This is a genomic window from Anaerobutyricum hallii DSM 3353 (assembly GCF_000173975.1).
Classification (GTDB): Bacteria; Bacillota; Clostridia; order Lachnospirales; family Lachnospiraceae; genus Anaerobutyricum; species Anaerobutyricum hallii.
Genome location: NZ_ACEP01000029.1, coordinates 1 through 57,671, shown reverse-complemented (window position 1 = coordinate 57,671; position 57,671 = coordinate 1). Strand labels below are relative to the sequence as shown.

The 57,671-nt window shown below is 41.8% G+C and carries 42 protein-coding genes, 3 pseudogenes and 1 riboswitch (1 of these 46 running past the window's edge); of the genes and pseudogenes, 1 reads left to right on the top strand and 44 read right to left on the bottom strand.

Features of this window, described 5'->3' with window-relative positions:
- From EUBHAL_RS01955 to EUBHAL_RS01765, 41 genes and pseudogenes are all read right to left on the bottom strand, one after another.
- A protein-coding gene (locus tag EUBHAL_RS01955; protein ID WP_005344233.1) for a non-ribosomal peptide synthetase crosses the window boundary here: on the bottom strand, positions 1-4,029 show its 5' portion. Its footprint begins 513 nt before the window's first position; 4,029 of the gene's 4,542 nt are visible here — the first part of the coding sequence; the start codon lies at positions 4,027-4,029; its stop codon lies off the left edge, out of view.
- Between the two features lie 14 nt (positions 4,030-4,043).
- Positions 4,044-5,633 (bottom strand): (2,3-dihydroxybenzoyl)adenylate synthase, encoded by a 1,590-nt coding sequence (locus EUBHAL_RS01950; protein WP_005344232.1) that lies wholly within the window; start codon positions 5,631-5,633, stop codon positions 4,044-4,046.
- A complete protein-coding gene (locus tag EUBHAL_RS01945) occupies positions 5,623-6,321 on the bottom strand; it encodes a 4'-phosphopantetheinyl transferase family protein (RefSeq protein ID WP_005344231.1) in 699 nt (232 codons plus the stop codon). The genes EUBHAL_RS01950 and EUBHAL_RS01945 overlap by 11 nt, the downstream gene beginning before the upstream one ends.
- Complete coding sequence (locus EUBHAL_RS01940; protein ID WP_005344230.1) at positions 6,311-7,057, bottom strand: thioesterase II family protein; 747 nt, start codon at positions 7,055-7,057, stop codon at positions 6,311-6,313. The genes EUBHAL_RS01945 and EUBHAL_RS01940 overlap by 11 nt, the downstream gene beginning before the upstream one ends.
- Positions 7,058-7,154: 97 nt before the next feature.
- Positions 7,155-7,739 (bottom strand): accessory gene regulator ArgB-like protein, encoded by a 585-nt coding sequence (locus EUBHAL_RS01935; protein WP_005344227.1) that lies wholly within the window; start codon positions 7,737-7,739, stop codon positions 7,155-7,157.
- Positions 7,739-7,897 (bottom strand): cyclic lactone autoinducer peptide, encoded by a 159-nt coding sequence (locus EUBHAL_RS01930; protein ID WP_005344225.1) that lies wholly within the window; start codon positions 7,895-7,897, stop codon positions 7,739-7,741. The genes EUBHAL_RS01935 and EUBHAL_RS01930 overlap by 1 nt, the downstream gene beginning before the upstream one ends.
- A gap of 101 nt (positions 7,898-7,998) precedes the next feature.
- Positions 7,999-9,294, bottom strand: a complete 1,296-nt coding sequence (locus tag EUBHAL_RS01925; protein ID WP_005344219.1) for a sensor histidine kinase — start codon at positions 9,292-9,294, stop codon at positions 7,999-8,001.
- Entirely contained in the window at positions 9,291-10,028 is a 738-nt protein-coding gene (locus EUBHAL_RS01920) for a LytR/AlgR family response regulator transcription factor (protein WP_044921505.1), read from the bottom strand. Before EUBHAL_RS01920 ends, EUBHAL_RS01925 begins: the two co-directional genes overlap by 4 nt.
- Before the next feature lie 88 nt (positions 10,029-10,116).
- The gene (locus tag EUBHAL_RS01915) at positions 10,117-10,356 is read right to left on the bottom strand and encodes a helix-turn-helix domain-containing protein (RefSeq protein WP_008688092.1); all 240 of its coding nucleotides are present in this window, start codon (positions 10,354-10,356) and stop codon (positions 10,117-10,119) included.
- Between the two features lie 75 nt (positions 10,357-10,431).
- Complete coding sequence (locus EUBHAL_RS16005) at positions 10,432-10,620, bottom strand: hypothetical protein (RefSeq protein ID WP_005344210.1); 189 nt, start codon at positions 10,618-10,620, stop codon at positions 10,432-10,434.
- A 129-nt stretch (positions 10,621-10,749) separates the two neighbouring features.
- Positions 10,750-10,825: riboswitch (cyclic di-GMP riboswitch) on the bottom strand.
- A 731-nt stretch (positions 10,826-11,556) separates the two neighbouring features.
- The gene (locus tag EUBHAL_RS01905; RefSeq protein WP_005344209.1) at positions 11,557-14,295 is read right to left on the bottom strand and encodes a YodL domain-containing protein; all 2,739 of its coding nucleotides are present in this window, start codon (positions 14,293-14,295) and stop codon (positions 11,557-11,559) included.
- An 81-nt stretch (positions 14,296-14,376) separates the two neighbouring features.
- On the bottom strand, positions 14,377-15,435 hold the full coding sequence (locus EUBHAL_RS01900) for a helicase (RefSeq protein WP_242648724.1): 1,059 nt from the start codon (positions 15,433-15,435) through the stop codon (positions 14,377-14,379).
- A gap of 59 nt (positions 15,436-15,494) precedes the next feature.
- The gene (locus EUBHAL_RS01895) at positions 15,495-17,309 is read right to left on the bottom strand and encodes a reverse transcriptase domain-containing protein (protein ID WP_005344207.1); all 1,815 of its coding nucleotides are present in this window, start codon (positions 17,307-17,309) and stop codon (positions 15,495-15,497) included.
- 549 nt (positions 17,310-17,858) lie between these two features.
- Positions 17,859-24,554, bottom strand: coding sequence for a DEAD/DEAH box helicase family protein (locus EUBHAL_RS17370; protein ID WP_005344206.1), 6,696 nt, complete (start codon positions 24,552-24,554; stop codon positions 17,859-17,861).
- A gap of 68 nt (positions 24,555-24,622) precedes the next feature.
- Complete coding sequence (locus EUBHAL_RS01885) at positions 24,623-25,699, bottom strand: DUF5688 family protein (protein WP_044921502.1); 1,077 nt, start codon at positions 25,697-25,699, stop codon at positions 24,623-24,625.
- Positions 25,700-25,705: 6 nt separating this feature from the next.
- Complete coding sequence (locus EUBHAL_RS15830) at positions 25,706-25,846, bottom strand: hypothetical protein (RefSeq protein ID WP_005344203.1); 141 nt, start codon at positions 25,844-25,846, stop codon at positions 25,706-25,708.
- Between the two features lie 88 nt (positions 25,847-25,934).
- Positions 25,935-32,264: a SpaA isopeptide-forming pilin-related protein gene (locus EUBHAL_RS01880; RefSeq protein ID WP_049940616.1), complete on the bottom strand. Its 6,330-nt coding sequence runs from the start codon at positions 32,262-32,264 to the stop codon at positions 25,935-25,937.
- Between the two features lie 227 nt (positions 32,265-32,491).
- Positions 32,492-34,564, bottom strand: coding sequence for a DNA topoisomerase 3 (locus tag EUBHAL_RS01875; RefSeq protein WP_005344197.1), 2,073 nt, complete (start codon positions 34,562-34,564; stop codon positions 32,492-32,494).
- A gap of 6 nt (positions 34,565-34,570) precedes the next feature.
- Complete coding sequence (locus EUBHAL_RS01870) at positions 34,571-35,995, bottom strand: CD1107 family mobile element protein (RefSeq protein ID WP_118364969.1); 1,425 nt, start codon at positions 35,993-35,995, stop codon at positions 34,571-34,573.
- Positions 35,949-36,251 (bottom strand): DUF4315 family protein, encoded by a 303-nt coding sequence (locus EUBHAL_RS01865; protein ID WP_005344193.1) that lies wholly within the window; start codon positions 36,249-36,251, stop codon positions 35,949-35,951. The genes EUBHAL_RS01870 and EUBHAL_RS01865 overlap by 47 nt, the downstream gene beginning before the upstream one ends.
- Before the next feature lie 42 nt (positions 36,252-36,293).
- The gene (locus EUBHAL_RS16650; protein WP_005344191.1) at positions 36,294-39,095 is read right to left on the bottom strand and encodes a CD1108 family mobile element protein; all 2,802 of its coding nucleotides are present in this window, start codon (positions 39,093-39,095) and stop codon (positions 36,294-36,296) included.
- An 18-nt stretch (positions 39,096-39,113) separates the two neighbouring features.
- Positions 39,114-39,224: a hypothetical protein gene (locus EUBHAL_RS15605; RefSeq protein WP_008688066.1), complete on the bottom strand. Its 111-nt coding sequence runs from the start codon at positions 39,222-39,224 to the stop codon at positions 39,114-39,116.
- A 16-nt stretch (positions 39,225-39,240) separates the two neighbouring features.
- Positions 39,241-39,525, bottom strand: a pseudogene (locus EUBHAL_RS01855) (hypothetical protein); the annotation flags it as partial.
- A gap of 338 nt (positions 39,526-39,863) precedes the next feature.
- A pseudogene (locus tag EUBHAL_RS01850) lies at positions 39,864-42,035 on the bottom strand (VirB4-like conjugal transfer ATPase, CD1110 family); the annotation flags it as partial.
- A complete protein-coding gene (locus tag EUBHAL_RS01845) occupies positions 41,917-42,381 on the bottom strand; it encodes a PrgI family protein (protein WP_005344185.1) in 465 nt (154 codons plus the stop codon). The gene EUBHAL_RS01845 and the pseudogene EUBHAL_RS01850, both read right to left, overlap by 119 nt.
- Before the next feature lie 23 nt (positions 42,382-42,404).
- The gene (locus tag EUBHAL_RS01840) at positions 42,405-43,274 is read right to left on the bottom strand and encodes a VirB6/TrbL-like conjugal transfer protein, CD1112 family (protein ID WP_005344182.1); all 870 of its coding nucleotides are present in this window, start codon (positions 43,272-43,274) and stop codon (positions 42,405-42,407) included.
- Between the two features lie 12 nt (positions 43,275-43,286).
- Positions 43,287-43,502, bottom strand: a complete 216-nt coding sequence (locus EUBHAL_RS01835; protein ID WP_017144663.1) for a Maff2 family mobile element protein — start codon at positions 43,500-43,502, stop codon at positions 43,287-43,289.
- Between the two features lie 121 nt (positions 43,503-43,623).
- Complete coding sequence (locus EUBHAL_RS01830; RefSeq protein WP_330360893.1) at positions 43,624-45,483, bottom strand: VirD4-like conjugal transfer protein, CD1115 family; 1,860 nt, start codon at positions 45,481-45,483, stop codon at positions 43,624-43,626.
- Between the two features lie 23 nt (positions 45,484-45,506).
- Positions 45,507-45,998 (bottom strand): PcfB family protein, encoded by a 492-nt coding sequence (locus EUBHAL_RS01825; RefSeq protein WP_005344175.1) that lies wholly within the window; start codon positions 45,996-45,998, stop codon positions 45,507-45,509.
- 82 nt (positions 45,999-46,080) lie between these two features.
- Positions 46,081-46,875 (bottom strand): ATP-binding protein, encoded by a 795-nt coding sequence (locus tag EUBHAL_RS01820; protein ID WP_005344173.1) that lies wholly within the window; start codon positions 46,873-46,875, stop codon positions 46,081-46,083.
- Positions 46,875-47,693: a replication initiator protein A gene (locus tag EUBHAL_RS01815; RefSeq protein WP_005344171.1), complete on the bottom strand. Its 819-nt coding sequence runs from the start codon at positions 47,691-47,693 to the stop codon at positions 46,875-46,877. The genes EUBHAL_RS01820 and EUBHAL_RS01815 overlap by 1 nt, the downstream gene beginning before the upstream one ends.
- A 10-nt stretch (positions 47,694-47,703) precedes the next feature.
- Positions 47,704-48,585 (bottom strand): replication initiator protein A, encoded by an 882-nt coding sequence (locus EUBHAL_RS01810; RefSeq protein ID WP_005344169.1) that lies wholly within the window; start codon positions 48,583-48,585, stop codon positions 47,704-47,706.
- Complete coding sequence (locus tag EUBHAL_RS01805; RefSeq protein WP_005344167.1) at positions 48,578-48,970, bottom strand: hypothetical protein; 393 nt, start codon at positions 48,968-48,970, stop codon at positions 48,578-48,580. The genes EUBHAL_RS01810 and EUBHAL_RS01805 overlap by 8 nt, the downstream gene beginning before the upstream one ends.
- Before the next feature lie 13 nt (positions 48,971-48,983).
- Entirely contained in the window at positions 48,984-49,382 is a 399-nt protein-coding gene (locus EUBHAL_RS01800) for a single-stranded DNA-binding protein (protein ID WP_005344165.1), read from the bottom strand.
- Between the two features lie 13 nt (positions 49,383-49,395).
- A complete protein-coding gene (locus EUBHAL_RS01795; RefSeq protein WP_044921493.1) occupies positions 49,396-49,794 on the bottom strand; it encodes a hypothetical protein in 399 nt (132 codons plus the stop codon).
- Between the two features lie 129 nt (positions 49,795-49,923).
- Positions 49,924-50,235, bottom strand: coding sequence for a DUF6050 family protein (locus EUBHAL_RS01790; protein WP_005344156.1), 312 nt, complete (start codon positions 50,233-50,235; stop codon positions 49,924-49,926).
- Positions 50,236-50,270: 35 nt separating this feature from the next.
- Positions 50,271-51,167: a ParB/RepB/Spo0J family partition protein gene (locus EUBHAL_RS01785; protein ID WP_005344154.1), complete on the bottom strand. Its 897-nt coding sequence runs from the start codon at positions 51,165-51,167 to the stop codon at positions 50,271-50,273.
- Positions 51,157-51,942, bottom strand: a complete 786-nt coding sequence (locus EUBHAL_RS01780; protein WP_044921490.1) for a ParA family protein — start codon at positions 51,940-51,942, stop codon at positions 51,157-51,159. The genes EUBHAL_RS01785 and EUBHAL_RS01780 overlap by 11 nt, the downstream gene beginning before the upstream one ends.
- 52 nt (positions 51,943-51,994) lie before the next feature.
- Entirely contained in the window at positions 51,995-52,867 is an 873-nt protein-coding gene (locus EUBHAL_RS01775; protein ID WP_005344150.1) for a tyrosine-type recombinase/integrase, read from the bottom strand.
- Positions 52,854-53,780 (bottom strand): DUF6017 domain-containing protein, encoded by a 927-nt coding sequence (locus EUBHAL_RS01770; RefSeq protein WP_005344148.1) that lies wholly within the window; start codon positions 53,778-53,780, stop codon positions 52,854-52,856. Before EUBHAL_RS01770 ends, EUBHAL_RS01775 begins: the two co-directional genes overlap by 14 nt.
- 142 nt (positions 53,781-53,922) lie before the next feature.
- Complete coding sequence (locus EUBHAL_RS01765) at positions 53,923-54,123, bottom strand: hypothetical protein (RefSeq protein ID WP_005344145.1); 201 nt, start codon at positions 54,121-54,123, stop codon at positions 53,923-53,925.
- A 189-nt stretch (positions 54,124-54,312) separates the two neighbouring features.
- Between EUBHAL_RS01765 and EUBHAL_RS14635 the strand changes: the two genes are divergently transcribed.
- Complete coding sequence (locus EUBHAL_RS14635; protein WP_167534379.1) at positions 54,313-55,425, top strand: helix-turn-helix domain-containing protein; 1,113 nt, start codon at positions 54,313-54,315, stop codon at positions 55,423-55,425.
- 98 nt (positions 55,426-55,523) lie between these two features.
- On the opposite strand, the gene guaA is transcribed toward EUBHAL_RS14635, so the two are convergent.
- The 3 genes and pseudogenes from guaA to EUBHAL_RS16085 all read right to left on the bottom strand — a co-directional run.
- Positions 55,524-57,071 (bottom strand): glutamine-hydrolyzing GMP synthase, encoded by a 1,548-nt coding sequence (gene guaA / locus EUBHAL_RS01755; protein WP_005344141.1) that lies wholly within the window; start codon positions 57,069-57,071, stop codon positions 55,524-55,526.
- A gap of 32 nt (positions 57,072-57,103) precedes the next feature.
- Positions 57,104-57,373: a DMT family transporter gene (locus tag EUBHAL_RS16090; protein WP_081452245.1), complete on the bottom strand. Its 270-nt coding sequence runs from the start codon at positions 57,371-57,373 to the stop codon at positions 57,104-57,106.
- A 30-nt stretch (positions 57,374-57,403) separates the two neighbouring features.
- Positions 57,404-57,671: pseudogene (locus EUBHAL_RS16085) on the bottom strand (EamA family transporter); the annotation flags it as partial.

Here is a 57,671-nt window from a genome sequence, read left to right as displayed (position 1 = left end):
CTGGCCTAATCCTGCCTCTGATAAGCATTCTCTCCACAGCAGACAATCTGGGGTAACCATCCCCGCTTCTTTTCTCTTGTCCCGAATATCTGCGAAACCATTTTCCAAAAAAGTTGCTGTAAGCTCCTGAAGATATGTCCTTACCACAAGATCTGTCATTAACAATATCCCATTTGGCTTCAGTAATTCCGCTACTTTCTTTACCGCATCCACAGCGTCAATATTTCTATGCAAAGCATTTACCGATATCACGACGTCATAACTATGCAGAGCCATCTGCTGCTTGTCCATGCTTTCTTCCAGATTCAGCATTTCAAACTCGACTCTTTCATATCCCGCAAGCTCTTTCTCCGCTTCCTGCAGAAAATATTTTGAAGAATCCACATATGTATACGCCACACTTACATCTTCCAGCACATTTAAAATCTGTCTTGTAATTGCAGCATCCCTTGTCCCAATCTCTATAATCTGGAGTGGTTCTTTCCTGCGCCCTTCTATCAGAAGTTTTAATTCCTGCACCAGTCTTTCCACGGTCTCCTCGTAACCCGGAATCCTCCGAAGCAACATATTCGGAGCCAGCGCCGAATCTTTCTGGTAAAATACATCCAGCGGAACTTCATTCCCAGTAACCATATGCTTCAGATACGGCTTCAGTTTCTTAAAATACGTTTCCGCATCTCCAGCTTTTTCCGGTACAGCTACTTCCTTCCCGGTACGCGATAGTCTGCCGTCCTCTTCTCTCAGGATTCCTTCCTTCTTTAAAATTTCCAACCATCTTGCCACAGTATTCTTCTGTGTTTCCGTAATGCTCCCTTTTTCAAAAATTTCCTTCTGCGAAAGAACTTCCTTCTCTGATACAAAAACGCCTAACTCTATGAGTGTCTCCAGCATAAGCTGTACACATCTCTGGTCTGCATAGGCAAGGAAATTTTTGTATGCTGTCTTCCGTTCCTGCTGCATCTGCCAATTGCTGACATCATCCTTCAGTTCTTTCCAGCCCCCGCCAAAGATATCTGTGCCGTACAAATACGTTGTAACTTTAGAATCTTCCTGCAGCGGCGCTCCGATATAAGCAGCCAGCGTTTTATTGCCATGACCATCACTAACTGTATCAACAACTGCATGAGCCACACCCGGAAACTCCTGAATAGCATGTTCAATTTCTCCCAATTCAATCCTGTGTCCACGGATCTTTACCTGATGGTCTTTTCTTCCCAAAAATTCAATTGTCTCATCATCCCAGATTCTTCCGAGATCACCGGTCCGATACCATCTTCCATACTGATCTGTGATAAATTTCTGCCCCGTAAGCGCAGAATCTCCCCTATATCCTTTTGCTACACCAAAACCGCCAATCCAGAGTTCGCCTTCTGCCCAGTAAGGGCAATCCCTTCCATACTCATCCACAACACGATATGCCTGATATCTGAGTGGCTTTCCATAAGGAATAGATTTCCAGTTTTTCGGCATCGGCAGGGTAACATTCTGATAATTGGACCAGATACTTGCCTCTGTAGCTCCTCCCATAGCGACAAACTGGCAATCCTCTGTCCATGCCGCAACCCTCTGCGGGAGATCCATCCCAATCCAATCTCCGGAAAGCATAACCGCCCTGATCGGCAGTTTCTGTTTCATGGATTCCGCCCGTATCAAAAGCATATCCAGAAGCACCGGCACTGAATTCCAAACGGTAATCTGATATTTCAACACTTGTTCCAGCCAGTAATCCGCATTCCTTCTCTCCTGCTCTGGAAGCAATACCAATGTTCCTCCTGCGCCTAGAATTCCAAAAACATCATATACCGACAGGTCAAAATCCATAGCTGATACAGCCAGCGCCCGATCTGCACTTGTCACATGGTACTTTTCATTAATATCCTGAACCGTATTCCATGCGCTTTCATGCGCAATCTCTACACCCTTCGGAACACCTGTAGAGCCTGACGTCATGATGATATAGGCGCTGTCCTTCGGCGACACCTCTGGCAGTCTCACATTTTTCTGTCCCTCTTCCATACCTTCCATCACAAGGATTTCCGTACCTTCCGGCCAGTCCAGTTTTTCGGATAATTCCCGATTCGTGACCACATAGCGGACTCCCGTCTTCTCATGAATTAACGCTCTCCGATCTTTAGGCTGGCTTAAGCTGACCGGAAGGTATGAATTTCCGGAAAGCAAAATTCCTAATGCCGTCTCGATCTGTTCTATCCCGCGCGGCAGGGTAAGTGCAACCGGGACTCCCTTAATATCCTTTTCTGAAATCCCTGCCGCCACTGCTGTCGCCCGTGCTTTTAATTCCCCATAGGAAACCGATCTTCCGCTTCCCGCATCAATAAGCGCAATATCTTCCGGGCAAACTTCCGCATGGTTCATAACAGCCCAATGCAGGCATTCCACACGCTCCGGCACTCTTGTACGCGCTGTATCTTCAATTTCTCTTTTTCTTTTTTCAGGAAGCACATCAAATCGCTGATTCCAGTCCTTCTTTCCCAATTCATGCAGAAGATTCTCAAAACACTCCAGCATATCCGGGATCATATTCTCCGGGAATAACTTATCCACGCTGTCCCATGTAAGCTGTACGCCATTTTCATCTTCATAACTCTGGAAGTCATTCCACACCTGCGGCGTTTGGGAAATCATATAGGAAAACTGCCCCAGTTCTTTCCGGAACGTATCATTTACCAACGGCGTTCCCAGATTGCAGGCAAAAACAACCGGCGCCACTGCCGATGCGTCTCCATACATCTGTGCAAGGTCTCTCTGGACTTTCACGCCGGAATATGCCGTATACTTCATATCCTCATGGAGCTGCTTCTGAATCCTGTCTAGCAATTCTGCAAACGTCGGATTCCCTTCGCAGTCAATCTCCAGCAATAACAGTGTAGTGAAATCTGCTATCACGTCTTCCAATCCCTGCTGCTCTGTTTTCCGGTTAAAAAATGGAATATTAATAAGGAAACGATGATTCCTGCTCCACCGTTCCAAAACCGTCGCATATGCAGTAAGAAGAACCATTGCCGGAGTTGTCTGGTATTCCTTTGCCCGTACTTGCAGATGAGCCCACTCTTCCTTGCCAATCCTTACAATCCTGCGGTTGAATACAGTCTTTGTCACTTCCTGCGGCCGTTTTGCCAGTGGCAGGCCTGGCCCTTTCGGCAAATGCTCCAAGCGTTTTTTCCAGTATCCTTCTGCATTGTTTCTCTCTTCCTTATCTTCCTCTTTCTGCCGTTCCAGATAAGAAGCAAAATTCCACCCTTTTGATTCTGCCGGAAGGCTTTCTCCGCGATAGGCAGCCGCCAAATCCCTCAATAAGATCTGCAAACTCTGTACATCGGCAACCAAAAGTGCCATATCCACGTGCATGCGTGCCCTATTTTCAGGAAAAAGCGTAAGCTCTATTCCTGCCACTTCGCCTTCCTCGATCTTTAGCTTCCGATGGGATAAACGTTCTCTGACAGATACTGCCATTGCCTCTGCTTCCTCAGATGACATCTGTGAAAAATCATGAACCTTTATTTTTTCACAATACGGCTTATCCAGGATTTTCTGTGTCCCATCTTCCAAAAAGCAGGCACGCAGCATGGGATGATGATACTGCAGCACATTCCATGCTTTTTCCAGACGCTCCGGATCTATATTTCCCCCATCAAACTCTAAATACGCATGACAGTCTATTCCTCCAAGAGCCTGTTCTTCATCCCTGCCAACCCAATATGCATACTGTACGTCTGTTAAAGGAAACGGCTGTTTCATATCCTTTTCCGGCGTTATCTTAGATTTTTGCGCCCGTTTTTTGCCCGCTTTTTTCTTCATGCTGCGCTGGATCAGCGCCCACCAGCCTTCAAGGGTAGGATTTTCCATCAATGAACCGAATGAAACCTTAACCCCCTGTTTTCTCCACTGGTTTACCAGACGCATGATCGTCAGGGATGAAAGCCCAAGCTCCAGCAGATTTTCGGAATCCCCCAAATCTCTGGCTACCGGCAGCTTTTGTTTGATCTGTTCCTTTATCTCTATATATTCCATGATTCTGTCTCCTTCTATTTTTCCTGCGCCATCCGTTCTAATGCTTTCTTATCTATTTTTCCTACGCTGGTCAGCGGCCATGTCTCTACCCGTTCTATCTGATCCGGCATTTTATACGCCGCAACGCCTATTTCCCGCAGGAACCTGTGGATTTCCTGCAAATCGATCCCGGCTTCATCATCGGTCACAAGGAATGCACATATCCGGTTTCCAAGGGTTTCATCCGGAACGCCGACAACGGCTGCCTCTTTGATTTTCGAATGCCTGCAAAGGTAAGCTTCAATCTCTGAAGGCATGATCTTTTCTCCGGCGCGGTTAATCTGCTCTTTGATTCTCCCGCCCAAACGTAACCTTCTGTCTTTCGTCCACATAGCTTTATCGCCCGTCCGGTAAAACCCGTCCGGCGTAAAGCTCTTTTTATTTGCTTCCTCCGCCATATAATAACCATCAATCGTATACGGGCCTCTGGATAATAATTCCCCAAAAACTCCTTCCGGTACGGCCTTATCTTCTTCATCCACAATCTTCACTTCATCCGCAGGAGACACCGGAGTTCCCTGACATCTTGCGATCAGGGAACCTTCATCCTCCGGGCTAGTAAAGGACAGTAGCCCCTCCGCCGTACCAAATACCTGCATCAGTTTACACGGCCATTCTTCAATGATCTTATCCGCAAGGGAATCTTCCAGCATTGCGCCGCCCACCTGCAAAATCCGCAGGCTGGATATATCATAATCTTCATCCCATTCCAGCATTTCCATGCACACAGTAACCATAGCAGGAACCAATGCCGTTATCGTGACACCTTCCTCTGTAATTGCGTCAAGGATATCATCCGGGCTGGTCGCAGACGCAAGCACAACTTTTCCTCCCACGTCCAGCGTGCCTAAAAGCCCCGGGCAGCATAATGGGAAATTATGAGCTACCGGAAGAGACGCCAGATAAACGTCACTGCTATCCAAGCGGCATCTCTTCGCGGACATGCGGGCATTATACATATAATCCGTATGGGTGCGCGGAATTAGTTTCGGAACCCCTGTCGTCCCGCCGGACAGCAAAAGCACCGCCGTTTCATACCCATCCACAGCCGGAAATGCTCCATTTTCTCCACACGTTTCCGCAATCATTCCACTGATATCCCCGGATTCGCTATCTACAAATATATGCCGGATACATGAATATTTCTCTTTCATCGCATTTGCCATCGGCACATATGAAAATCCCAGATATTTCTCCACCACAATATAAGCGGCCGGCTTTGCCAGTTCAATAATTCCTTCCAGTTCCGCCTCCCTGTGGGCCGGCAGCATCATGATTGGCACCGCCCCAATCTTGGAAAGCGCAAAAAACACGATCACAAAAGAAATCCTATTCGGAAGCTGCACAAGCACTTTGTCTCCCTTTAAAATCCCTTTACGCAGAAAAGCTGCCGCAAGACAATCTGCTTTTTGCTTTAATTCCATATAACTGATCTCGTCTTCGCTGTCCGTGACCGCAGTTCTTTCTCCATATTTTTCCGCCCACTTATCAAGCTGCTCTCCAAAGCCGCATCGTTCCCATCCTTCCAGATGCTCGTATTTGCTCATATCCTTCTTATAACTCATTTGATTTGTCTCCTTTCTTATGCGCCGCCACATACGCAGCATATCCCTCAATCTTTACTGGATACAAATGCCATCCCTGGCCTTTCCTGCCTTTTTCTGTAATTTCCCCGTTTCTGACAGAGAAGAAATCCATTCCTCTTCCCAATCCAATACCGATCGCTTTTACATACGCTTCTTTCGCCGCCCAATACTGGAAAAACAGTTCCGGTCCCTCATTTATTACATCTTCCGCTTCTTCTGCCGTATAGAAATTCCCGGCTATCTCCCTGTAATCCGGGCATCCTGCCATTTCCTGCACATCCACTCCGATATCCATTCCGACAGCGAATCCCTCCAGTATGAATTCCCCCGAATGCGAAATATTAAAATTGACTGTCTGCTTTCCTGCGATTTCTTTATGATAAGGCTTACCCAGTTCATTGACAGAAAAATCAACTGTTTCCACATCTAAGTATCTTTTCAAGAGAATTCGCACGATAAGTTTCCCGGCAATATAACGCATCCTGTCTTCAGGAAAGCGGAACTTTCCGGCTTGCTCCGACTCCTGCTCACTCAGGATATATTCATGATTCTTCCAGAAATCTGTCATTTCCGGCCAACAGATGCACCATATATGTATCTCATTTTCACGGATACGAAGTTTGTCTGCTGACAGAAATTCCTTCTCCCCGCATCGTTTAACCTCCATTTTTCATTCCCTGAAGCCGTCTCTCAACCTCACTTATTACTTCGTCTTCGTAATCCCGCAGATAAAAATGCCCTCCCGGAAATATTCGGTAGTCAAAATCATTATCCGTATACTTTCCCCATTCACAGATTGCACTCTCATCCGCTTCACCGTCCTTTTCTCCGCCAAATGCAGAGATAGGTGTATGCAGCACTACTCCCGCTTTATCATAATACGTTTCATCCATGGTAAAATCCGCCCGCAGCATAGGCAGAAAGAAATCCAACAATTCCTGATTCTCTAGTATCTCTTTTGGCGTCCCTTCAAATCTTCCCAGTTCCCTCTTAAACGCTTCATCCGGAAGATGATAGATTGGCTTCGGTTCCGGAATGCTGGGAATCCGGCTGCCGGAAATAAACAGGTATTTCGCTCTATATCCCTCTGCCTCCAATCGCTTTTCCAGCTCATAGGAGATCTTCCCGCCCATACTGTGCCCCCATAAGGCATACGGTCCGTCCACAACCTCTCTTACAGCCTCTTCCAGATCATCTAACATAACCGGCATATCTATATACGGTTTCTCCATGATCCGTTCTTCCCTTCCCGGAAGCTGGACTGGACATACCGTTACTTTTCCCTGCATCTTTTTCGCCCACTGATTATAAGCAGACGCGCCGCCTCCTGCAAACGGCAGGCAGAACAAGGTTATTTTCTCTTTGTTGATATTTTCTGTATTTTTTATCAATTTCAAATTCACTTTTATATTCCTCTTGTATCATGTTCTTTTTGTTCTGTTTATCATCCTTTTGCAATACGCTTTTCCCAGGTATTTCTTATTCCTATCATGGATTAGTTCACTCTAACTCTTTATCAAAAAAAATTTTGGTCCATCCTAATATTAAACCAGACGCCAAAACAATATGCGCTACCATAATCCCGTTTACGATCAGGGAATATCCAATCACAGAAAAAACACCTGCTATCGCGCATTCAATAACTAAAATTACCCTCGCGCGCATCCCATAAACTTTTTTCTCTTTCGCATCCAACTTCTTGCTGCTGGCATCTACCGGCGCCATGATAAATATAACGCCAACCGCGACAAACCATATGATCCGCATTTGCCATATTACAGCCGGAGCAGACGCCAGATACAGACTGCATAGAAGGACAAGGATACCGGAAACAGCCATGCAGCCCCCTGCCTTTTCCAAATGAATCCCTCCGGCATACTGCCTTAAAACAGTAAAGGGCAATAAAAAGACTATCATCTCCATCCAATTCCCCGTTATGATGCCAAGTATGACGATGATAAGGTATATTACCACCCTGCCCAGCAGTACGCCGTAAGCATATTCATACAGCCTGCGGTCTTTCTCTTCAAGAATCCCATTCCTGCTTTGTAGTTCAAAAAGCCGACCAGCCATTTTTTTCCACACTAGAATTTCCTCATTTTCTTAACTTCTTCCGGCTCATCTTCCTGATAGTACAGCCAGTTGCACGCCAGATTTGCCGTATACGCCGTCAAGCAGAGTGCAAGACAGTTTACAGCTCCAAGCAGTTTGATTCCCAGGTTTTTTCTGATTATTTTTTTCATAGTTACAAAGCCTCCTTTTTTCCGAAAGTTTACACAAAAATCGCCCTCTTTTCAATTACCGCGGCAAAAACGGTAACTTTTTGGGCGATTTTTGCACGTCCTTATTTGATTGTAAAGATCAGCTTAACAGAGAACTCCCGTTCTCCTGCCTCCACTCGCATAATTCCCGCATACTTTTTAACCAGTTTTCCAACCGTGTGCAGTCCGATCCCGTGACTGTCCGCGTCTCTTTTGGTGCTTATGTACCTGTCCTTGTCCTTTAACAGAGGGACGACATACCCATTGCAAAATTCCATGACAAGGAAATGCCCCGCATTTCCCATATACATCCTGCATTCCACATATCTGCCATCTTCTGTCTTTTCTGCCGCTTCCAGTGCGTTATCCAAAAGATTCCCTACGATCGAGATCAAATCCAACTCTTCCAGAAAATCCAGTCTGAGATCATTACCCAGGGTAATCCTATAGGATATATCCTTAGATTCTGCAAGAAATTTTCTTTCACATAGGATGCTGTTCAAGATCGGATGCTCACAATATACACTTTTTTGAAGATTCTGAATCCGGACGCCTAAATGTTCCATGATGTCCTTAACCTCTTGATTCTCTCCTTCTTCTATCAAGCCGGCTACTGTACAGATAAATTTATTTATATCGTGTAAGAATGCTCTGTTATCCTCATTAACCTTATTCATATACTGCAGATTGGCAATCTCCGCCCTGCTTTTCTGGTATAGCCGGTCCATCTTCTTCACTTCTTCTGATTTTTCTACAAACCTGTCAAATACTGTGAAAATGAAGATATTCGTCATTAACAGAAGCGAAGCTCCTACCGGAACCATGACCCTGTTCATTCCTTCAAAAGAAGTGTGCGAATAAAACATACATCCTAACATAACGATCGTTGCGGTTGGCAGCATGAGCAGCACTGTAAATGTTTTATTTTCAATCGTCAGATAATCCCTTTTCCTTGTTACCTGATTAATGCATTTAATAAACAGAAATGTCATGGTACTCATCAGCAGGAGTGCTAATGTCTTTTCTGTTTCAGTCCTGAAGCCCTCGGACGCACCAGTCACGCCATATGCATTCGTAAGTGCCGCAAAGAGAAATTCGGGAATAATTGCCAGCACATAATAGCAGCATACCGTAACCAGCTTCTTCCATATATTTCCCCGGAACACAACCATAGACGCGATCATATAGATTACCGGAATCATTACCATATTAAGTATTGAGGATTCCAGGCGGTTGGTTCCGAACATTGCCAGTGCTGCGATACAATATACGAGAAATTTTTCCCAGAATCTTTCTCTTCTGTATGGGAGTATGTTCTTTTCCAAGTCCTCCAACAGATACATCTGAAGAAGACAAATCAAATAATCTCTTATTATCATACCATGCCGTTCCTTTCCCCAAGAAATGTTATCAGTGCGTCGGCAAACTGTCCTTTTCTCGACCTCGAAACATTCAACTGGATTCCAAACGACAGCAACGCAACGTTCTTTTCCAATCCTTCCACTTTTGCCAAATTCACAATATAGCTGTTGTGTGCATACTCAAATCCCCTTCCGGCCAGACACTCATACAGATCACTTAAAGATTCCTTGCAATGCATCTCTTCTATCTTTCCCTGTCTGGCAATGTATATCGTACAGCCCCTTTTCGCCAGACAGATATATAAAATGTCTTCCGTATGGATGCGCATTATCCTTCCCGCCGATGTAACTGTCACGGAAGAATCTCCACAGCACAATTTCACTTTTAATAAAATCATAGGTATTTCCTTTTTCAGACTTCTGTCATGCAGATCCTTCATGATGTACCGGAACGGTTGTCCAACATTAATGCTGTCAGGAGTCGGTTCAAAACAGCCGGAGCAGAACACCAATATTGCTGCTTCATTATATTCCCTCAGCTTCAGTACTGTTTTATTTCCATCCAATCCAGGCATACGCATATCCATAAAAATCAGATCATGCAAAATATCCGCATCTTCCAATAATTCTTTTCCTGATTCATATTCATAAAACCGTATCTCATTCGAAGACAGAATCCCTTCCGTTTTTATGACCGTCTTTATTTTCTCCCTGTATTCTTTATCATCGTCGCAAATTGCTATTTTACACATATTCATCCTCCAGTGTTAGTTTCTTCTAACCCTTTCCCATAAAAAAACCATCTTGCAGAATCTGAATCCTAAGATTATTTGCCTGTTCCTATAACTCCGGTTCCAAATCTGCGAAGATGGGATCTTCAAAAAATTCCTGTATTGTAATATCCAATCCATCGCATATCTTTTTAATTGTAACTACGCCAGCATTCCTGCTTTGTCCATACAAAATATTTTTCAGTGTTGAAGGCGGGACGCCTGAGCGCACCGCCGCTTCATTCACTGTGATATCTTTCTGCTTAATCAGATCGTTTAACCGATATATGACCGCTGTTTTTATATCCACGGAATCAACCACCTTTTTTTCTTCTATTTTATATAAACCGTCTTTAAAAGGTCGCCCATATATAGTCTTTTTGATCTATGTATGATATTTTTTGACAGTTTTCCTGTTTTTAGAGAAATCCGCAAAAAACCTGTCTTTATCAGACGCAGAAAAGCCCCACGAGAACACATCCGGTCCTGCGCAGGGCTTTTCACTTATCATACTATTTTCCATATTTTTTATTTTCCAATGTGCCGGGCCGGAGCCTCCGTTCTTCTTTCCCACTGTTGCCAGTCATCGTTTTGCCTTTTTCATACTTTTATTTTTCTCATTCTTTCCTGATAAAATCATTATTGTTACGTCTATGAAATAACACCGTAAAAAAACACTGCCAAACAGACAGTGCACCTCATTTTATGCATCTGGCTGCCATTTTACAGGCCCTGTAGCTTTGCGTCCCAGACTTTCATCTGGTTTGCCGATTTCCTTATTATAGCTCTAATCTTATGCAAAAAATTGATTTTATTATACTTTAACGCTCAACTATACACAAGAAAAATTTATCGTTTTAACGCCCGAAAAACAAAAAAGAACAGCCGATACATATACCCGAACTGTTCTTCTACTTCCGAAGTCCACGCAGCATTGACATTACTGTTTCCTGCTCATTTGTACTCAGATCGTTCCATATTCCTAGAACTTCTTTCTGTTTTTCTGTCAGATTCTCTGAATTATCTTCCTGAAAAAACTACGATAATGTCACGCCCAAAGCTGTACATATTTTTCAAGTGTGATCAGCGACGGCAGGTTTTCCTGCGCCATGATTCTTCCCAGTGACGACTGGGAAATTCCCGACAGTTGCGATAATCTGCATTTACTGATATCACGCTTTTCACATAGAGATGTTATTTTATCCGCAATATACTTCTCTATCTACAAGTAACTATTCCTCATTTCCGCTATTACATGTTCTTATTGCACCTGTAATAGCAGAAAAATATTAGTTATCAACTTTGCAAGTATTCATTTCCACAATAGGAAGCATACACATAAAAAAATAAAGATACTTTCCTTTCCGCAAAAGTCATTTTCGCTTATATCATTTTTATAATATCACAGCAAGTTACGTTTATCACATAAAAGTTTGAAGCATAATCATTCAAAACAAAAAGCCGAAAGCCACATTGTTATCTGTGACCTCCGACTCCATTCTATCTTATACTACACCATCCTTACACTCAAATCATCTCCTCTCTCCGGCTCATCTTTTCCCTGTTTTTCCTGGATGATTCTCTTATTGATTTCCAAGCGTTCATGGATCGACGGTTTCTTCTCTTTTCCTGTTATTTCCTTTCTTTCAGCTTTCCCCGCATCCTTAACTGCTATATTTGCTTCACCGCCAGTTCTTGGCACAGCTTCTCTGCTCTCATTTTTCTCTGCTACCTGCTGTTCTCGTCTCTCCTTCACACCTTTTTCTTCCAGGCTGCAAAAGCTCTGCAGATACGGCAGTACATGATTCTGCATATCTGTCAGATCTTCCATATACTTCTGATACTCTTCATTGCCTTTTCCTTGCTGGTAGCTGATCCAGCTTTCATCTGTCAATTTCATTTCATTCTGCATCTTTAACTGACTGATGATACCGCCGTTTCCGGTACCAATATCTATCTTACCTTGAAAATGATGCAGCATCTTGTCGCCCTTCTCAGCATAATATACTGTAAAAAACATCTGTGCTGTCGTTTTTGGTTCGTTAGTCTTTGGATCACGATCAGCATACCAGACTTTGTCCTGTTCTATGGTTTTGGAATCCAAATCAGATAACTTCTGGCATCTTGGATTCCCCAGTTCACTTTTCTCACAATAATTCACATACACCATTGGTTGCATATCTTTTGGAAGTTCCGGTTCATAGGCTTTTAGCCTTTCAATCAATACACCTGCACGAACAGACAAGTCGCATTCTTCGTCTACAATATCTTTCAAGTAAGAAACATAGTAATGAATATTTCCACTTCGCAAATCCAGCATTACTTCCTGTACCGTATTTTCTCCCGGCTCCACATTATCCCGATACTCATATGGATCAAACGCTTCTGCAATCTCATCCAGTGCCTCTGCTAACTGTTCTGTGGTCATCTTCTCTGGATACATTGCTTCTCGAACATCCCGCATCGGAACGTACTTATAGTCAGGTAATGCTTCATGAATTTTCTCAATTCCTTCCCGTACCAATGCAAGTTCCCCATAAAACCGAACATCATCCATCAGATTTCCAAACACAGTATTTCCTTTTACAATTGCAAATTCAGCTTCATCATAGTAACTGTCTTCCGGATCATGATAAATAATTCCCATCGAGCATCCCAGATACGCTGTTTTTGGATTCTCCCTATATTTTTCATAGACTGCAGCAATCTGATTAGCATCGGTACTTTTTTCATACGCTCCCATATCATGGAACTCATCGCATTCTGCCGCAAAGTATTCCAGATATGGTTCTTTCTTCGGTGGCATATTGTTAAGGACGTTATCAATCATGTTATAATTTGCCTCTTCCAGTTCCTCTACCTTTGCCAATGGCTTATATTCGCCCTGGCTTTTCTGAATCTCTGCCATTACAGCTTCATCCATTTCTTCTACTTTTTCCATCAACTGATCATAATCCCCACGGATGCGTTCTCCCGTCCAGCCTTCGTCTTCCAAAAGTTCCTCCGCCGCTTCTTCAATAGAAATTTCATCATTCTCATAAATGCCACCATCCATCAAGCGGAAATCTTCATCATAAAAGGAATAATCATATCCTTCTTCTGTTCTCTGAATAGCAAAATATCGTTCTCCTACCTCATATGCCAGTTCACTAAGAACCTGTTCTTCCAGATTCAGGAAAGAATCCAGCTGTTCAAAACTGATACTGTCTACAAAATGAGCAGTTACCTTTTCCCCGTCATTCAGAACTATGATATCACTGACAGACAGGGAATGCCCACGGAAGTCTTCCGGTCTGTCAATGTTGAACTTTTCAAAAATATCATCCAGTGACATATTTCCTGATAATTCACCAACATAGACCAGCTTATAATCTTCTTTTTTTATCTGCATACCATGACTTTCAATAAAACTCATATTCATAAATGCATAGTTTTCTCCCGGTAAATCATCCCGGATCTGATAAATTCCAAATATCCTTCTTGTTCCTAACAACAGGTTTGCTTCTTTCAAAGATTGAATCTGTGGATATTTCTGCATTTCCCATTCCAGGTTACGGAAACGCTCCAGTTCTGTCATAGACATCTGATAATGCTCCGGTCCTCGTTCAATTTCCATGCGTTCTGTGACATACATAGGTGATGAAAAATTAGTGATCAGATAGATATCTGCTCCGGCATCGTATAATTTCAGTGCTTCTTCCTGCTCAATGACACTCATAGGCTCCTGAAATGCTCCTAAATTTTCTTCTGCATAATCCAGGTTGTTATCCTTAATCCGTTCCCACATCTGCGATTCCATTCCAAACAAACCGTCGTGTGCCTGTATCATTTCTTTACTCGCATATTCACCTTTACTGCCATCACTTCCAAGGCAATAAATCTTAGAACCCATTCTGTGATAATCCAAGGCTGCTTCTTTTCTAAGTGGCACCATATCTTCTGCTGTATATCCATAGTCACGTAATTCCAGCTTACCTATGGTTGGATCCGGCAGTTCCTGAATATCCATTCTTACGTCATCCAGCAAATCCTCTACACCTTCTTGATCTGCCTGACTCACTGCATCTGCCAGATTTCTTACCAAAGTCCTAACTTTCTCTTCCTCGCCGATCAGATTCGCATATTCAAAAATCTGTTCTTTTACATCTGTTGAAAATTCTATATCTCTACGCTCTGCCTGAGCAATCCGTTCCTGCGTATATTCCTGCATTTTCTGCGTTTCTTTTCCTGTTATCATATTTCCCGCCATTCAAATTCCTCCTGTGTTCTAAAAAATGGCATAACAGGCAGAACATTCTTTCTGCCAGATTATGCCATCTTTCCTGTTTACTTATTCCAGACCGAAGTCCCGTTTTCTGTTTTCCTTGCCAGTTTCACTTTCCCGCTGACTCTTTTCTTTATAAATCTGCAGTTTTTCATGGATAGAACCACGTGCCGATCTTTCTTCTTTCTCATCTGATTCAGATACCTCTGCTTCAGCATCTTCCCGTTCATCCATATTGAGCAATGCATTTAACTCTGACAGTCGCTCCAGTTTCTGGTTCAACTCCTCTTCTTTTGGAAATGGCTTTCCAACCTCTTCTTTTGCATTTGCAAGCTGTTCATATACTGTTTCCAGTCTTTGTTGTGCTTCTGAAAGCTTCTCCGGATAACTATCCAACAGATTGTTGATACGAGTAATATTTCCAAGTGCATCTGCTCCAAGATGAACTTTCGAGACAGCCTCATGTTTGACAGATAGAATAAATTCTTTACTCCATCCATCAAACTGAATCCTCATATTGAATCCCTGATAGTTTCCGATATCCATCGCAGCATCTACAGCTTTAATATCTTTACATACCGCCAGAAGTGCTGCTCCTGCCTCTTTCTTTTCTGTGAACACTTTGCCACTAATCTCCATAGTAAACTGCTCTGGATCTGTGCTTTTATGCTCCGAATAATGAGCGATGTCTGCCTTGTAGCTGTCAATGATCTCCGTCAGTTTTGCAATCTGTTGTGGAAAATTCCTTGCAATATCATCTTCCAGGCGGTACTGGTTATTCATGTGGTTGGCTTTTAAAAGTTTTAATTTTGCCACATCAACATCCAATGCCATCTTCTCTTTTACTGCTGGATTTCCGGTTGCCAGTGCCTTGACCTCTGCATAGGAAAGTGCCGCTTCGTCCACATCTTCACAGCTTCGCACAGGTGCTTTACTGGTCATAATCTGAGAAATGAATTTCTGCTTATTCTCGATCAGCTGCCACATGTAGCTGTCGAATGTGGATTCTGTTACATATCGGAAGATATGAACCTTTTTATTATGGTTTCCCTGGCGGATGATACGCCCTTCTCTCTGTAGGCTAAGTACCCAGCGCCTTGCCATATTGCTATGGTAGGTTTCCAAATACTCGCCCCCGAACCGTACTTACAACTCTCACTGTATACGGCTCTCCATTTATAAACTCAATTTAACTGTCCACAGTGTAATTTCTTATGACATTCTCTACACAAAGCTATTGTTTTGCGATTTCTCGCTATCATAAGAGCTTCCCAAAAAGTTTTACCTTGTAAATCTTTAAGCCGATGAACATGATGAATTTCTATGGGAGTATTAGTTTTTCCGCATAGCTCACATTCTCTGGCTTTTATTCTGTCGATTAGCTTTGTACTGCTGAAATATTTGATTGTATTTGGAACTAAGTCTGCATTAGATTGGAATGCTTTTTTCTGCCGTTTAAAACCCTCGTTATAAAACACTCGCATTTTCTCAACTCCTTTGGAATTACGGAACTTTACAGCAAAATCTTTTCCTGCTCTGAATTTTCCGATTACTTTTGAAATTGATGTTCTGTATTTTGTGCCGTAGGTTTTATACATACTGTATTCCATAATATACTTGTAGCTGTTGATGATTGAGCTGTTATTGGCTATACAGTAATAATTGTAAAAACCTCGTATCATACTGTTGTAGTAGTCGAGTATTTCCAGATCATCACAGTTTTTCAATCTGTATATTGCCTTGGGTTTCCAAATTTCTTTTCCATTATGGTAGATTAACTTCATAGCACCTGTATCAATCAAGTGTTTCCTGATTGTATCACTTGAAACTTCCAGTACAATTCTGCCCGTGTAATTACGAACGAGCTTGCCTGTTTTATCTCTCTTGGTTAGATTGCTATGCCGTACTCTGATTTCATAACTGAGAAATTTCGCACTTTTTTGGGCATTGGTAATCAGCGTTTTCTCTTCTGATAGCTCCAACTGTAATTGTTCTTTGAGAAAATTCTTAAAATCTTCTTTTATTTTCTTACAATCCTCTTTCGAACCGATAACTCCGCACAGCCAATCATCAGCATATCTGACATAGACCAGCCTTGCATAATTGTTATCCATAGGGTCACTTGGGGGAATATTCACCCGTTCTTTTTCCAACTGCCTTATGCGTGCAATCGCATTTTCTCTTTCACAGTCGTCGTTTGCATTTTTCAATGCGATTCTGGCTTTGCTTAATTCGACTTCGTTCCTGCGGTACTCTTTTGTACGCATACGCTTTTTACCTTTTTTAAATTTTCGGACATACTCATTTACATACTTATCAAATTTATCCAAATAAATGTTTGCAAGAATAGGACTGATAATGCCACCCTGCGGTGTTCCCGAATAGGTGTTATGAAAAGTCCAATTCTCAATATAGCCTGCATTCAGAAATTTTCTTACCAGTCGAAGAAATCTCTCGTCATTGATACGTTCTCGTAAAATTCCAATCAACGTAGCATGGTTGATGTTATCAAAAAAACCTTTAATGTCTCCTTCGATAAACCATTTCACACCCGTGAAAGTTTTTTGAATTTCATTGAGTGCCGTATGACAGCTTCTATTAGGTCTGAACCCATGAGAAGTATTTTCAAAATGCCCCTCATAGATAGCTTCTAAAATCATTCTGATAACCTCTTGAAGCAATTTATCCTCAAAGGACGGTATTCCGAGTGGACGCATTTTTCCGTTCTTCTTTGGAATATAGGTTCTTCTTGCAGGTTTTGGCTGATAGCTTTCATCTTTGAGCGAAACTATGATTTTCCGTATTCTTTCGATACTCATACCGTCAACCGTTTGCTTGTCAGTACCTTTTGTCATACTTCCGTCATTGGAATAAATGTTTTGATAAGCGGTTAAGTACAGTTCCTCATTGTAGAGCAAACGGTATAAACGCTCGTACTTGTAATCTTTTTGGTTACTGTGTTTCGTTAAGCTGATTAACACATTTTCAGGATTTCTCATAATGTATCACACATTATCCTTTCTATATTGTTAATGTTATAAACTGCCTTCCTTCGCCATGTAAGTGCCATTAACACTCTCGGACTACTATGAAGGCTCCGTTACCATATCGAATATTCATAAGCCTACACTTAATAGCTTATTTTTAAGCGTTTCGACTTAGGTAATCCCCGTTTAGCATCATACTAACGATTTGGCTTGTTAGGTTGTCGGATACGACTTCCATCCTTTTATGCTTATTGCATATACGTCTCAGCCTATCTTTGCTTACGCTCCTGAACAGCGGAACATAAGTGCTGAGATATAGCGAATAATAATTACCTTACGCCATAGTCCCGACATTGACCGTTTGGACTATCGTTCAACCAGTATGGGCTTTATCCTCATACCTAACTTTTCATCTCCCCATTCAGTCGCAGCTTGGTAATTAGCTGACTTATGGCTTTACCGACGTGCTATTTTCCCTGATATTTAGTTTCCCTCACAGGTAAATCGGTTGATGATAGGACTGTAAGATACTATCCTAATACCTTGCCAAAGGTATATTTATTATGATGCCTTTACGGGCGCACGTTCCAAGTCAGATGGTTTCCAGCCAATATCCAGATGATGCAATGCAATCAGACGATCCTGCACGTTGGTCCCGGCACCCATCTTTGCTGTCGAACCAATCAAAAAACGAACCTGCCCGGATTTCACTTTTCCAAACAACTCCGTCTTCTTTGCTTCTGTATTTGCATCATGAATGAATGCAATCTCTTTTTCCGGTACACCTTTTTCCATCAGTTTCTGCTTCAAGTTGTCATAAACATTGAAACTGCCATCACCTTTCGGTGTGCTCAAGTCACAAAAAATCAGCTGTGCCGATTTCTGTGCTGCTGTGTCTTTCCAGATCTCATAGCTTTTCTCTGCACAGACTGATATTTTGCTTTCTGGATTATCTGGCAATAATTCGTTCACCAAACGCTGATCCAATGCTAATTTTCTTCCATCATTGGTGATTTTCAGCATATTATCAACCGAGGCATCTACCCCGCCGTTTCTGACAACTTCTGCACGTTCTCCCAGATTTTCTACGATTTCTTTCTGCTGTTCCGTTGGTTTCAGCACCACTGTTTCATATTCCGCTTCCGGCACAGGAAGCTCTAACTGATCGGAAGTCTTGATATCTGCAATCTCCTTAAACATATTCATCAACTCCGGAATATTATAAAATCTTGCAAACCTTGACTTTGCACGATAACCTGTTCCTTCCGGTGCAAGCTCAATGCTGGTGACTACCTCGCCAAAGGTGGAGGCCCAGGAATCAAACAATCCAAGTCCCATATTTTGCAATTTACTATTCTGCAGATACCGTTGCATAACATACAATTCCGTCATACTATTGCTGATCGGTGTGCCCGTAGCAAAGGTAATGCCTTTCCCTCCGGTAATCTCGTCCAGATACTGGCATTTATTGAACATATCTGCAGATTTCTGTGCTTCGTTCTGTGCAATTCCGGCTACGTTTCTCATTTTTGTATAAAGAAAGGCATTTTTATAGCTGTGTGCTTCATCTACATACAAGTGATCCACTCCCAGTTCTTCAAACGTAACTACCTGATCTTTTTTCTCTTTCTGATTTAGTTTCTCCAGCCTTGTCTGCAATGTTTTTCTTGTCTTTTCAATCTGTTTGACGGTATAACGTCCACCATCCTGTTCATACCTTGCACTCTGGATTGCCATTTCCAGATCATCAATCTGCCTCTGAAGCATGGCTTCCTGTCTCTCATCAGAGATTGGAATACGCTCAAACTGGGAGTGACCAATGATAACAGCATCGTAATTCCCCATAGCGATTCTGGCACAGAACTTCTTTCGGTTTGCAGGTTCAAAATCCTTTTTCGTTGCGACCAGAATATTGGCACCAGGATATAACTGCAGGAATTCTGCTCCCCACTGCTCCGTCAAATGGTTTGGAACTACAAAGAGGTTTTTCTGAGATAATCCCAAACGTTTACTCTCCATTGCCGCCGCTACCATTTCGTAAGTCTTCCCAGCTCCTACTACATGTGCCAGAAGCACATTCTCACCGTATAGCTGGTGTGCAACTGCATTTTTCTGATGCGGACGAAGTTCTATTTCCGGGTTCATTCCTGGAAAACTCAAGTGACTACCATCATATTCACGGGGACGAATACTATTGAAACGCTCATTGTACACGCTTACCAGCCTTTCTCTCCTCTGCTGATCCTTGAAAATCCAATCTTGGAATGCAACCTTCAAGGCATCCTGCTTTTGTGAGGCCAACATAGTTTCTTTTTTATTCAAAACTCGCACTTCATCCCCATTGTCATTTACGACTTTATCATAGATTCGTACATCTTTTAGATTCAAGGTATCTTCCAGAATCCGGTAGGCATTTGCTCTCTCCGTTCCATACGTTGCATAGGCAAACGCATTTCTTGGACTATCGGCATTCTTTCCTGTAATCCTCCACTCACCATTTACCTCAGAGAATTTTACCTGTATTTCCTTCTGTGCAAGATACCTCGGCGTATGAAGCAGTTCCACCATAAAATCCTGATAATCCGAAGGTTCAATCCAGGTGGCTCCAACACGCACCTCAATCTCGGATGCTTCCAGATTTCTCGGCTGAACTGCCTCCAATGCACGGACATTCGGTGTGAATTCTGGATGATTCTCTGCAAAAGTTCTCGCAGTGTTTAATTTATCCCTGACGTTTCCAGAGAGATATTCATCTCCGCTTTCCCACTGGTCTGTCAGTGGATTTTTGAAAATAACTCCAACCAGCTCTTCTGTGATTTTCTCTTCGGTCTTTCCGGTCAACTGTGCCATATATGGGAGATCTACTTTAGCCTTTTCATTTAGGGACAAAGCAAGTGCTTCTGTGGCTGTCTCCACACTTGTTACAGCGACTGCCTTTTTAATGGTTCGTTTGGTGAACATGTCCGCTTTCCGCTTCAATGTTCCATCTTCATTCAAGTCTTCCAGGGAACACAGCAGACAATAAGAAGAGTCATCAGAAAATGCCCGTTTGTTAGCATTACTTCCAATAACTCCATACTTTGCTGTGTAGGTATCATACACCTGATTCAGTTTTTCCTGCTGTTTCTGGATTTCTTCGTCTGTTACAAATTCTTCCATCTGCATGGCGATCAGCTCACGAACGGTATCACGAATTGCAACCATACCTTTTACACGTTCTGCAGTGGCTGCAGGCATTTTCACCTGATTCATCAAAGAATTGACACGGTAATATACCTGAGCATCTACCACAGTATAGCTGTAATTTCGGACATTTGGATCTGCCGGAATACTCTCTGGCATCTCATCCAGTTCTGCCTCCACATCTATTGCCGGTGCCATGCTTCCCTTGATGTGTTTTACAGCTTCTTGTAACTGTAATTCCAGATCAGCTCCTTCCATTGGAGCACAGGTTGTTTCCATACCATACGGACCGGACACTTCTTTCATCTCACCAAGAATCATTTCCGGATGCTGAACAAAATACTTATTAATGCTAATTCCATTTGCATCACTCTCCAAATCTATCCAGTCTGGCATCTCTTTTGTGAAACTCTCACGCTTCTGGAAAAACAAAATATCCGTACTGACTTCTGTTCCCGCATTTGCTTTAAAAGCTGTGTTCGGCAGTCGGATTGCCCCCAGCAAGTCTGCACGCTCTGCCAAATATTTCCGGACTTCCGGTGATGCCTTATCCATGGTTCCCTTTGTTGTGATCAATGCAGCCACACCACCTGGACGTAACTGATCTATCGTTTTGGCAAGAAAGTAATCATGAATCATAAAATTGTAGCGGTCATATTGACGGTCATTGACCTTGTATGCACCAAATGGCACATTTCCAATCGCCACATCAAAGAAATCATTGGGATAATCTGTCTTCTCAAAGCCTTTGATCAGAATACTGGCATCTGGATAGAGCAGTTTTGCAATTCTGCCACTGATGCTGTCCAGTTCCACACCATAGAGTTTGGACTGGTTTAGATTCTCCGGAAGCATTCCAAAGAAGTTCCCGACTCCCATAGATGGCTCCAGAATATTTCCCTTTGTAAATCCCAGATTCTCCAACACCTGATACATACTTTCAATCACAATCGGCTGTGTATAATGAGCATTTAAGGTGGAAGCTCTGGCGGCAGCATATTCTTCCGGTGTAAGGACGGTCTTTAATTCCAGATATTCTGTTTCCCATGCAGATTTTGTCTCATCAAATGCATCTGCAAGACCTCCCCAGCCGACGTACCTGGATAAGATTTCCTGTTCCTCTGGTGTTGCATTGCGGTTCTCATCCTCACATTTCTTTAACAACTGGATAGCCATAATATTGGCTCGAAATTTCTCCTTCGGTGTTCCCTGTCCAAGTTCATCATCTGTGATATGGAAGTTCGTTGCTTGAATAGGTTCTGCTATTCCGTTAATCTCTTCCAATGATTCTTTTTCTTCCGATGCCTCAATTTCTCCTGATAATTCTTTTTCTTTTTTATCATAATCTGTCCACACACGATTAGAAATAGCAGTAAAATAGGAAGACTCTTCCTCCATAATTTCTTCCCTGATATCTCGTAATTTATCTAAGGTATCCGCATTTACTGTTTTATTGTGATAATGATAATAAAGTACTTCTTGTCCAAGTTTTACATCCAAACGTTCCAATTCTTGTGTTGACATTCGATCCCAAATATCATCTTTTTCAGTATGAATCGTGAAACCTTCTCCATCATCATGATATTCTAAAGTGTATTGAAGTCGATCCTCTTCTCCCTTAACTTTGCAATCAAAATCATAGATTTTTGTTCTGGTACCGGACATATATTCTGAATCAACTAGTCGCAGATCCGTTATATCTTCCGCTGTAAAAGTATCTTGTTCCAGCTGTTCTCCTAACATCTGCTGTGCTTCTTCCAGGTCTGCCAGTCTTTGTGCTTCCTGTCGCTCTTCGTACTTTTCCATTTCTTCCGGTGACAAATAATCATCTGTGCGGATTAACTGGCGGACACGTTCCGCAACCTTATTCCACTTTAATAAAACTTCTACCTCTGGATTGCCAATCTTCCCTTTTCCAAGCTTTAATCCTTTTGCATCGTGGGATGCGTCAGAAGCATCTGCTCCTGGTATTCCGGGTGAAGAACCACCTGTTCCATATTCATTTTTCAGGAACTCAGCTGCATCTTTCATATCATGGTGCTCCATGAAATATTCATAAATCCGGTTACGTCCTCCGGCAGTAATGCCGCCTCTTCTTAACACTGCATCTATTTCATCCTGTGTGATAAAGGATAGCGCCGGCCGCTCTACCTTGAATTGCTGAGCCACCCAGGAAAAATCTCTCTGGAGGTCACGAAAACGCTGAAAATACACTGGATTGTGCTGAATTTCCCAACGATGATAATTACTCGGATTTTCATTCATATCCGCTTGTAACCATTCAAACTGCTGATAGATTTCTTTTTGTCCTTCTGGATCTGGCCAGGCATTCCGAATGATATCCTGCCAATCCGTATAAGACCGGTATTCTTCCGTATTTCTATTTGTATCTCGGAAATGAAGTGCCAGAAGATCTGTCATTTCTTTCTGTTCCTGCTCGATAGCATTATTAGAGATTAGATTATCAACGTAATTTCCCTCCTCATACATATCTCGGATTCGATCAGCGGTTTCTTCCCACGTAACAATACGGTCAAAGTTTCTTCTTGCAGAGTCACCTCTCCGGATACGGATACCATCGTTGTCGTACCAGATACTGATTTTCTGACCATCTATGGTAAATCCTTTTCCTCCAGTTCTATATTCATCTTTCAGGAAACTTTGCATTTCTTCATTGTCCAGACCCTCAATCAGTCTTGCAGTAATGTGAAACAGCGTATTTTTCTGTCCGCTTCCTGTTCGGAGAATATCGTCTACCATTTCATCAGAAATAAGAAAAGCGGCTGGCTGTTCTAATGCAGCTGCCGCTTTCCTTATTTCTCCTAACTGTTCCTCTTCTGTTGGGAACAGGCTTAACTGTAAATAATCTCCTGGATCACCAGTTCCTCTGCCTGTGCTTTGATCTGGTTCATGTGTCTGGTCCACGCCATTGTGTCTGCCATCTTGTCCGGTGCCGGATCTTTCTCCAAAAGTTCGTTCATCAGATTGTCTACTCTCTGTCTTGCCTGACTGTCGATCTCCATCAGATGACTGTCCAGACGGTTCTGCAGTGTCAGAATGTTGAACCTGGCTACCTTGTGATTTCTCAGATACTCTTTCCTCATCATTCCGTACTTCCCGATCGTCCCTCTCGTCTCCTCCAGGCTGATATCCGGAATCTGGTATTCTCCGTTCTGACTGTAACTGATCTCTCTCATAGTCTACTTCCTCCTTATTTTCTTCTCTATCTTCTGTACTATCCTCTATGCTTTCACGAATTAACGTGTTAAATTCATTATAAACTACTTCTTTTTCTTTTGCAACCGTTTTCAGGTCATTTTCCAGATCCTTCAGAACATATCGTCCAATCTGCATCAAGACTGGTCTGCTGATTTCGTTGACTGCACTTCCCAGATGTCCTAATACTTTCAGCTGATTGAAGTCCGTAATATGCCGAAAATCCTCTGCATCCAGATATTCCTGTACATCCAGCCCACACCGGTTTAGTAATACATACCAGACACTATTGGTCATCAGTTCCCGAAATTCGACTTCCTGATTCTGTTCGTCCAGTTCTTCCAAAAATGTCCCTGTTACGTCCAGTCTCAGTTCTTCCAATGCATCTGGAAGCCATTCCTGCATACTCTCCTTCGCTGCCTGATGCAGACTTTCAGCAAGTCCTCCTTCTGTATCTTCCAGTGATAACTGTTCCTGCAGATAATCTGCAACCAGCTGTTCTCCTTTCACCGGAAGATTCCATAACTGAGGATCTTTTCCCAGATTCCGCACTTTATAAGTGTCCTGCACATCAAATACATACCGAAGTTTTGTTTTCGATCCGGAAGTATTGTCAATCAAGGCAATCCCCTTGGATCCCTTTTTGATCCAGCGGTACATCTTCTGATTCCAGATTTCCATGGATGCTACGGCAGTTGCTTCCGGTCGCTGTGCATAAATTAAAAGCTGTTCTGGAAAAGTGTATTTGTACAGTCTGGATGCAGTGTTTAGGAACCGCATCCATTCCTGCGGACTGGCAGCTACATCTTTTGCCACCTCTTCCGTTAGCTGTTCCATTGCATATAATTTATTTGCCATGTGCTACTCCTTTTCATAAAATCAGGGACTGCTTGGCACAGTCCCCTTAATATCATCGTTGTTTCTCTTTATAATGCTGTGGCAAGCTCTTTTGACTTATTCTTTGGCACTTTGTCTGCCTCTTTTGCCTTGATCTCTGCCTTGGCTTTCTCCAATCTTCCATGGATTCCACCTTTTACTTCTGCTTTTTCTTTTTCCAGACGTGCTTCCCTACGCTCAGCATTTTCCATTACTGCGGTCTTTTTATCACAGAACTGAACCTTATCAGAAAGCTGTTCCTGTCTTTCCACCTGTGTCTCATTGACTTCCTGTACCATCGCATTTAATTCTGGAACCTGAAAAATTCCGTTATCAGGGAGAATCAACACTTCATGAACGGAAGATGGGATGACAAAGTAATCACTTCCCAGGCATTCCCCAATCTGTTTACGAATATCTTCCTGCAGTAACAGGGAAGCTCCATTCATCTTAGCTTTGTTTGTCAGACAGAACATTGGGTTTTCCATGGCTTCCATATCCATTTTTTCATTCAGCAGGTTTTCTGGTTCTTCACCAAAAATCATAGATTTGATAATCTCATTCATATCCATAAGTGTGACACCACGTTTTCGGTCTGCCACCATCGCATCCGCTTGAATCTGTTCGGCAGATACTCCCCACTCGTTCATCAGAGAAACAGTTACCGGAATACTGCTGATCCCTTCTCCATTTTCCTCCAGATTTACTGCATAATAAGCTGCAAAATCTCCGTGTTCTGTGACTACTTTATCTGCAAGAAGATCGGTATTCCATTCCTTATCACAAATTCTCATCTGTAATTTGTCTTTCATCTTTTCATAATCCAGAATATCCGGAACTCCCATATCAAAAAATTCTGCTTTTCCCTGTGCCTCAATACGCATATCAGCTACATCACCAACACAAGAATCTACATCTTTTCCATGGATATATTCCTGGTAGAGGGAATCCAGATAGACTGTCGGTACGATTCTCTGATCTCCGTTTGGAATCGTGATACCAGTCAACTTCAATCCGTTATTCTTTTCAACTTCCTGAAGTTTAATTTCTGCGTCCTTATAAGACTCTGGCAGATACTCCTTTACATTGTCTTTGACATATTCATAAAATTCTTTTCTGTTCATCATACGCTTTTACCCCTTTCTGATCATGTGATGGTTCATTCTTTTTCTGCTGACCATCTGCTCGGCTTTCTTCTGATAAGCCATCATTCTCTTTAAAGTTTTCTCCTGGTTTTTTCGTGCTTCCTGTCTTTTTTCCATTGCTTTCATCATAGTTTTCTGTTCCTTTCTGTGATTTTTTTGTATGAAAAAGGGAGCCTCACATAGAAGCTCCCAATCATAACCGTTGGTTTTAGTTTCCTTATTTGCTTTTCCTTTTCCGGCTGATATAAAGTCCTGCCATACCTCCTGTGGAGATTACAAGAAGCAGGATTGGCAGCCAGATATTCGTGCTGTCACCTGTTTTCGGTGCGTTTGATACCTTTGTCTCTTCATGGGACTGTGGTGTATCCGGTGTGTTCGGTGTTTCTGGAACTTCCGGTTTCTCATTTGTCAGATTAAAGGTAACTTCCACAACCGGTGTACTGTCATCTGAATAGGCGAATGTCACTTCATGCTTGGTCTGATCCAGTGTGTATCCGTCCAGTGTCTTTGTTTCCACCAGATAATACTTGATAGCGGTATCATATTTGCCGTTCTTAAATGTGGCAATCTCATACAGCTTACTTTCTGCATGACCGGCAGCATCTGTCTTTAAGGTTTCCAGAACTTTTCCTTTGCTGTCACGAAGTTCAAATTCTACCCCTTTCAGTGGTTCTCCTGACGATTTATCTGTCTTATTGAGAATCACTTTTCCCTTGGCAGTATCATCTTTCATAGCCACTTTCTGGATTTCTTCGGTATCTTTCACCTCAAATGTCACATCGGCTGTCAGAAGATATCCTTTCGGTGCCTGCTCTTCACGTAAGGTATATTTACCGATTGGCAGTTTTTCGATATAATGTGCTTCCTCTGTGGAAGTCCAGCTCTCTACTACCTGATCATCCTTATCGAGAATCGTCAGTTTCGCACCTGGAATCTCAGTTTCTCCTGTGATATCAGTCTTACTGATCTCTACTTTTGTCACATCATCTTTCATCTCTACTTTCTGAATTTCTGCTGTATTCTCTACTGTAAAGGCAATACTTTCTGCAGTGACATATCCATCTGCCGGTTTTGTCTCTGTCATGGTGTATTCCTTACCAACAACCAGTTCTTTGATCACATGGGATTCTTCCGTAGAAGTCCATTCATCTACTGTATTGCCATCTGAATCCGTTACTTTCAGGTGTGCACCTGGAAGTTCTTTACCTGTTGTCAGGTCTGTTTTGGACAGCTCCACTGTGGTTGGCTGATTTTCAAAAGTAAAGTCGTAGCTTACTTCTGCCTGGTCTTCTCCGGCATATTCAAAGGTAAATTCCTGTACTTCTTCTGTTGTAACAAATCCGTCCGGCGCAAAGATTTCTTTCACATAGTATTTTCCATCTACCGGAAGATCTGCCGTAAAAGTAATCTGCCCTTTTTCATCCGTTACTCGCTGCTCGATCAGACTGTCTTTCTCAAGGAGTACCTCGCCCTTTGCATTTTTGATATCTTCACTGGTATAAAGACCGAAGACACCACCTGCAAGGACACGGTCTGTATCTTTTTCTTTCTTCACAACCGTAACCTTTACTTTCTGACGGGCATTCTGCCATTTCTCATCATAAGTAATGACTGGTGTGTCCTGATCACGGTAGGAAAGATCAACATATCTCGGCTCTTTATCCAGCACATAACCATGGGCAGTTTTTACTTCCTTCACATAGTACTTGCCAGCCGGTAGATCTCCCATCTGTGCAATACCATTAGAATCTGTGGTAATGGTTCCCACTTTTTCATCTGCTTTGAAATAATCTTCACTGACACCATCTGCCGCTTTAATATCTTCCGCAGCAAATACATCGAACGTCACATCTGTAAGGCTTCCGGTTACATACTCAAAGAGATGCTCCACAGTACCTTTTACATTGTCCAGAAGTGTCACCTTATCCAGAAATTCTCCATTTTTGTTGATGATCAGAAGTCCTGTTGGAACTTCATCTTTCATCTCTACTTTCTGAATCTCGGCAGTATCTTCCAGCGTAAACTTCACATCCGTCGTTTTCAGATATCCATACGGTGCCATTTCCTCTCGAAGGGTGTATTCTTCACCCACAGTCAGTCGTTTGATCACATGTGGCTGATCTTTTACAGAAGTCCACTGATCCACAACATTTCCTTCTTTATCAAGAACGGTGAGTTTTGCCCCATCCAGTTCCACACCTGTTGTTACATCAGATTTTGTGATTTCAACTGTTGTCGGCTGGTTCTTTTTCACTGTTTTCAGTTTTACTGTCTTCACATCCTGTCCCTGGTAAGAAGCATCCAGATTCAGAACTTCATCAGAGGATACAAATCCCGCCGGTGCTTTTAACTCCTTCACATAATACTGTCCAAGTGGCAGATCCAGCGTACATGCTGCAAGACCATCGTTATCAGAAGTCATTTCCTGTAAGAGTGTGTCTGCTTTCACGATTACTTTTCCATCCGCCTTAATATCCGCTTTGTTATAGATACCAAAGACAGCCCCTACTACGGTTGCACCATTCTCTGCATCCTGTTTTTCTACCTGGATTGCAACTTTCTGTCGGTCATCGCCAACAGTCACTTCCTGTTCAATCACAGGTGTATCCTGATCGGCATAGACAAATGCGACTTCTGATCTATCATGGTTTAGAACGAATCCTTCCGGTGCAGTCTTTTCTACCACATAGTAAGAACCAAGCGGCAGATTCTCTGCAACTGCTTTTCCGTCTTCCCCAGTCGTAACAGTTGTTACCAGTGCATCCTTCGCATAGATCAGCTGTCTGTTTCCGTTTTCATCTTTCTGATAATCCGGTGTATAGATATTTTCAGCGGCATAGACATTAAATGATGCACCTTTCAGGTATCTTTCTTCATAAACAAAATCCTTTTTGAATCCGGTCAGCATCTCACCTTTTTTATAGATTGTCAGCTTTCCTTTTACTGTATGGTTCTCGTAATCTACCGTAATAATGGCATCTCCGCTCTCAGAATCCATCTGGTATGCTGTGTTTGCATCCACTGCAATCTCTACATAGTTCTTGTTGATTGTGTACCCTTCCGGTGCATTGACTTCCTCAATCCGGTAATGTCCGATCTTCAGATTCTTCGGCATGATCAGATATCCCTGACTGTCCGTAAAATAAGACTTGTGAGTGGTTGTCACTGGGTAAGTTGTTACCTGTTCCACGTACTTTTTGTTGTCAAGGTCGTACACTTTAAATTCTGTTCCTGCAATCAGTACGGATTTCTTTGTTTCATCGTCTTTTTTCACGATTTTCAGTTTTGCCTTAAACTCTTCATCCAGAAGCACACGCCAGATCTGCGGCTCATTTGGATGATGCTCTGTGATATTCACTTCAAAATCATCGACCGGCTTGTAATTGTGCGGTGTTGTAGTTTCACGCACGATATAGCTTCCAAATGGTAATGGAATACTGCAGGCATATCCTTTTTCATCTGTGAAAATCTCCGTTGCTCCATTTTCTCCACTCACTACCGGTTTGGCAGAATCAAAATCATAGCTTCCATCTGCTTTCTTTGTAAGGGAAGATTTCAGATAAACTGTAAATCCAGCTCCGAATAACAGATCTGCATCTGTCTTTCCATTGTTAGCTGCTTTGATGATCTGGAATGGCTGCTTGATGACCTGCTCACTGGAAGTGCACTCTCTTTTTACTTCTGCTGTCATATCTCCTTCATAACTGCACGTAAGATCATGCTCTTCTGTATCTGCCAGGTATCCGGTCGGCGGTGTGATCTCTTTGACATAATATTTGCCAAGATATAAGCCATTTACAGAAGCCTGTCCTTTGTCATCTGTTGTAAGAGAAGCTACCTGTTCTCCTGCTTTATAAATAGTTCCAGTTGCTCCATCCGGATGCACGATATCTTCACGGGCATACAGACCATAAACTGCACCTTTCAGTGTGGCATCTCCCTGTGGTACTGCTTTTCCTGTCTCTTTATCAACTTTGAATAAATTGATCTTTGCTGTCACACGGTCATTGCTGAAGGTATGGGCAAATGATACGGTTGCTTCTTTATCATTGGTATAAGAAAACTTAAACGTATACACATCTTCTGTATTTCTTACATAGCCTTCCGGCGCCTGATCTTCTTTTACAGAATAGGAATATCCAATCGGAAGATCTGCTGTGAATTTTGCAGTTCCATCTTCGCCAGTAGTTGCTTTCTCAATCAGTGTTCCTTTTTTCACAATAACGGTTCCGTCTGCATTTCTAATATCATCGGATGCATACAGAGCAAAAATACCGCCTTTCAGTGGTTTCTTGGTGTCTTTATCCTGTTTAACTACGGAAACATCTGCTTTTTGTCTCTCGTTGTTAAAAGTCACATCTGCAAATACAACTTCTTTGTTCTGACCAGCATAAGTTAGAGTCACTGACTTTTCTTCGCTGCCGTTATAGAAATTGTCTGGTGCTTTTGTTTCTTTTACCACGTAGGTTCCAAGATGCAGGTTCTTCAGTGTAACAGAACCATTCTCTCCGGTAGTCAGGTTCTCTTTTACCAGATCACCTTTGCTGTACACTTTTGTGCCATAAGCAGTAACGATATCCGCTCCGGCATACACGTTATAAACAGCATTTTTCTGTCTACGGTTTTCATACTGAAATACAGTTCCGCTCTCACTGACCTCTGCTCCTGTCAGAACCTGTCCTTCTTTATAAATGGTAAGTTCTGCCAGCTGTTCCTTGTTTTCCACGGTCACAGCCGAGATCTTACTTGCTACCAGTTTCACATTTGTTGCCGTTGCATTTACCACATATCCCTGTGGTGCTGTGATCTCTTTCAGATAAACGGTATCCTGTGTCTTAATGATCGTAACAGAGGATTTTCCATTTTTATCTGTTGCCGGCATCTGAGTGATCAGCTTTGTACAAGCCTCATCGCTGTATACACCGAATACTGCACCTGCAAGATTGACATCCGCTGTATCGTCTTTCTTTACGATTTCGATCGTAGCCTGTTCAATCCAAGACACTTTGAAATCAATATATTTTTCATCTGTCACACCTTCACCAAATACCAACGCAAGATCCTGCGTGTCAGATCCGGTGGTGATTTTATAAGCAGAGTAATCTTTTGTAATACTTCCCTTCATTGTAGAAGACCAGCTCTGTGCCACGTCACTCACCTGTGTCAGTGGTGCAGAAAGATAAAACTTTGTTCCTCCGCAAATTTCTACACTTGCACCAGCTTTACTTGTTGTGCCTGTGCTTAGATTATGAAGTTTCACACCAGACGGAAGCTTCATCGTAATTGTCTGTAGCTTATCTGCTTTGAATGTAATATCTTTGGTTCTCTGTGAATTGCCATCCACATAAGCTTTTACATCTCCATCAGAAAATGACATTGCTACATCCGGTATTTCTGGCTGTGAAACACAATAATTATACAATTTCATTGCTAAATTCTTGGCTGTACTATTCGCTCCGGAAAAAGCGTCGCCACTTCCATTAGCATAAGAAGCCGCCAGATGAACAAGAATGAATTTTGCTCCAGCACTAAGATTTCCATAACCATTCTCTTCTGTAAAGAATCCTTCATCTCCTGCTGCCTTGGTTCCGTAATAACATACCTTAGCTAATGTTTTTCCATCTCCGACTTTACTAATCGTGTAATTACCTGTTCCTGGTCCCGGTTTTGATGGCTGTACACAGTAAGCAGTCGCAGATACATTTCCAAACTGAACCGTATACTGATAGGTAAGATAAGAACCATAACCATAATCCGCATAACGATACAGAGTTCCTCTTGTAACAGATACTTTCTGTACACTTCTTGCACTTGTCTTTGCCATAAAAGTGACTGTTTCACCAGCTTCCATGGCGTATAAATCAATTCCTTCCTCTTCCGCCTGCTCCATTGCATCCGATACTGTAAGACCTGTTTCCGAATCCGTTGTATTTTCAGTATCTTCTTCCATATCCGGTAATAGTTCGCTTGCCTGAGAATCAAATTCTTCTATCTCGCTTTCCGTCACTTCCTCTGTTGGAAGCAATTCCGAGTCTGCTTCTGAATTCTCCGTTTCCTCTGTCTGCTGTTCACTGCCAGCTGTTTCTGATTCGGTTACTGCTTCACTCCCTTCAGTTTCTGTCTGCACTTCTGTTTCTTTCTCACGCACAATCAGCTTTCGGCTGATCTGGTACTTCGGATGCTCCTGATTTACCGGTTCCACATAATAGACCGCTTTGTAAGTGTCCGCATGATCTGTCGTAAAATCCTCATTCTTATCATTCTTTGCTTCCTCAAATGTGACTTTAACCTTGTTATCATCCTTGATTTCCAGTCCGGTATAATCTGATTTCACATTAAATACACTGCCTGTTTCGATTTCATAATCTTTGGCAGTCACCACCTCATCTTCATCCAGAAGGTCTTTCACTTCCTCATAAAGTGGAGGTTTCTCCTCTGGCTGGATCTCCGCTGCATATGCCGTCATCGGAGACAGCACTGTACTAAGCATTGTCATGCCTGCCAGCAAGCCAGATACTACTTTTCTAAAATTACCTTTTTTCTTCATGCTAAGGTCCTCTCTTTCATATATTTGTGGCAATTGTTCAGAGCCAAGCAAAATTTCATAAATCAGATGTGAAATGCTTGCATTTCTAAGGCTGATTTTGAAATTTTATTTGGCGGATACGCCACATGAGCAAAAATTGCTGTTTCAGCAATTTGGCGAATGCGGCTCTGAACAATCACTATTTTCACATAAAACAGACAGTCCTTAGACTGCCTGCAATACACTGCTTATCGTTGCGGGAAACTCAGATTGAACTGTACATTTCCCTCTCCGGGATCAACCATCTCCACAGTTGCTTCGTACTGTCTCCCTGTTTTTCTTGATACCAGATCCTTATAATGGATTTTTCCTTTAGACAGGAACTTCTTTGCTGCCGTCTTATCCATCTTTTTTCCCTGACTCGCAAGGAATTTATCATTCTTCCATAAGGTAAAAGTACAGTTCCGGTCAGAACAGTAAAAGTTTACTTTCCCTTCCTGGACATCTGCTCCACATCGGGGACATTTGCCAATGACTTCTCCTTTTGCCTTTCCCTGAAACTGATTTTTCTTTTCTTCTGAAATTCCCTGATACCTGGCAACCAGTTCCTGCATCAGTTCTGTAATCCCATTTAGGAATTCATCTGCTGTCTCTGTATTCTGGGCAATGTGATTCAATGCCATTTCCCACTCTGCGGTCATCTTCGGAGATTTAATCTCATCTGGCAGAACTGTAATCAATACATTACCATCATCTGTCGGCACCAGATTTTTCTTTTCCCTTTTCACAAAACCAGACTGAATCAGTTTTTCAATGATTGCTGCCCTTGTTGCCGGAGTACCAAGTCCTTTCTTTTCTGTATCTTCGGTCAGTTCTTCATTCCCTGCACGTTCCATCGCAGAAAGCAGGGTATCTTCTGTGTACTGTTTCGGTGGCTGTGTGAAATGCTCCGATACCAAAGAATCACAGGGACCATAATGCTTGCCTGCCCAGATATCCAGCTCCGGCTCTTCTTTCTCAATCTTTACGCCAAAGAACTGTTTCAATTTATTTTCGATCGCCTTGAATCCTTCCTGCTTTGTTTTCTTTGCTGTGAGATAAAACGTATGATAATTGCAGGTGATCTGGCATTTATGGCTTTCATAAATATAAGGATCTGCAGTTGCTGTCAGAACCCTGGCACTGATCAGATACAAAATCTTGCGGTTTCGTTCTTTCAGTTCACCAATATCTGCTTTGGCTACTTCCATGGTTGGAATAATCGCATGGTGATCGGATACTTTCTTTGAATTTAATACCTTACTCACGTCTGGGTGATATTCCAGACCTTCAGCATAAGGCATTTTCCCAAGTAACATCTGAATCAGTGTTTCAGTGCTTTCTCCCATCTCATCTGTCAGATACTGGCTGTCTGTTCTCGGATAAGTGACCAGCTTCTGCTCATACATCTCCTGCACGGCATCCAATGTCTGCTGTGCGGTATAACCAAACATTCTGTTTGCTTCCCTCTGCAGAGTGGTCAAATCATAGAGCTTCGGAGGACGGACCGTTTTTTCTTTCACATCATCCTTTTCCACTTCGCACATACGCTCCATACAGTCCGCAGCCACTCTATCTGCATCTTCTTTTTTCTGAAAATGCTCTGTGACCGCATCCATCTCGTCAAACTTGATATGAGCCATATAATATTTTTCTTTGGTAAATTCCTTGATCTTCTGATTTCGATCCACGATCATGGCAAGTGTTGGTGTCTGTACTCTTCCAACTTTCAGATTCTGGTTATACAGAACGGAAAAAAGACGGCTCGCATTGATTCCCACCAGCCAGTCTGCCTTTGCCCTGCAAAGTGCTGACTGATAGAGACTGTCATAACACGAACCGTCTTTTAATGACGCAAATCCATCTTTAATTGCCTGTTCCTCCATGGAAGAGATCCAGAGCCGCTTCATCGGCTTTTTGCATCCTGCCTGCTCATACACCAGACGGAAGATTAGTTCTCCTTCCCGCCCGGCATCTGTAGCACAGATTACTTCATCTACTTTGGAATCTCGCATCAGTTTTTTCAAGATTCCAAACTGCTTTTTCGTGCCTTCCAATACCCTGTGTTTCCAACATTCCGGCACAATCGGCAGATCTTCATATCTCCATTTTTTATATTTTTCATCGTATTCTGATGCATCACATAATCCAACCAGATGTCCTACGCACCAGGAAACGAGATAACCGTTTCCTTCCACGTAGCCATCTTTTCTTGTTCTGGCTCCAATCACGGAAGCCAGTGCCATCGCAACCGATGGCTTTTCTGCAATCACTAATTTCATTTACTCCTACTCCTCTTCTTCATCTTCCAGTACATCATCATTGAAATCTTCATCTCTCAGGATTTCCGGTTCTGCACTTTCTTCCTGCTCATCTGCATCGTCTACTTCCCGTTTTTCTGACTCTGAATCTTCGGATTCATCTTCATCCTCTTCCATCTCATCCTCGTCATCATATTCATGCTTTGGTTTATAGACTTTGAAGTAATATCCTCCTGCCGCAGCTCCGACTGCTACCAGCGCAATCAGAAGATACGTTCCAAATGGGCTTTTATCTTCTGGCATCTGGATTTCATCCTCCACCTTATCTTTCTCATCTGTCTCTGTCGTTTCCGGTTTTTCTTCCTCTGCTTTTTTCTCTGGTTCTGCATAAACCGTATCCACTTCCGGAAGTGTCACTGAATCAGAAAGTGTGAAGTTCATCAGATCTTTCTCACTGACTTCTGTAAGGAAATACACATTATCCTGAGATTTTGAATTGTCAATAATCAAATAGAAAATCTTACCACTCTTCGTTGAAATGGTATAAAACTCTTTTGTGCCTTCCGTAGCTGTTTTGGTAACGGCTTCTGCCGTCTCGCCTTCTTTATTAAGCTGTTCCTCAATACCTGTTACTGTCCGATCATCCACGGTTCCTTTTGCATCTGTCGGCTCAGAAGCCTGTGCATCCTGCGGAAGCGGAGAAGTCGTTGTTTTCTCAGTCCCCGTTGCATCTGCACTGGTCGTAGTTGCCATTGCACCATTGCTGTCCCTGGAAGATTTCTGTTTTTCTGCCTGCTTCTTTGCCCATTCATAGTAAGGATTCTGCAACACATACTTTTCAGAAGTATTTCCAGCACCATCTGTTACCGTAATCTCAATCTGTTTTGTAGTAAAATCTTTCTGTGTCAGTTGCACTCTCAGCATTCCATCCTTCAAGTCTGTATAAGTGGTGCCATTGACGGTTACCGCAGTAATCCCGGATACTGTATCATTCCCCTGAATCGTCAGCACACCATCTGTCAGGGAAGCAGAGAGTGTCGGCTTTTCCGTGTCATAACACTTAATAGAGCGATTCTGCTCATAGACCTTCCCCTCACCATCTGTCACACGCACATACACTGTCTGGTTTCCAGTGATCGTGATACTTCCGCTTCCGGTTACATCCTGCCAGCTTCCATCTTTTCCTGCTTTTGCTTCAATCTTTGCTATTGAGAAACCTTCCGGCATATGGCTGGCATCTACCGTAACAGCAATGGTTGTTTCACCCTGTTTCCAGCCATCCGGTTTCTCAATCGTAATCGCAGGTGTGGTATTCTCAGCTGCATAAGCAGTCTGTGTCTGGAGCAAAGGTGTTGTCAGGCAAAGAAATGTCGTTGCTGCAAGCAAGCTCTTTTTTACCCTGCTTTTAGTAATTGTTCTCTTCTTCTGTTTCATTTTTTCCAGATTCATCATCGGCTTTTGTTTCCTCCTTCTGTATTTCTACCCTGCCGGGCAATTCATTTTTCATTCTCTTTTTGAAAGCTTCCAATTCCGGAATACTCATATCCATTGCACGGATAATTTTTACAATTTCCAGATTTTCTGCTTCTGTTTTTGCAATCTCCGCAGCCTTGAAACGCTTTAAGTCTGCTTCATATCTGGCTTTGGATGCTTCCATTTTTTCCTTGGCTTTCTCATAATCTGCCGTTGCTTTTTCAAGACTTTTCATCGCTTCTCCTTTCCGGACGGCTGATGCAGCCGCCCTTTTTTCTTACCATCGTCCAAATCCATAGAAATGGCTCTGCCAGTATGGAGAATTGATGGACGTATACTGCACCGGATGTCCACAATGGATCATCTGACCATTGCCTACATAGATTCCGATATGCGTTACCGGCTCCCCTGCGTCGTAAGTTCCAGTAAAGAAAATCAAATCTCCCGGCTGTGCCTCCGACTGGGATACTGGTGTACAAATGTTGTACAGTCCCTGTGCAGTCAATCTTCCTGTATTTCTTACACCAGAGTTTGTCAGGCAGTAACTTACAAATCCAGAACAATCAAATCCACTTGGAGAATATCCACCCCACACATACGGTGTTCCCAGATATCTCGCTGCTTCGTTCAACAAACGCTGTGCCGCTTCACTGGTGTATTCATTGCCGCCAAAGCCTGTCCCTTCTCCAGTTTCCAGATAAAAGATCGGGTTTAAGCGCTCTCCATTTTTCAGAAGTTCAATATGAAGATGGCTTCCTGTAGAATTTCCAGTATTTCCTACAAGACCAATCTCATCACCTTTCGTGACGGATGCACCTGCAGATACACTCCGGCTGCTTAAATGTGCATACCGCAGTTCATAGCCTTTACTGTCCTTAATCACAACATAATTGCCATAGCTATCGTTATAAGCAGAAGTTGTAACCGTTCCGGTCAGCCCTGCCATTACTTTCGTTCCCTCCGGTGCTCCGATATCCATACCATTATGAAGCTGATTTGCTCCTGAAATTGGATGAATCCGATATCCATAATAACTTGTCACACTGGAATACCAGTTAAAATCAACCGGTGTCGCAAACATCTGTAAATTGCCTTTCGTATCGTTATAGGCACTGAACAGTTCTTTCTGAAAAAATCTCAGCCTGTCCTGACAGATCAACATCAGATTTCCACTGTTTAAGGTGACATTCAGCACATCTACATCTCTTGTCCTGGTCACTTCCACTTCCTGGCTTCCATTATCATCTGCCAGATAACATTCCCAGGTCTTATGCCCATGTGCGGATGCCGCCGCATGATTATCATAGTAAACGTCAAACTGTACACCGTATCTTGCGAAAGCTCCGGTATCTTCTACCGTATATTCGACACCATTCATGACCACCTTTGTTCCCATTGGAACAAACGGATTGGAAGCATCTACCGCTAAGGTATGATTAGCAGTTGGGTATACTCCACTGGCAGTCGGGCCTCCGCTCCAAATACCACAACAGATTGGACAGTTACAATATCCGCTTGTTACAACCTGTCCCAACGATTCTCCAACTCTTACTGTTGCTGTCTCTGTCACAGTCTCATTGACTGCTTCAGTAGTCAGATGATATTGCTCTGCAAACAATGCATCCAGTTCAGGCTTGACCTGTTCAAAAGTAAACTCCTCATACTTTGCTGACAGATAACTGATCAGGATAAACGGATCATGCTCAATAGGCCCGATGTTATATCGGTATTCCTCATGTCCCGGTTCTTCAGACTCCATGTTGTTGATCCGCTCCTGCAGATTAGCTTCCAGCTGTGTGTAATACAGTTCCGCTTCCCGGATTGCCTGATCCGATGACAGATAACTGGTTCCGGTATAAGTGATCACATTTTGTAAAAACACTGCAGAGCAAGACGTGACATTCGTTATGATCAGAAACATCAATCCGATCAGAACTGCTACACTGATATACACCTTCCGGTTTTCTTTAAAGAAGTTGGTGACCTTACCGCCAATCTTCTTAATATAATCAATCGTACCTTTTGTAGCTGTTCCTACTGTCTGTTCACTTCGCTTCGCTTTGGCATAATCCCGTTTGATCTGTTGCTTCTGAATCTGTTTTTTCAGCTTCTTCTGCTCCTGATGGGCTGCAGCCTGTGCCTGTTTCTCTTCCTGTCTTTCAAGTCTGCTTCTTTTTCTGGATGCCCTCTGTTTCCTGCGTCTGGCACTTCTCTGTTCCAGCCGGTAAACACCTTCGCCACCTTCTTCTAACTTATGGGCACCTTCTACCGCCGCATTATCGTCTTCATTTTTGCTGATCTCACGGTGCAATGCTACGGAAGTTGCACTTCCTGCTTTCTTAACAGCAGAAATTTTTTCTGTTTTCACAGATTCCCCTTCGCCAAACTTCAAGCGGGATTTCTTCTGTCCAGGAGCTTCCCCTTCATTTGCCCGATAGACCTGTGCCTTCTTGGAATGCTGCTTAGCTTCCTTTTTCTTTTTTGCTTCCTCATAAGAAAACTTTTTGGCTTTTTCCTTCTGTTTTTGATGGCGAAAATTGACTCCATCCGTATCCATCTGGTTCAATTTCTCCATATCTTTTTCATTTTTCACAGAAGCACCAGTTTCCTCATAAGCAAATTTCAAACGCTGTTTTTGTTTTGGCTTTTTGCTGCCGCCGGTCTGATTTCTCCGGCTGTCTCCTCTGTTTTCTGATAGATCAGCACGTTTTTCTTTCAGTCTCCCTGACTGTCCGGCTTCAGATTTTTCTGCAAGTCTGGATTCTTTTCCGACTTCAGCACGAATCCTTTTCCGGTTTTGCTGCTTTCTATTTTGTCCAAAATCCTTACTTTGCTTCTCTGTCCGTATCAGTTCCGGTGCATCTCTGGATTTTTGCACAGAGGGACGAATATTTTTCCCACTCCGTTCAGACTGGCGGGAAGACTTATCCACAAGGCTTAATTCTTTTTCCCCTTGTTTTCCTCCCATCTGCACATCACTGGCACGGTTACTGACACGAACAGAAGATTTATCCGTCAGGTTTTCTTCCACCAGACCATCCTTGGTCATCTTCTGGACTTTCTTATCCCTGACTTTCATTCTCTGTTCTGCCACTACTTACTCCTCCTTCTTCGGATACCCTTTCCCTGCCTGTAATAAACAGAGAAAAGCGATGCCAAAAACAGCACCGCCACTAAAAGTTAATACATATGAAATTGCTCGTAACATTATTTTCTCCTTTGATTTAACCTGCTTCAGAAGTTTCCTCCAAGCGGGTTGTCATGATTTTATAGAGGGAATTCTTCGGAAATCTGTCTACGAATGGGATAATGACATTTCCATAGAACAGAAGTCCTTCCCCCTCATTGCTGTTGGTTACATAGGACAGCTGGGTTGGTGAGATATTCAGCTGTTTTGCCAGAATCTGCCTGTCTCCGGAAGCCTGGTTGAGCATATAAATGAAATCAGAGTTTTCAAAAATATTCTCGATTTCTCTGGAAGCCAATAAATCTTTGATATTCTGTGTTATCTGATTGTTATTATCAGGCGGCTTTTTATCCACCTCTCTGGGACTTTCGCCCATTTTCATCAGCGTGTCATTTCACGCTCAGCATAGCATATCTTTTTACCACGATTATATCGTACCGGCTGGCAATGCGGCCTCTTGGAGCTGTTATATTCTGCTTATGCAGGTTCAAGCTCTATGCGTTGCGTGTGGCTATTCTATTATGAATAGCCTTCCACTCGGATTAGGTCGCTACCCCTTTCCCGTTTTTTTCCGCATTGATACTTCTGACTTACTTGCCGGTTTCAGTCAGAACGGCGATAGTTTGCACTTTAAGCGACTAACAAGTAACAAACCAGTTCACCAGTTGGAATACCTCCCCATTTACGGAACCTCTTCCAAATTTCCACACTGTAAGCTGCTGTCTGCTCTTCTTTTAATAGAAGATGGAATTCATCCACATAGTAACGGGTAGATTTATGAGCGGAACGATTGATAGTCACTCGGTTCCATACCTGGTCCTGCACAATCAACATCCCGATCTTTTTCAGCTGTTTTCCAAGCTCTTTGATATCAAAACAAACGATACGATTGTTGATATCTACATTTGTGCGATGATTAAATACATTCAGGGAGCCTGTAACATAAATCTCCAATGAAGTTGCAAGACGCTGTGCTTCCGGCTCTTCCTGTTTCCGCAACAGATTATATAAATCCTCCAGGATTGGCATCTTCTCCGGCATTGGATCGGCAAGATATTCCTGATATACTAACCGCACACAACGGTCAATGATGGTCTTTTCTACCGGCTCCAGTCCATTCTTTCCTCCAACAATCAACTCACACAAAGACAGAATAAAATCTGCTTTCAGTGACAGTGGATTATCTTCCTCGGAATAATTCAGGTTCAGATCCATTGGATTGATATACTGGTCAGATACCGGTGAAACCTTCACCACCTGCCCATGCAGTGCCTGTACCAATGGAGAATACTCGGCTTCTGGATCGCAGATGATGATATCGTCTTCCGTAATTAGGAAACAGTTCGTAATCTCTCTCTTTGCTGAGAAGGACTTACCGGAACCTGGTGTACCAAGAATCAGTCCATTCGGGTTCTTCAAACGTTTCCGATCAACCATGATCATGTTGTTGGATAATGCATTCAATCCATAATAAAGAGCTTCCCCTTCCTGAAACAGTTCCTGTGTCGTAAATGGCACGAAGATCGCTGTTGAAGATGTGGTAAGCCCTCTCTGAATTTCAATTCGATTGACTCCCAGTGGAATACAGGACATGAGTGCTGCTTCCTGCTGATAATCCAGTTGTTTTAAAGAACAGTTATATTTCTGTGCAATTCCCTGCACCTGGAAAATATTGTTATCCAGTTTCTGACGCTTCCTTGCGGTATTCATCACCAGAACCGTTACAAGGAACATCCTCTCATTTCTAGACTGCAGATCTTCCAACAGGTTCTTCGCCTCTTCTCCATAAGTCACAAGGTCCGATGGAAGCACGTCCATATCATAACCGGAACGTACTGCTCGCTTCTGCTCTTCAATCTTCATCTTATCCAGATCTGAAATCTTACTCTTGATCATCTTGATCGCAGAACTCTGGTCAATGGACTGGATATGAATGTTAACATTGATGCTGTCATCCACATCCAGGAAGTCTGCAAGCATCCGGTCTGTCAGCTCCGGTGCAAGAATCTGCAGGTAACTCACACTCCCCATCGTTCTTCCCATCAAAAATGTCTGATTCTTGGAAAAGTTAAAGGAAGTCGGTGCAATAAAATCTTTGGTCTTTAATCCGGTTTCCGGCAGCATCTTATACTGGAACTTAAATGGTTCAATGCGATCCTGGTTGAACACATGATACAGAATCTCCAGCCTTTCCAGACCATTCAGGGAATGTGCCTGTGCTCCCAGGACCTTAAAGTTGTTTAAGATATCTGTTTCGATTCTTTCAAGCCTTGGTCTTGCCACTTTCAGGCTTTCCGCCTCGATTCCAAAAGTGATATACTTTGTCTTTACCAGACCATTATTTCCCTTGGAAAGCTGATTCTTCAACATGGTACGGTATTCTTCACGAATGGCATTGAAGTCATCGTTCTGATCCGGAATGTCAATGCTTTTCTCAAATTCTGCCACATCCACCTGCTGATTGATAAAGGACAGCTGCACACTGATGGAAGAATCAAAGTAATTTAAGAAATCACAGTAATTTTCAAATATCGTGGTCTTATCCTCATTTAAAGCAAGCTGATAGTTGATGTCATAAAACTGAATCGTCTTGGAGAAAAAGGTCTTTGTCACCTGGCAAATACCATCCTGCAGCATCCGAATATACGGAATACTCTGCTGTGCAGTTGTAGGAATGTTTTTCTGTTTCCTACGATCCCGTTCCTGCTTCTTTCTACGCTTTTCCTGTTCTCTTTCTTTTCTGCTTTTTTTGTTTCTTCTTTCCTGACGGTTTCTTTTTTCCGCCAGGGACAGACGCTCCTGCTGAGCCTCCTGCTTTGTCTTTTTTGCCATCCGGCACACCCTCCTTTTTCACAAGGGTGGAAATCTCCTGATAAAAATTTTCTGTCTTATATGGTCTTACTGCCGGACAGATAAACTTCTGTCGAATGATATTTGCCACCACTTTTTCAAAGGGAAGACCGTCTTTTTCATACATTGCCATGAAGAAAAATGGAAGCATGATCGTTACCATCAGGATGGCTGCGATACTGGAACCGATTGGTTTTCTCATGACCAGATAAAACGGAATCCCCACAACTGCGGCAAGTGAAAAGAAAATCAGCTGCCGCTTTGTCAGATTTAACGCTACTTTTGTTTTGACCTTGGTAAGGTCTTTTGGTACTGGTACATACGCCATGGTATGCGCTCCTTTCCTGCCCGTTAATGGGCATTGAATATTGATTTGCTAAGGCTTCCGGTCTTGAATAATGAAAATGCAAGAATCACGGTATAAGCCGCTACTGAAAACATTGCTGCATGAAGGTCACTGGATATGGTCATTGCATTTACTAAAACTGCATAAATTCCCACACAGACCATCATGAAGAATCCCTGAAATGCCAGTGCGAACAAGCCTTTTAAATAGTTGTTTCCGATATTGCCCCATTCCTTATTGGTCATGGTGGCAAACGGAATTGGTGCTATGGAAGTATAAAGGTAAATTTCTATCATTCTTCCGTACAAAATAACGGTTATAATGATTGACAGAATCCGCATGGTAATACTGATCAACAGCGTTTCCATGGATAACAAGAACAAATCCCCCAGTTCCATGTCTTCCAGTGCATCCACAATCCTTGTGATTGCTTCCGATGCATCCACCGCAGTGTTTCCTGATATCACCCCGGCGGCATTGTTGACCACATGCTGCCCAACGTCAAAGACCGCCATCGTGATATTGAACGTATTTGTCACCAGATAAATAGCTACATACGCTTTGAAGATCCAGAGGAAAATGTTATAAGTCTCAAATTCATGAAAATTATTTTTCTGCGTTACCATCGTAATCAACTCATAGCACAGGACAAATGTGATGATCAGTCCCGCAATGGGGACGATCACCGTCTGGGAAATGTTCTGGATCAGATTGAAGATTCCGGCATTCCATCCCTGCGGTGTCTGTCCCACCTGCCCGGCTATGGTTCCCACCTGCTCATTGACAGACGTGAACATGTTATCCAAACATGACTTAATAAGCCCGATTAGGATATCCTTTATCGCTTCCGTAATTCTCTCAATGATGGTGTTCATCTACCACTCCTCTTAAGAGAACAATGTTGCCAGCTGTGGAATCAGGGTAGTTCCCAGCAGCATGATTCCGGCACCAGCCATCAGCTGTTTGATGCCCTGGCTCTTAGCGCCGGGATTGTCATTTCCATATCCTTCCAGAAGGTTTACGACACCCCACACGCCAAGACCTGCGCCGATTGCGACTACAAGAGTTTTTAAAGTTGTAATTGCACTGCTAAAAAATGCCATATACATTCACCAAAACTGACTTCTTTCAGGTGTTTACGGGAATGAAAAAACACCGACTAAAAAGCCGGCGCACCTAATGTCAGTTATTCCTTTCCTCATTATTTTTCGTTCATTCCCAAGGTTACTCCGACAGCTCCACCTGAATTACCTCCACCTCTTCTTCGGGTTTCGGTGTGTACTGCGGATTTAACTCTTTTTCTACTTTGTATCGGTTTTTCTCATTTTCATCTGCAAGAAACCGATAATTTTTGTGTTTCGTGATATCATATTTGTCTGAGAAAAATGGTCTGGCACCACGAATCTGCAGGATACATTTTCCTCCATCCATGACTGCAATCTCATCTTCTGTCATCAGCTGTTTGCCTGTTTTCTGGTAATTCAGTCCAAAGGATTTCTGATTACTCCTCGTCTCCGAAGTGTTATACAGGTCAATAGTTTCCTTACCCAGAAGCTCGCTCATTTCCTTTAAGGTGGTTTTCTCTTTGCCACCAAGGAAAAGTGTAGTATCACAGTTGCCCAGAATGGTATCTGCACTATCCTTGTACATTGCCTTTAACTGGCTCTGTGACTGCAAAATAATAGAAGCAGAGATTTCCCTGCTTCGGATGGTTGCGATTAGCTTGTCAAACTGTGGAATCTGCCCGATGTTGGCAAACTCATCAGCGATGACACGCACATGCACCGGAAGTCTTCCACCATATACATCGTCTGCCTTATCACAAAGCAAATTGAAAAGCTGTGACTGCAGCATCGCAATCACAAAGTTAAAGGTTGTATCTGTATCGGACATAATCAAGAACAAGGCTGTTTTCCTGTCCCCAATCTTATCCAGTTCCATTTCATCGTAAGACATGATCTCACGAAGTTCTGCGATATCAAATGGGGCAAGTCTGGCTCCACAGGATATCAAAATACTTTTCGCTGTCTTTCCAGCCGCCATTTTGTATTTTTTATATTGTCTGACCGCAAAATGCTGAGGTTCTTTTGCCTCCAGCTCTTCAAACAACATATCCACCGGATTCTGGTAAGTTTCATCCTCTTCACGGGTTTCACTTTCATTCAGCAGATCCAGAAGGGTGTTGAGATTTTTTTCTTCCTCTTTCCCCTCGTACCAGATAAACGCAATCAATGCTGTGTACAGCAATTTCTCTGCTTTCACCCAAAAATCTTCGGAAGCTTTTTCCCCTTCGCCTTTGGTATTAACAATGATTGTTGTAACCAGCTTCAGGATATCTTTTTCAGACCGTATATAAGCAAATGGATTGTAATGAAGCGATTTGGAAAAATTGATGGTATTCAGAACCTTAATCACATATGGCTCATGTACCACTTTTCCAGATTTATCTTTCATGATATTTCCATTCTTATCTTTCTTAGGTGGTCCCTTTGCTAACATCTTCCCACACTCTTCAATCAAAGTGCCTTTCGGATCTGTAATGACCATGGAACAGTTCATCTGCATGACCGATGGTTTTACGAAAAAACGTGTCTTACCGGAACCACTGCCGCCGATGACCACTATATTTTTATTTCTTGCATACTTCGGCTGCTTCGGTCTGCTCTCCATGGTCAGTGCTTCTGTTGCTGTCAATGGAATGTTCATCCATGGATCTTCCGACATATAAGGCTTGATATCCTCTGCGGTTCCCCATCTGGCTGAACCATACTCGATGCCTTTCCGTAATTTCTTTGCGTCTGCCTGTTTCTGCCAGACCAACACTTTCAGAACGACTGCAACAACAATACCTGCTAGCAGATCTTTCCAGTTATTGCTTAACACAAAACCAGCAAAAATCCGGTCTGCGTGTTCCATTGCATATAATAGTTTGTTCCCCATATCTTCTCCCGGACTGTTCCGGTAAAGAAAAAATGCCCGGTCTGCATAGAAAGCAGCCAGAGCATAAGGAATATTTGTAAGAACCAGTTTCTTTTTATCCAGGGCGGACAGCTTACCCCCGATTTTATTCTTCCACTTCTGCATCAGAGTTTTGCCGCTTTTCTTTTTCATCGACTCTGCTCCTGATGCCGGTTCTTTACTTTGTCCTTCGATTTCTTTGGCATCATTGCCCGGTAAGCTGCAAGACGCTTATGAATGGAAGGTTTATTCGCTTTTTGAATCTGTTTCTGGGAAAACTCACGGAAAGCAGCATTGAGTGCATCCTGATCACGTCCCTTGAAGAATACCAGATAAACCGGAGGCTCTTTGCTCTTGTCTTTTTTCAGAGCATAATTGATCCCGTATTTTCTGGCATACCGTTCAAAGGACTTGATATTTTTATTTGTGATCTCGATATTGACCATCCCGGCATTCTGTTTTGCCAGCTCTTTTACCGTGACCTTTCCCTGTTTCGGCTGATTTTTCTGTGCTTTCTTCTCTACTGATTTCTGCTTCTGATGACGCAGATACGCAACAAGAACCTTTTTCAACAGGTTTGCCGTAATCTTAGTAGCCCGAATACAAAACGTGACCGTTTTCTGAGTTACCTCTTCCTGCATGACTTTTCCCTCCTTTCAGCGATTCAACTGCTGTCCAGATCTGTAATCATGGCAATCACCCCCTTTAATGAAAAAAGACAGATTAACCGGTAATCAGGTTCTGCACCTGTACGAGTTTTTCTGTCCCTTCTTCTTTTCTCTTATCTTCTCCACCACAATAGATGGGAACACACATTTCAAGTATTCTACTGTAAATACGCTGATGGGCAGTATCCAAATCTGTGGATTTCATTTCATTCAGTCCCAGATTCGTTGTTACGATCAGCGGAAGCATTTTACAATAACGGCTGTCTATCACATTATAGACCTGCTCCAGGGCAAACTCGGAATTTCGTTCTATTCCCAAGTCATCAATAATCAGCAGCGGATAATCCACAAGATTTTGTATGATCTGGTTCCTATCTGCCTGATAGTTGGTCATTTCATTTAAGATTCTGGAAAAATTTGTCATCATGACACGTTCTCCCTGTTCCAAAAGTGCATTTGCTATACAGCCTGCAAAAAAACTCTTCCCGGTTCCAACTGGTCCCATCAGAAGCAATCCTACATTTTTTCTCTTCATATCTGTCCAGTTTTCTACATACTGCCTGGCAATTAGTATCTTCTGGTTGCTTCCATTGTCATTTTCAAATTTCCATTCCCAGAATCTTCTTTCCCGAAGTCCGACGGATTTTCTCTGATAAAGCTGCCGCTGTGCTTCTTCCCGCTGCATCTTCTCATCAAGTTCCTGCCTGGCTTTTACCTCGCATTCACACAAACAGGACACTACATGCTCAAATCCCATCAGACTAACTTTCATCTGTTTTCTTTTTCCACAGATACCACAATGAAGACATCCCTCTTCATCCAGATAATCTGCTGTTACTTTGTTTTCCATCACAGGCTTTCTCCTTCCTGAAACTCATATTTATCCATTCCTGCCCTGGCTCCATCTCGTTCTGCCCAAAGACAGATTGTTGCAAAATGATTCTGATACTCTTTTCCACTGGATTTCATATAAACAGAGAGATGATCAATCCGTTTCTGATAATCCCATGGAAATAGAGTCATCAACTCCTGCAGTTCAGCTTCCGACAGAACAACATTTTTAAATCTCCCATACAGACCGAATTTTTCTTCCAAAGCGGGAGTATTGCTCTTACTCTTATCAGTATGATTCTTTTCAGTCTTATTTATCTTAGTATTACTTCCATCCAGATTCTTGCAGTCCGGACTTCTATTTTTTTGCGTTCCGGACTTCCAGTTTCTTGCAATCCGGATTTCCAATTCCTTGCAGTCCGGATTTCCAGTTTCTGGCGTTCCAGAAGCAAAGTATCTTACGGGCTTTCCTCTAATCCGTTTCACAAAATTTTTCACGTATATGACAGAGGGACGATTATTCCCCTGCCGATACCGTTCAATCAATCCAATCCCATGCACACTGTCAAGCTCATAAAGAAGCTTTGTTACTGTTGTATGCGACATTCGCAACAGCTCCTGCAATTCTGCAATCGTGTAAATGATATAGACATAACCATCACCGTCAATCCAACCATTTTTTTTAGAAAGACTGATACGATCTAACAGGATTCCATACAAGAGTTTTGCGTCTGTTGAAAGACTCTGAAATTCTTTTTCGGTAAACAGAGCTTTCGGTATCCGGAAAAAAGAAAACTGGTCAGATTCTTCTGCTCTGAAGTATTCAAAATCTGCCATAAATTATTTCCTATTCTTCTATATTATTGAAGTCATACCCTGCTGCACTTCCTGTACCATGACATAATTCATCAAGCACATAATTGAATGCATTCATCGCTTCTTCCAAATAGATTTCCCTAGCCTCTTTATCACACGCATACATATCGGCAATAAATCCTTCATCATTTCCTATTGCGTGTACCAGAGTCTCCAGAACTTTCATAAATTTCTTTTTTGAACACTTTTTATTCTGCCTGTTCACATATTTCTGAATATCCAGTACTCTATCAGCATTTTCCTCATTCTCTTCAAGAATTCCGAACGCCAGATTCATGCCAAATTCATAGCCATCGCAGGAAATCTGATCAACAGCAAGCTGTCCCAGCTCATCTCGATAATTTCTTTCTTCCATTGAAGTCAGTGGTGTCTCATATTCATACAGATATCCCATATCTGCAATTGTTTCCAGAATATCTCTGGATGCTTTCACCATTTTGTCCATAATGATTTCTCTTTCTTCCATCGGCATATTTGCCATAATGCTGTCTAATGTCATCATTGATTCTTCCTCCATCTCATTTTCATAAATATCGTTGATATAAAAGTGGTTTGCCTTTCCATTGTTCGGAATGATACGCACCAGATTTCCAACCTCCACCAGTTCCTGTACTGCCTGATCTACCCCATATCTGGTTGTATTCAGGTCTTTCTTCATTTCACTTTTTGGATAAATTACATACAAATCCCCCTTACCATCTACCCAACCATTCTGCACCGCAAATTTCAAACGATCCAGAAATAAGCTGTATAAAATCTTTGCTGTATTTGACAGATTTTTGTATTTTTCCATCTGGAACAGCACCTTCGGCACCTGCAGACAATCTACCAGCATATACTCCATCTTACTCATTGATTGTTTCCTCCTTCTGTTTGTACAGCACTTCGGCTGAATTAATATTGATTTCCAACATCCCTACAAATACCTGATAGTACAGAAGGCATATCTGTTCATCCTCTCTTGCCAGATACAATCCTTCCAGTTCATCGGACGGATGTTTCATTCCATATACTGCCTGACAGATATCATGGATTTTCTCACATTCCACACTTCTAAGATGCTGCTCCAAGGTGTGGTTAAATCTCTGCCAGTCCTCCAGTTTCTGATTTACTGACATCATGCACTGGAACAGTTCCGCTGCTTCACATGCTGCTGACAGCACTACATTTTTGTTATTGATACTTCCATCGGCATTTTTCATATGCCCTACCATATACGCCTGATCTACTGAACCCATCTTTTATCCTCCTCTATCTAAACGGCATTTCTTCTTCCATGCCCTCTGGGATCTCTAAGAACCCTTCCGCATCTTCTGGAAACGGTGGTCTGTCAACCATTTTTGCACCTGCGAATTCAATCCGGTTTGCATACACTTCGGTGGTATAAATCTTTTTCCCGGTATCCTTATCTTCATAATTACCTGTGACAATCTCGCCTTCCACCATGACCTTCGTGCCCTGCATCAGATAATCTCTGGCAAATTCTGCTTTCTTTGCAAAAGCCTTTACCGGAATGAAACTGACTTCATCGGAATAATTTCTTCTGACTGCCAGAACAAACTTGGCAATCTTATGAAGTCCTTTTTCATTCTCCACTTCGTTGTATCCGGGATTTCTTACCAATCGCCCGGAAATAACTGTTGTATTCATTGGCTTAACCCTCCTATGCTTTCATTGATTTGTAACAGATGCCGATACATGGTCCACATTTTCCATAGGCACATCCGTAACATTCATCTTTTTCCAACTCTTCTTGCTTCATTTCATCGGCAAACATTCCTAACAGTGTTGTATAAATCTTTTTCATTGCAAGGAACTTTTCTTCTGCTTTTTCCATCTTCTCTTTGTAAAATGGGATCAGTTCACGAAGAACTGGATGGAAACGTTCATTTTCATCATCCCAGGCACAGGTTTTCATCATACAACGTGGCTGTTTCTCATAATTGCCCAGATAATACGGGCAGAACGTACAGCCTCTTTCTTTAACAATTTCCACCGGAATCACTGGCATCTGACTTTTGATTTCCTTAGTTACATGCTTACTTTCAATTCGCTCTCTCATCTTAAAAATCCTCCAAGAATATATATTTGCAAAAGGGACTTCCCCTGAATTGCCTGGTTTTAAGCACAAAAAAAGAGGCAGACTTACGATTTTTGTTTTCGCAAGCCTGCCTCTTATCAATCTAATATTCTATTTTCCAATGACATACCGTATAAACACGTATATCGCTCTAATCACATACACTGGAATCATGATACTTCCAATCAATGCTCCAATGATGACACTTAATGCAGCCATACCAAGTGTTGCTGTGGTATCCATTCCTCTAGGGATTAGAATCAGCCGCATTTTATGTATTCCAAATGGAAGTCCGGAAAGAAATATCCACCAGAACAATTCTGTCTGTCCACTGACTTTCATGATGGTAAATACCATCCAGAACCAGAATAGCATAAATGCCAGTGGCAATATTGATTTTTTAATTACATCTTCTATCATCATCTTTTCATTCCTTCTGTCCAACTTTTCATATCATATTATTGTTTTTCTGCCCATGATGCTAGGAGCATAAATATCACTTCTTCCATCTGAGCTTTAGAATATGACTCAGGAAAATACTGTTTCAGCTTTTTCGCAGGAATCTGCACCTGTACTTTCTCAGTACTCTCATTCATACAGATCTGGTCAATCTCTGAATACGTCAACATCCGCTCTTTTGAAATCTGCTTCAATTCCTTTGCCTGCTTCATGGACGGTACCATATTGTGATTACTCATATACTGAAGCAATATCTGTTGTTCTTCACTTCTCAAATATGAAACTTCAACAGCTGTATTAAAGGGAAGCTTCTTCTCGTCTGCCAGTTCTAAAAGCTCTGTGATTAACTCTGTCAGATGAATATATCGAAGAATCTGTCTGGAACTATCTCCTGTATTCTGACTGACTTCTTCCACCGCCAACTTCTTGCCAACTTGGCAAGAAGTTAAATCAGACCGTTTCCCCTGACGCTTTAACGCCTCATATTTCATTTTATAAGCAAATGCCTTTTCGCTGATCAGCAGCTCTTCTCGTTGAATGTTGGAATCTACCATGATCACCGTCGCTTCATCATCTGTAAGATCTTTGATGATAACAGGCATTTTCTCTAATCCTGCAAGTTCACATGCTCGTTTTCGCCGATGACCAGCTACAAGCTCATAACCACCGGACTCTCTCAACCGCACAATACCAGGAACCAACACGCCATACTGTGTAATGCTATCTGATAATTCTTCCATTTTCTTATCATCTTTTACTTGAAATGGGTGATTCGGAAATGGATGAAGGCTTCCTATTGCTATCTCACTAATTCCATTGGTCGTCTCTTCATTTGTTCCAAACAACGCATCAAGTGGCTGTAAGGAAATGGTAGTTGCTCTTTTTTTAGATGGCATCTTTCAGCACCTCCTCCGCCACTCTCCGATAGGCTTCTGTAGCTTTGCCTTTCGGATCATAAGAGAAAATACTCTGTCCTTCTCTGACTGCTTCCTTCATTCTTACAGAAAATGGAATATAATTATCAAAAATATGAATTTGACTTCCATATACATTTCTGAGAAGCTCCATATTATTTCTGGCATCATTCGTATGAGCATCGACCATCGTAAACAAAATACCTCCTACTTGTAGCTTCGGATTGATCTGCTTACGGACCTTGCCGATTGTTTTTAACAGTTGTTGCAATCCTTTGATTGGTAGGTAGGACGCTTCAACCGGAATGAGGACTTCATCCGATGCAGCCAGCGCATTGATCGTAATCATTCCCAATGATGGCATACAATCTATGATGACTGCATCATATTGATCCTTGATACCATATAAAATCTGTTTCAATACATATTCCCTGCTCATTGCATTTACCAACTGGACTTCCGTACCTGCCAGTCCAATATTAGAACAGATAATGTCTATTCCCTCTGCCTGATGTCTGATATAACAGTCGGAAGGAATATCTTCATCTTTCATTACTGCATCCATAAGAGCTGTAAGTGTTTCATTACTGTCATCACAATCACGATATCCAAATCCTGCGGATACATCAGACTGTGGATCGGCATCAACGATTAACACTTTCTTATTCTTTTGTGCTAATCCTACAGCTAAATTAGCTGTACATGCGGACTTTCCAGTTCCCCCTTTTTGGTTTACAATAGAAATAATTCTAGCCATTTTTTCATCACCTTTCAATCAATAAAAATGACCGAATCAGCTAAACAGATTTTCATCCATTACGAGCTAATTCGGTCCTGTTTTCACTATTAAATTGTAATATCACCACTTTCGTGATACAGTAAAAGCATCTCAGATAAAAGCGGAAATTTTCTTTCATCTGAATAAGGTTTTTATAAAAGATAGGCCTTTCCTTCATAAATTTGTTGATTCGTTGCAAGTTTTTTTCAGGACCAAATCGACTCAACCCCTTGTATTTACTGGGTTTCCGTTGATTTAGTCTTATTTTATCATCATCATCTCCACATCGAATTCCTGTCCAATATAAAATTTGAAATGCATAATATGAAATCGGTTTATCTTTAATAGCTTCAGAAAATTTAAGATATTCATCTAATGTCCAAAATTGCATCTCTTTTCCTTTTGCCCTTCCCATTTTCTTATTAGCTATACATGGATTTCTCGGCAGTTCATAATATTTGACTGCATGATTAAATATTGCATTTAACTGGTTCTGAATACTTCTAAGATAAGTCTGTGAATACCCTTTTCCGTTCTCATCCCTTTGACTTAATAGCTCATTTTGCCATTGTAAAACATCAACAGAAGTAATTTCTGACAAGCTTCTATCCTTAAAATATGGTAGAATATGTGCTTCTATGATATTTTCTTTATTATCCATAGTACTAGCTTTTAACTGTGGTCGTAAATCTCCCATATAGATATCAATAAAAGCACCAAATCCCATATTAATATCTTTACTGGTCTTTGCCAAAAATTCACGTTCATACTTCAATGCTTCTTTTTTAGTAGAAAATCCTCTTTTCTCATGTTTTCTACGCACGCCTTTCCAGTCTTTGTAGTAACAAGCAACACGCCATGTCGTTCCTTTATATCCATTCCATTTGTCTTTATATACCGCCATATCCTACCTTCTCCTTCCCATAATTTAAATATGGCTTTCCTCTCAGGAATTTTGTATAATCATCGTGTAATCTAGCTTGAATATCTAATGTACCCACAAGACTCTCTATGTACAAAGTAGAAATCAAATAGGAGGACATATTTTTTATTTCAAGAGTCGCATCTATAAGTCTGTTTAAAATGTCCGCTATATGTTCATATCGTAATTTTAAGAAACGAGATTTCACTTCTTCCCATGGATAAAACGTACCTTTCACTAAAACTTTATCTCTTGGATAGCAAACCATATCGCAAATGACATCATAAATCTCATGTACCATTATGACCTCATCTTCATTATGACGTTCTGCAATTTCTATAAGCCAACTAAGCCTTATATTATCTGCAATTATTTCTTTGTATTTATAAATATCTATCTCTCGCTCCACATCCTCTTCTACTTCTGATTTTCCAGATAGATGGATAGATTTTATATTATCTGTTTTTATTTCTTTGCTCTTATTATCCTTATTATATTGCAGTGTTTTTTCCGCGATGGCATTTCCGTATTGGTTTTTCCATGTCGAATTATCTGTAATGGATTCACCGTGACGGATTTCCCGTGGCGGTAAATCTATCACATTCCTCTTTTCAGTAAAAACTTCTATTTCGCTAACATACTTTCCATCTTTTCCCCGAGTCTTTTTACGCACTACATATCCCAGTGATTCTAAATTAAAAATAGATTTTCTTATAGCGTCTACACCATCTGGAACAATAGCACTTAAGCCCGATATGCTAAATTTCCATTCATCTGGCAAACTGCATATTGTACATAAAACTCCTCTATCTTTCATAGAAAGCTCTTTATCTCTCAAAACATTATTACTAATTATTGTAAAATTTTTTTGAGTTTTATTTTTTAAAACTGCCATTCAAAAACTCCTTATCTAAGATTTTTCTTGAAAAGAAGCACCTGCCATGCTAACATTTACTCAGCACATTCATGTTAGTAATAACATGTGCAGCCCCTTTGCCGAGGGGCTTTTTCTTTTCTAATTATTTCTGTCTTTCTTATTAATGAACACCAGATTTCAAACACGCCTCCTCATACCAGATTCGATTAACCTTTCCTGATACTACAATCGCTCTTGGATTCTGTTCTTTCATTTCCTTATTCAGTTGCTTTATCACCTCATAGGCTTTGGCTCTAGATACTCCAAGATCAAATTTGACTGTATCGACTCCTACAAACATTGGTACTCTTTCTTCTGTCATAACTTTCTCCTTTCTTGAATTTAATAATCAACCTTAAAGGTTTGTACATTCATAATATACTAATCTAATCAGTTAAGTCAAGTCTTAATTTTTTTAGTTAATCCAATTTTTTTAGTTTAATATTTTTCATTTCTTGTTATAATAAGATTAAACTATTTTTGAAAGGTTGATTTTATGACTTTTGATATTATGAAATTATTTGAAAATGATAACTTTATCTCTCCTGGTTCAATCGGCGGAAAAATAAAAAAAATTCGTGAGTTAAGGGGACTTACCCAAAAACAATTAGGTATCATGTGTGGTTTTTCCGCTTCATCCGCAGATGTACGAATTGCTCAATATGAAAAAAACAAAAAAATACCAAGAGAGAAAACACTCAAAGACATATGTGAGGCCTTGAATATTGATGTGTATTGCCTATTTGATGCAGATATGCTCCCATATCAGCGTATGTTTCACGCTTTATTCGATATTGAAGACTTTCATGGTTTACATCCTATAAAAAGAAATAACAAATACTATCTTGAATTCAGTGGACCTACTGTTATAGGGCAAGATATCCTTCCTCATGATTTTGACGAATTTCTTAAAGAATGGTATGAGATGTACCAACAACATCTTCCGAATCCAAGCGATACTAAAAAAGAGAAAGAAAAAAAAGAAGCTAACTATGCTCTATGGAGATATGAATATCCAATAAATGTTGCTGAGGAAAACACAAAAAAATTACAAAATCAAATGAAAATGAATCACTTACAAGCTCAAATGGATGCTTTAAATGCAGAAATGCAAGGTGAGGCCGAACTATCACAACTTGATTCTGCAATGGCAGATGCTCTTGCAGCTAGTAAAAAAGTATATAGGGATATCACAAAAGAATCTGAATTTATTCTGCTTATAAAAAAATTAATAGAAGCAGATATTCCTATAAAGCGTTTTTCACCCGAAGTCAGCACTAAAATTGACTATGATCACATGCACATTATCTCTATTAAAACACAGGATATAATTAATAATGAATCTAACAAGTCATATTTCGCTGAATTCCTATGTCAAATTGAAACTATGCAAAGAGCCGGTTTGAATATCAACAGAAAAATTACTTGCAAAAATAATGAATTGTATGTAACTTATGAAATAGCCAGCTCACAATGGAAATATCTTGAAAACCTAAACAGATACTGGGATGATATTATCTATATTAAAGAGCGAATTGGTTCATGGCCAAATCAAGAAATAGACGAATTAAATAAGAAATTTTTAAATAAGATTACTGGCCCTCATGACATGATAATTAACTAATATTACTTTTTCACACAAAACTACTGGAATAATATAGACATTTTATAGACGAACAAAATAAAGAGCCGCTATCTAAGCGGCTCTTCGGCATTTTGGTACTATTCAAACTCTATCGTTCCCGGTGGTTTGCTCGTCAAATCATAGAATACTCGATTGACTCCCTTAACCTCATTGATAATTCGGTTCATAACTTTATTAAGGACTTCGTATGGTAACTCAGCGGATTCTGCAGTCATGAAGTCGATGGTCTTTACGGCACGAAGTGCTACTGCGTAATCGTAGGTTCTCTCGTCGCCCATTACGCCAACGGAGCGCATGTTTGTGAGTGCGGCAAAGTACTGATTGATTTCCTGGTCAAGACCTGCATTTGCGATTTCTTCACGGTAGATGGCATCGGCATCCTGAACGATCTGTACTTTTTCTGCGGTTACTTCGCCAATGATTCGGATTCCGAGTCCTGGACCTGGGAATGGCTGACGGAATACTAACTTTTCAGGGATTCCGAGTTCCAGACCTGCTTTTCGTACTTCGTCTTTGAAGAGATCACGAAGTGGCTCGATGATTTCCTTGAAATCAACGTAATCAGGAAGTCCTCCTACGTTGTGGTGGGACTTAATCACTGCGGATTCACCGCCAAGACCACTTTCTACAACGTCTGGGTAAATGGTTCCCTGTGCGAGGAAGTCTACTGCACCGATCTTCTTGGCTTCTTCTTCGAAAATACGGATGAATTCTTCTCCGATTATCTTACGTTTTGCTTCTGGTTCCGTTACGCCTGCTAACTTATCGTAGTATCTCTGCTGTGCATTAACACGAATGAAGTTTAAGTCGAACTGTCCTTCCGGTCCGAATACACTTTCTACTTCGTCACCTTCGTCTTTACGAAGAAGGCCGTGGTCTACGAATACACAGGTTAACTGCTTTCCGATGGCTCTTGATAATAAGCCGGCTGCTACGGAGGAATCTACTCCACCAGATAAGGCAAGTAATACTCGTCCATCACCAACTTTTTCACGAATTTCTTTTACAGTGTTCTCTACGAATGCATCCATCTTCCAGTCGCCTGCACATCCACATACGCCTAATACGAAGTTAGATAACATCTTTGTTCCTTCTACTGTATGAAGAACTTCTGGATGATACTGGATAGCATATAAACTTTTTTTTGCATTCTCTGCGGCTGCTACCGGACAGTCTGCTGTGTGTGCGCTGATTTCAAATCCTGGTGCTACTTTGGAAATGTAGTCAAAGTGACTCATCCAGCAAATAGTTTTCTCGGATACGTCTGCAAAGATTTTAGAATCTTTTTTATCTACTAATACTTCTGTTTTTCCGTACTCACGTACTGGAGCTGCCTCGACCTTACCACCAAGGATATGCATCATAAGCTGTGCGCCGTAGCATAAACCAAGAACAGGGATTCCCAGTTCAAAGAGTTCCTTTGTGTAAGTTGGGGAATCTGGCTCATAACAGCTGTTTGGTCCGCCAGTTAAGATGATTCCCTTTGGATTCATGGCTTTGATTTTTTCGATATCTGTTTTATAAGAATAGATTTCGCAGTATACATTGCACTCTCGGACACGGCGTGCAACAAGCTGATTATACTGTCCACCGAAGTCTATTACTATAACGGTTTCTCTTTTCAAAGATGTTCCTCCTGTCTTTTATGATTTATCTTTTATTCTACAACATTTTCCGTGTGCTTTCTACCCCTAATAAGAAAAAGTTTTTTCTTTTGTTCGGATAAAAGCAAACCACCGAGTACCAGAACGATTCCTAATCCAGAAAGAAAAGTTATTTTCTCATGTAAAACGATGACGGATGCTACCGCTGTGACCACCGGCGCAAGGTAAATATATACACTTGTCTTGATTGCTCCAAGGATTCTTACTGCCAGATTCCACGTCACAAAACAGATGGCGGATGCGCCAAGTCCCAGATAGAAAATGTTGAATATGTATGCTGGTGTGGAGAATCGTTACAAGTCCCATTTGAAGTCAAAGAAATATAATGCAGGAATCATAAATAAGATTCCGTAGAAAAAGGTTCTTCTCGTTGTCTGGATAACTGAATAGCCAAAGGCTCCCATTTTCTTTGAAAGAACTGCATAAAATGACCATACCATCGCCGCACCAACGGACAAAATATCTCCAATTGGATTTAAATGCATCGTTGTCCCGCTAAAGCTAATGATGGAAATGCCAATCAATGCAATAACGCATCCTGTGACATCCTCCCCCACCTGT

Bases quoted from the DNA above. Each gene is read 5' to 3' on its own strand.
- EUBHAL_RS01950 (WP_005344232.1), bottom strand. From the start codon at position 5,633: ATGAGTTATAAGAAGGATATGAGCAAATACGAGCATCTGGAAGGATGG.
- EUBHAL_RS01945 (WP_005344231.1), bottom strand. From the start codon at position 6,321: ATGGAGGTTAAACGATGCGGGGAGAAGGAATTTCTGTCAGCAGACAAA.
- EUBHAL_RS01930 (WP_005344225.1), bottom strand. From the start codon at position 7,897: ATGAAAAAAATAATCAGAAAAAACCTGGGAATCAAACTGCTTGGAGCT.
- EUBHAL_RS01925 (WP_005344219.1), bottom strand. From the start codon at position 9,294: ATGATAATAAGAGATTATTTGATTTGTCTTCTTCAGATGTATCTGTTG.
- EUBHAL_RS01920 (WP_044921505.1), bottom strand. From the start codon at position 10,028: ATGTGTAAAATAGCAATTTGCGACGATGATAAAGAATACAGGGAGAAA.
- EUBHAL_RS01905 (WP_005344209.1), bottom strand. From the start codon at position 14,295: ATGGCGGGAAATATGATAACAGGAAAAGAAACGCAGAAAATGCAGGAA.
- EUBHAL_RS01895 (WP_005344207.1), bottom strand. From the start codon at position 17,309: ATGAGAAATCCTGAAAATGTGTTAATCAGCTTAACGAAACACAGTAAC.
- EUBHAL_RS17370 (WP_005344206.1), bottom strand. From the start codon at position 24,554: ATGGCAAATAAATTATATGCAATGGAACAGCTAACGGAAGAGGTGGCA.
- EUBHAL_RS01885 (WP_044921502.1), bottom strand. From the start codon at position 25,699: ATGATGAACAGAAAAGAATTTTATGAATATGTCAAAGACAATGTAAAG.
- EUBHAL_RS15830 (WP_005344203.1), bottom strand. From the start codon at position 25,846: ATGATGAAAGCAATGGAAAAAAGACAGGAAGCACGAAAAAACCAGGAG.
- EUBHAL_RS01880 (WP_049940616.1), bottom strand. From the start codon at position 32,264: ATGAAGAAAAAAGGTAATTTTAGAAAAGTAGTATCTGGCTTGCTGGCA.
- EUBHAL_RS01875 (WP_005344197.1), bottom strand. From the start codon at position 34,564: ATGAAATTAGTGATTGCAGAAAAGCCATCGGTTGCGATGGCACTGGCT.
- EUBHAL_RS01870 (WP_118364969.1), bottom strand. From the start codon at position 35,995: ATGATGAATCTGGAAAAAATGAAACAGAAGAAGAGAACAATTACTAAA.
- EUBHAL_RS01865 (WP_005344193.1), bottom strand. From the start codon at position 36,251: ATGAAAAGTCTTGAAAAAGCAACGGCAGATTATGAGAAAGCCAAGGAA.
- EUBHAL_RS16650 (WP_005344191.1), bottom strand. From the start codon at position 39,095: ATGAAAGTCAGGGATAAGAAAGTCCAGAAGATGACCAAGGATGGTCTG.
- EUBHAL_RS15605 (WP_008688066.1), bottom strand. From the start codon at position 39,224: ATGTTACGAGCAATTTCATATGTATTAACTTTTAGTGGCGGTGCTGTT.
- EUBHAL_RS01845 (WP_005344185.1), bottom strand. From the start codon at position 42,381: ATGGCGTATGTACCAGTACCAAAAGACCTTACCAAGGTCAAAACAAAA.
- EUBHAL_RS01840 (WP_005344182.1), bottom strand. From the start codon at position 43,274: ATGAACACCATCATTGAGAGAATTACGGAAGCGATAAAGGATATCCTA.
- EUBHAL_RS01835 (WP_017144663.1), bottom strand. From the start codon at position 43,502: ATGGCATTTTTTAGCAGTGCAATTACAACTTTAAAAACTCTTGTAGTC.
- EUBHAL_RS01830 (WP_330360893.1), bottom strand. From the start codon at position 45,483: ATGCAGAAGTGGAAGAATAAAATCGGGGGTAAGCTGTCCGCCCTGGAT.
- EUBHAL_RS01825 (WP_005344175.1), bottom strand. From the start codon at position 45,998: ATGCAGGAAGAGGTAACTCAGAAAACGGTCACGTTTTGTATTCGGGCT.
- EUBHAL_RS01820 (WP_005344173.1), bottom strand. From the start codon at position 46,875: ATGGAAAACAAAGTAACAGCAGATTATCTGGATGAAGAGGGATGTCTT.
- EUBHAL_RS01815 (WP_005344171.1), bottom strand. From the start codon at position 47,693: ATGGCAGATTTTGAATACTTCAGAGCAGAAGAATCTGACCAGTTTTCT.
- EUBHAL_RS01810 (WP_005344169.1), bottom strand. From the start codon at position 48,585: ATGAGTAAGATGGAGTATATGCTGGTAGATTGTCTGCAGGTGCCGAAG.
- EUBHAL_RS01805 (WP_005344167.1), bottom strand. From the start codon at position 48,970: ATGGGTTCAGTAGATCAGGCGTATATGGTAGGGCATATGAAAAATGCC.
- EUBHAL_RS01800 (WP_005344165.1), bottom strand. From the start codon at position 49,382: ATGAATACAACAGTTATTTCCGGGCGATTGGTAAGAAATCCCGGATAC.
- EUBHAL_RS01795 (WP_044921493.1), bottom strand. From the start codon at position 49,794: ATGAGAGAGCGAATTGAAAGTAAGCATGTAACTAAGGAAATCAAAAGT.
- EUBHAL_RS01790 (WP_005344156.1), bottom strand. From the start codon at position 50,235: ATGATGATAGAAGATGTAATTAAAAAATCAATATTGCCACTGGCATTT.
- EUBHAL_RS01785 (WP_005344154.1), bottom strand. From the start codon at position 51,167: ATGCCATCTAAAAAAAGAGCAACTACCATTTCCTTACAGCCACTTGAT.
- EUBHAL_RS01780 (WP_044921490.1), bottom strand. From the start codon at position 51,942: ATGGCTAGAATTATTTCTATTGTAAACCAAAAAGGGGGAACTGGAAAG.
- EUBHAL_RS01775 (WP_005344150.1), bottom strand. From the start codon at position 52,867: ATGGCGGTATATAAAGACAAATGGAATGGATATAAAGGAACGACATGG.
- EUBHAL_RS01770 (WP_005344148.1), bottom strand. From the start codon at position 53,780: ATGGCAGTTTTAAAAAATAAAACTCAAAAAAATTTTACAATAATTAGT.
- EUBHAL_RS01765 (WP_005344145.1), bottom strand. From the start codon at position 54,123: ATGACAGAAGAAAGAGTACCAATGTTTGTAGGAGTCGATACAGTCAAA.
- EUBHAL_RS14635 (WP_167534379.1), top strand. From the start codon at position 54,313: ATGAAATTATTTGAAAATGATAACTTTATCTCTCCTGGTTCAATCGGC.